The organism is Mycoplasma bradburyae, from assembly GCF_024339025.1.
In the GTDB taxonomy this organism is placed as follows: domain Bacteria; phylum Bacillota_I; class Bacilli_A; order Mycoplasmatales; family Mycoplasmoidaceae; genus Mycoplasmoides; species Mycoplasmoides bradburyae.
Genome location: NZ_CP101415.1, coordinates 115,343 through 173,013, shown reverse-complemented (window position 1 = coordinate 173,013; position 57,671 = coordinate 115,343). Strand labels below are relative to the sequence as shown.

47 protein-coding genes and 6 tRNA genes (2 of these 53 running past the window's edge) are annotated in these 57,671 nt (G+C 27.9%); 7 read left to right on the top strand and 46 right to left on the bottom strand.

Annotated features, from left to right (window positions below):
- The 14 genes from gpmI to NMG77_RS00670 all read right to left on the bottom strand — a co-directional run.
- On the bottom strand, positions 1–927 hold the 5' portion of the coding sequence (gpmI, locus tag NMG77_RS00735; protein ID WP_255045918.1) for a 2,3-bisphosphoglycerate-independent phosphoglycerate mutase. It extends 582 nt beyond the left edge of the window; only the first 927 of its 1,509 coding nucleotides appear in the window; the start codon lies at positions 925–927; its stop codon lies beyond the left edge, outside the window.
- 5 nt (positions 928–932) lie between these two features.
- The gene (gene tpiA, locus NMG77_RS00730; protein WP_255045917.1) at positions 933–1,682 is read right to left on the bottom strand and encodes a triose-phosphate isomerase; all 750 of its coding nucleotides are present in this window, start codon (positions 1,680–1,682) and stop codon (positions 933–935) included.
- Positions 1,683–1,724: 42 nt separating this feature from the next.
- Entirely contained in the window at positions 1,725–3,350 is a 1,626-nt protein-coding gene (locus NMG77_RS00725) for a phospho-sugar mutase (protein WP_255045916.1), read from the bottom strand.
- 32 nt (positions 3,351–3,382) lie between these two features.
- Positions 3,383–3,781 (bottom strand): cytidine deaminase, encoded by a 399-nt coding sequence (gene cdd / locus NMG77_RS00720; protein WP_255045915.1) that lies wholly within the window; start codon positions 3,779–3,781, stop codon positions 3,383–3,385.
- A complete protein-coding gene (locus tag NMG77_RS00715) occupies positions 3,771–5,030 on the bottom strand; it encodes a thymidine phosphorylase (RefSeq protein ID WP_255045914.1) in 1,260 nt (419 codons plus the stop codon). The genes cdd and NMG77_RS00715 overlap by 11 nt, the downstream gene beginning before the upstream one ends.
- Positions 5,031–5,034: 4 nt before the next feature.
- Complete coding sequence (gene deoC / locus NMG77_RS00710) at positions 5,035–5,709, bottom strand: deoxyribose-phosphate aldolase (RefSeq protein WP_255034801.1); 675 nt, start codon at positions 5,707–5,709, stop codon at positions 5,035–5,037.
- A gap of 67 nt (positions 5,710–5,776) precedes the next feature.
- Positions 5,777–6,487 carry a purine-nucleoside phosphorylase gene (gene deoD / locus NMG77_RS00705; protein WP_255034800.1) on the bottom strand — a complete coding sequence of 237 codons (711 nt, stop codon included), beginning with the start codon at positions 6,485–6,487 and terminating at the stop codon, positions 5,777–5,779.
- A gap of 77 nt (positions 6,488–6,564) precedes the next feature.
- Complete coding sequence (locus NMG77_RS00700) at positions 6,565–7,497, bottom strand: ABC transporter permease (protein WP_255045913.1); 933 nt, start codon at positions 7,495–7,497, stop codon at positions 6,565–6,567.
- Entirely contained in the window at positions 7,497–9,146 is a 1,650-nt protein-coding gene (locus NMG77_RS00695; protein ID WP_255045912.1) for an ABC transporter permease, read from the bottom strand. The genes NMG77_RS00700 and NMG77_RS00695 overlap by 1 nt, the downstream gene beginning before the upstream one ends.
- The gene (locus tag NMG77_RS00690; protein WP_255045911.1) at positions 9,133–10,791 is read right to left on the bottom strand and encodes an ABC transporter ATP-binding protein; all 1,659 of its coding nucleotides are present in this window, start codon (positions 10,789–10,791) and stop codon (positions 9,133–9,135) included. The genes NMG77_RS00695 and NMG77_RS00690 overlap by 14 nt, the downstream gene beginning before the upstream one ends.
- A 181-nt stretch (positions 10,792–10,972) precedes the next feature.
- The gene (gene recR, locus NMG77_RS00685; RefSeq protein ID WP_255045910.1) at positions 10,973–11,590 is read right to left on the bottom strand and encodes a recombination mediator RecR; all 618 of its coding nucleotides are present in this window, start codon (positions 11,588–11,590) and stop codon (positions 10,973–10,975) included.
- Between the two features lie 28 nt (positions 11,591–11,618).
- Positions 11,619–11,924 (bottom strand): YbaB/EbfC family nucleoid-associated protein, encoded by a 306-nt coding sequence (locus NMG77_RS00680; protein ID WP_255045909.1) that lies wholly within the window; start codon positions 11,922–11,924, stop codon positions 11,619–11,621.
- Between the two features lie 33 nt (positions 11,925–11,957).
- On the bottom strand, positions 11,958–13,847 hold the full coding sequence (gene dnaX / locus NMG77_RS00675) for a DNA polymerase III subunit gamma/tau (RefSeq protein WP_255045908.1): 1,890 nt from the start codon (positions 13,845–13,847) through the stop codon (positions 11,958–11,960).
- A gap of 1 nt (position 13,848) precedes the next feature.
- Entirely contained in the window at positions 13,849–14,403 is a 555-nt protein-coding gene (locus tag NMG77_RS00670; protein WP_255045907.1) for an NUDIX hydrolase, read from the bottom strand.
- A 370-nt stretch (positions 14,404–14,773) separates the two neighbouring features.
- Here NMG77_RS00670 and NMG77_RS00665 point away from each other — a divergent pair, with 370 nt between their 5' ends.
- Together NMG77_RS00665 and NMG77_RS00660 are read left to right on the top strand one after the other, a co-directional pair.
- Complete coding sequence (locus NMG77_RS00665; RefSeq protein ID WP_255045906.1) at positions 14,774–15,178, top strand: hypothetical protein; 405 nt, start codon at positions 14,774–14,776, stop codon at positions 15,176–15,178.
- Between the two features lie 117 nt (positions 15,179–15,295).
- Entirely contained in the window at positions 15,296–15,847 is a 552-nt protein-coding gene (locus NMG77_RS00660; protein WP_255045905.1) for a restriction endonuclease subunit S, read from the top strand.
- 220 nt (positions 15,848–16,067) lie between these two features.
- Here NMG77_RS00660 and NMG77_RS00655 read toward each other — a convergent pair whose 3' ends face one another.
- From NMG77_RS00655 to NMG77_RS00645, 3 genes are read right to left on the bottom strand one after another with little or no spacing between them, the layout of a single operon-like run.
- On the bottom strand, positions 16,068–16,544 hold the full coding sequence (locus tag NMG77_RS00655) for a restriction endonuclease subunit S (RefSeq protein ID WP_255045904.1): 477 nt from the start codon (positions 16,542–16,544) through the stop codon (positions 16,068–16,070).
- On the bottom strand, positions 16,528–18,168 hold the full coding sequence (locus NMG77_RS00650) for an N-6 DNA methylase (protein ID WP_255045903.1): 1,641 nt from the start codon (positions 18,166–18,168) through the stop codon (positions 16,528–16,530). The genes NMG77_RS00655 and NMG77_RS00650 overlap by 17 nt, the downstream gene beginning before the upstream one ends.
- Before the next feature lie 9 nt (positions 18,169–18,177).
- Positions 18,178–21,357 carry a type I restriction endonuclease gene (locus tag NMG77_RS00645; protein ID WP_255045902.1) on the bottom strand — a complete coding sequence of 1,060 codons (3,180 nt, stop codon included), beginning with the start codon at positions 21,355–21,357 and terminating at the stop codon, positions 18,178–18,180.
- Between the two features lie 774 nt (positions 21,358–22,131).
- On the opposite strand from NMG77_RS00645, the gene NMG77_RS00640 reads away from it, so the two are divergent.
- Positions 22,132–23,202 carry a hypothetical protein gene (locus tag NMG77_RS00640; RefSeq protein ID WP_255045901.1) on the top strand — a complete coding sequence of 357 codons (1,071 nt, stop codon included), beginning with the start codon at positions 22,132–22,134 and terminating at the stop codon, positions 23,200–23,202.
- The gene (locus NMG77_RS00635; protein WP_255045900.1) at positions 23,172–24,893 is read left to right on the top strand and encodes a S16 family serine protease; all 1,722 of its coding nucleotides are present in this window, start codon (positions 23,172–23,174) and stop codon (positions 24,891–24,893) included. Before NMG77_RS00640 ends, NMG77_RS00635 begins: the two co-directional genes overlap by 31 nt.
- 214 nt (positions 24,894–25,107) lie before the next feature.
- On the opposite strand, the gene NMG77_RS00630 is transcribed toward NMG77_RS00635, so the two are convergent.
- From NMG77_RS00630 to NMG77_RS00545, 18 genes are all read right to left on the bottom strand, one after another.
- On the bottom strand, positions 25,108–25,656 hold the full coding sequence (locus NMG77_RS00630) for an L-threonylcarbamoyladenylate synthase (RefSeq protein ID WP_255045899.1): 549 nt from the start codon (positions 25,654–25,656) through the stop codon (positions 25,108–25,110).
- A complete protein-coding gene (locus tag NMG77_RS00625) occupies positions 25,644–26,498 on the bottom strand; it encodes a peptide chain release factor N(5)-glutamine methyltransferase (protein WP_255045898.1) in 855 nt (284 codons plus the stop codon). The genes NMG77_RS00630 and NMG77_RS00625 overlap by 13 nt, the downstream gene beginning before the upstream one ends.
- Positions 26,499–26,501: 3 nt before the next feature.
- On the bottom strand, positions 26,502–27,584 hold the full coding sequence (gene prfA / locus NMG77_RS00620; RefSeq protein ID WP_255045897.1) for a peptide chain release factor 1: 1,083 nt from the start codon (positions 27,582–27,584) through the stop codon (positions 26,502–26,504).
- A gap of 99 nt (positions 27,585–27,683) precedes the next feature.
- Complete coding sequence (gene rpmE / locus NMG77_RS00615) at positions 27,684–27,986, bottom strand: 50S ribosomal protein L31 (protein WP_255034784.1); 303 nt, start codon at positions 27,984–27,986, stop codon at positions 27,684–27,686.
- Positions 27,987–28,059: 73 nt separating this feature from the next.
- Entirely contained in the window at positions 28,060–29,547 is a 1,488-nt protein-coding gene (locus tag NMG77_RS00610) for an NADP-dependent glyceraldehyde-3-phosphate dehydrogenase (RefSeq protein WP_255045895.1), read from the bottom strand.
- Positions 29,548–29,633: 86 nt separating this feature from the next.
- Positions 29,634–32,381, bottom strand: a complete 2,748-nt coding sequence (locus tag NMG77_RS00605) for a PTS transporter subunit IIABC (RefSeq protein ID WP_255045894.1) — start codon at positions 32,379–32,381, stop codon at positions 29,634–29,636.
- A gap of 615 nt (positions 32,382–32,996) precedes the next feature.
- Positions 32,997–33,082 (bottom strand) — tRNA-Leu (locus NMG77_RS00600).
- 4 nt (positions 33,083–33,086) lie between these two features.
- Positions 33,087–33,162 (bottom strand) — tRNA-Lys (locus NMG77_RS00595).
- A gap of 4 nt (positions 33,163–33,166) precedes the next feature.
- Positions 33,167–33,242 (bottom strand) — tRNA-Thr (locus NMG77_RS00590).
- A 1-nt stretch (position 33,243) separates the two neighbouring features.
- Positions 33,244–33,319 (bottom strand) — tRNA-Val (locus tag NMG77_RS00585).
- 118 nt (positions 33,320–33,437) lie between these two features.
- A tRNA-Glu gene (locus tag NMG77_RS00580) sits at positions 33,438–33,514 on the bottom strand.
- A 5-nt stretch (positions 33,515–33,519) separates the two neighbouring features.
- Positions 33,520–33,594, bottom strand: a tRNA-Asn gene (locus tag NMG77_RS00575).
- Positions 33,595–33,627: 33 nt separating this feature from the next.
- Positions 33,628–34,332, bottom strand: a complete 705-nt coding sequence (locus NMG77_RS00570) for a YebC/PmpR family DNA-binding transcriptional regulator (RefSeq protein ID WP_255034779.1) — start codon at positions 34,330–34,332, stop codon at positions 33,628–33,630.
- Positions 34,325–36,349: a hypothetical protein gene (locus NMG77_RS00565; protein ID WP_255045893.1), complete on the bottom strand. Its 2,025-nt coding sequence runs from the start codon at positions 36,347–36,349 to the stop codon at positions 34,325–34,327. Before NMG77_RS00565 ends, NMG77_RS00570 begins: the two co-directional genes overlap by 8 nt.
- Entirely contained in the window at positions 36,340–36,828 is a 489-nt protein-coding gene (locus tag NMG77_RS00560) for a YhcH/YjgK/YiaL family protein (RefSeq protein ID WP_255034776.1), read from the bottom strand. The genes NMG77_RS00565 and NMG77_RS00560 overlap by 10 nt, the downstream gene beginning before the upstream one ends.
- Before the next feature lie 85 nt (positions 36,829–36,913).
- On the bottom strand, positions 36,914–38,956 hold the full coding sequence (locus NMG77_RS00555) for a DUF2779 domain-containing protein (RefSeq protein WP_255045892.1): 2,043 nt from the start codon (positions 38,954–38,956) through the stop codon (positions 36,914–36,916).
- Positions 38,957–39,070: 114 nt separating this feature from the next.
- Positions 39,071–40,018 carry a methionyl-tRNA formyltransferase gene (gene fmt / locus NMG77_RS00550; RefSeq protein WP_255045891.1) on the bottom strand — a complete coding sequence of 316 codons (948 nt, stop codon included), beginning with the start codon at positions 40,016–40,018 and terminating at the stop codon, positions 39,071–39,073.
- Between the two features lie 5 nt (positions 40,019–40,023).
- Positions 40,024–40,683, bottom strand: a complete 660-nt coding sequence (locus NMG77_RS00545) for a DUF5385 domain-containing protein (protein ID WP_255034772.1) — start codon at positions 40,681–40,683, stop codon at positions 40,024–40,026.
- A gap of 90 nt (positions 40,684–40,773) precedes the next feature.
- Between NMG77_RS00545 and rpsT the strand changes: the two genes are divergently transcribed.
- Positions 40,774–41,025: a 30S ribosomal protein S20 gene (gene rpsT, locus NMG77_RS00540; protein WP_255034771.1), complete on the top strand. Its 252-nt coding sequence runs from the start codon at positions 40,774–40,776 to the stop codon at positions 41,023–41,025.
- Between the two features lie 14 nt (positions 41,026–41,039).
- Here rpsT and NMG77_RS00535 read toward each other — a convergent pair whose 3' ends face one another.
- The 5 genes from NMG77_RS00535 to alaS are packed head-to-tail and all read right to left on the bottom strand — an operon-like array spanning position 41,040 to position 46,880.
- The gene (locus tag NMG77_RS00535; RefSeq protein WP_255034770.1) at positions 41,040–42,266 is read right to left on the bottom strand and encodes a peptidase U32 family protein; all 1,227 of its coding nucleotides are present in this window, start codon (positions 42,264–42,266) and stop codon (positions 41,040–41,042) included.
- Positions 42,266–43,246 (bottom strand): U32 family peptidase, encoded by a 981-nt coding sequence (locus tag NMG77_RS00530; protein ID WP_255045890.1) that lies wholly within the window; start codon positions 43,244–43,246, stop codon positions 42,266–42,268. Before NMG77_RS00530 ends, NMG77_RS00535 begins: the two co-directional genes overlap by 1 nt.
- Complete coding sequence (locus NMG77_RS00525; protein ID WP_255045889.1) at positions 43,191–43,757, bottom strand: O-methyltransferase; 567 nt, start codon at positions 43,755–43,757, stop codon at positions 43,191–43,193. The genes NMG77_RS00530 and NMG77_RS00525 overlap by 56 nt, the downstream gene beginning before the upstream one ends.
- Positions 43,738–44,166 (bottom strand): Holliday junction resolvase RuvX, encoded by a 429-nt coding sequence (gene ruvX / locus NMG77_RS00520; RefSeq protein WP_255034767.1) that lies wholly within the window; start codon positions 44,164–44,166, stop codon positions 43,738–43,740. The genes NMG77_RS00525 and ruvX overlap by 20 nt, the downstream gene beginning before the upstream one ends.
- Positions 44,148–46,880: an alanine--tRNA ligase gene (gene alaS / locus NMG77_RS00515; RefSeq protein ID WP_255045888.1), complete on the bottom strand. Its 2,733-nt coding sequence runs from the start codon at positions 46,878–46,880 to the stop codon at positions 44,148–44,150. The genes ruvX and alaS overlap by 19 nt, the downstream gene beginning before the upstream one ends.
- Positions 46,881–47,299: 419 nt before the next feature.
- Between alaS and NMG77_RS00510 the strand changes: the two genes are divergently transcribed.
- Positions 47,300–50,542, top strand: coding sequence for a DEAD/DEAH box helicase (locus NMG77_RS00510; protein WP_255045887.1), 3,243 nt, complete (start codon positions 47,300–47,302; stop codon positions 50,540–50,542).
- 29 nt (positions 50,543–50,571) lie between these two features.
- Positions 50,572–51,888, top strand: coding sequence for an acetyl-CoA hydrolase/transferase family protein (locus tag NMG77_RS00505; RefSeq protein WP_255045886.1), 1,317 nt, complete (start codon positions 50,572–50,574; stop codon positions 51,886–51,888).
- A gap of 17 nt (positions 51,889–51,905) precedes the next feature.
- Here NMG77_RS00505 and mnmA read toward each other — a convergent pair whose 3' ends face one another.
- The 6 genes from mnmA to infB form a co-directional block, all read right to left on the bottom strand.
- Positions 51,906–53,876 (bottom strand): tRNA 2-thiouridine(34) synthase MnmA, encoded by a 1,971-nt coding sequence (mnmA, locus tag NMG77_RS00500; RefSeq protein WP_255045885.1) that lies wholly within the window; start codon positions 53,874–53,876, stop codon positions 51,906–51,908.
- A complete protein-coding gene (gene truB / locus NMG77_RS00495; protein ID WP_255045883.1) occupies positions 53,848–54,492 on the bottom strand; it encodes a tRNA pseudouridine(55) synthase TruB in 645 nt (214 codons plus the stop codon). Before truB ends, mnmA begins: the two co-directional genes overlap by 29 nt.
- 2 nt (positions 54,493–54,494) lie before the next feature.
- Entirely contained in the window at positions 54,495–54,926 is a 432-nt protein-coding gene (locus NMG77_RS00490; RefSeq protein ID WP_255034761.1) for an MPN157 family protein, read from the bottom strand.
- A 104-nt stretch (positions 54,927–55,030) separates the two neighbouring features.
- Positions 55,031–55,552 (bottom strand): GNAT family N-acetyltransferase, encoded by a 522-nt coding sequence (locus NMG77_RS00485; protein ID WP_255045882.1) that lies wholly within the window; start codon positions 55,550–55,552, stop codon positions 55,031–55,033.
- Positions 55,553–55,608: 56 nt separating this feature from the next.
- Positions 55,609–55,959: a 30S ribosome-binding factor RbfA gene (gene rbfA, locus NMG77_RS00480; protein WP_255034759.1), complete on the bottom strand. Its 351-nt coding sequence runs from the start codon at positions 55,957–55,959 to the stop codon at positions 55,609–55,611.
- Positions 55,959–57,671, bottom strand: partial view of a translation initiation factor IF-2 gene (infB, locus tag NMG77_RS00475; RefSeq protein ID WP_255045880.1) — the 3' portion only. 135 nt of this gene lie beyond the right edge of the window; only the last 1,713 of its 1,848 coding nucleotides appear in the window; the start codon falls outside the window, past its right edge; its stop codon occupies positions 55,959–55,961. Before infB ends, rbfA begins: the two co-directional genes overlap by 1 nt.

The following is a 57,671-nucleotide window of genomic DNA, read 5'->3' as shown; positions in this document are numbered from 1 at the left end:
GTTCTTTTCGATCTTTGGAGGATAACAGATAGCTGAAGGATTAATACCTTCGTATTGCATCATTGTTACAAAGTAAAGATTTTTTCTTCTTAGTTTTGGATTTTGATCATAATAATCAGAACCATAAATATAGTGACTTAATTGTCTAGCACGATCAGGTCTGAAGTTTGCAAAACAAACTGCATCATTATCTTGAATCGTAATATCTTCTTTTTTGTAGTTTTGATTATATCCAGGAACAATGAATTCATCAGTGATATTCTCATCGTATGATTGTTTAACATACTCACGAATACAATCATAAGCTTTACCAGAATTAGATAATAAGTTATCGTATGCTAATTCAATACGATCCCATCTTTGATCACGATCCATTGCATAGAATCTACCAGCAACTGTCCCGATCTTAGTGTTAGTAGCGCGAGTTTTTTGAATCAATTCATCTAAGTAAGATTCTAAACTTGTAGGTGGAACATCTCTTCCGTCACCAAATACATGTAAAACAGCTGGCACATTATTCTTGTGAGCTAATTCCATAATTGCATAGATGTGATTAATATGAGCATGTACTCCACCTGGAGATACTAATCCTAGGATATGTAGTTTAGAATTATTTTTCTTAGCGTGATCAATCGCGTTTAATAACGCAGAGTTTTCATAAAACTTCTTAGTTTTAATCTCGTTGTTAATTAAAGATAAACCGGTGTAGATAATTCTTCCAGCACCAATATTTAAATGACCAACTTCTGAGTTACCAATCTGATTAGCAGGTAATCCAACATCTTCACCACTAGCTCCTAGCATAACTGTGGGATTATCATTAATTAAACTATCTAAATGTGGGGTTTTAGCGTTTTTAACAGCATTACCATGGGTATTTGAACTAATTCCATACCCATCTAGAATCATTAACAGAGCTTTTTTCATAGTAATTATTTTGCCTCGATTAATTTAAGGAATTTATTAGGATCTAATGAAGCTCCACCCACTAGCGCTCCATTGATATCTTTTTGAGATAAAAGTTCTGAAATATTATCAGGATTTACTGATCCACCATAAAGAATTGGTACTCTTGATGCTATTTCAGTTGATGAGATTTCTGCTAAAACTTTTCTTACGTATAAGATTGCTTCTTGGGCAGTTTGACTTGAAGCAGTCTTACCAGTTCCAATCGCTCATACTGGTTCGTAAGCAATAATTAAATTATCAAAAAGTTCATTTGGAATATCTTTAAGATCTTTTTGTAATTGTTCTTTTAAAACATCATTAGTTTTATTAGCTTCGTATTGTTCTAATGTTTCGCCAATACATAGGATTGGTGTCATTTTGTTTTCTAATAAAACCTTAACTTTTTGGTTAATTAATTCGTCTGTTTCACCAAATAAAGTTCTTCTTTCAGAATGACCAATGATTACATGAGTGATTTGCATGTCTTTTAGTTGATCATAGCTAACAGTTCCTGTATTAGCTTTATCTTTAATGTAATTAGCATCTTGAGCTAAGATTAAACATTCAGGCTTTTTAATGCGATTAGCTAAATCTAAATGAACAAAAACAGGAGCCACACCAAAAGTTGTGTTGCTATATTTTGTTAAATCATTCACATTTAAAACTTCAAAGAATTCATTAACTTCTTTTGTGTTTTTAAATGTCTTTCAGTTACCAAATATGTATTTTTTCATCTCGTTTTATTTCTATTATTAAATTCCTAATTATTGATCTTTTTATAAAAGACCTATGAAGCGTTTAAGTGTTTTAGTAATTGCTTCAGCTTCTAACTTAAGATTCTTAAGCGAACTTCCATAAAAATTATAATAAAATTTAAATTTTGGTTCAGTGCCAGAAAGTCTGAATCTGATTCAAGAATCATTTTCCAAGATTCAATCTAAACAATCACCATTTTCATTTCATTTGATTTCAATAATCTTTCTGTTGTTAATTGTTTGATCTTTGTAATTACCAAGCAGTTTCATATAGTTGACTGCTTTTTGTTTTCAATCCAAACCTGAAATTTTATTGGTTATTGTTTCATTATGAATAAATCCAAATTGTGGATAGATTTCTCTCTCTAAGAAATCAACCATAGTAATCTTACGTTTTAGACATTCATTATGAATTTCAAGCGCTAAAGCAGCCGCTTGAAAACTATCTTTATCTAAGGTGATCGTTGATGTTAATGAACCGATTGCTTCTTCAAAACCAACGATGAAATCTTCTTGATCTTTATGGTCGTTAATTTTATTACCGATTCATTTAAAACCAGTTCCAACACGATAAACAACGCCGTTATATTTCTTAATAATACGATCAATTAAGTTAGTTGATACATATGATGATACAACATAAGGAGTTTTATTAAGTTTTTTATGTTTTAAGATGTAGTAACAGAAGATGATTCCCATCTCATTACCATTAAGATATCTAAACTCGTTGTTATGTCTAACAGCCACTGCTAAGCGATCAGCATCAGGGTCAGTAGCCAGCATAATATCAGCATTATAATGATCTGCGTATTGTAATGCTAGATCTCAAGATTCTCTAGCTTCAGGGTTAGGCGATTTAGTAAAGCTAAAGTTTTCATCATACTTACATTGTTCTTTAACAGGAATAACATTGTAATTAAATCTTCTTAACATCTCAGGCAATCAATAAGAAGATGCCCCGTGTTGTGCGCTAAAGATTACTTTAAAGTCCTTAACTTCTTTTTGATCTGTCTTGTATAAATTTTGATAAACATCAGCAAAGTAAGCATCATAAACTTCATCAGATATAAACTTAACTAAGCGGTCATTAGGCTCATATTCCAAGTTTAGGATTTCGTAGCTTTGTGGCATGAAATCAATAACTTTTTGCCCATCTTCTTTTAATAACTGAGCACCTTTTTCATTATATGCTTTAAACCCATTATCAGTCTTAGGGTTATGTGATGCTGTAACATTAACCCCACCATCAGCATTACATCTAGGAATTGCGTAAGACAATAATGGTGTTGAAGTAATTTTATTGTTATCAAATAAATATACTTGAATCCCCATTGATGTTAATACATCTGTAATTATCTTAGTAAAATGTACGCCGTTTTTACGGTTATCATGTGCAATCACACATCTTGGTGAGTAACCGAATTTATCAATTAAAAAACGACCATAACCAAACGCCATTTGTGCGTAAGTAAAGTCGTTTAAATATTGGAATCCTGGACCCATTTTTTGTCTTATTCCAGCAGTTCCAAATGCTAGTGGTTTATCATCAAAAGCGTATGCTAATTCTTCATTAGACATCGCTTTAATTTGTTCTTTTAATTCATCGCTCACTTTTGGATGATGTAATCAATATTTAACACTGTTCATAATATTTATCTTATCTTTAATCTTATTATTAATTATTTAGCATTTAGTGCTTTGTAATTAAATCCTAATGGAATTAATTGTTTGAATTGGTATGTCTTACTGGTTTGATCTTTGAAATAAATTGTTACTAAAGTATCGTCATCACTGAATTCTCATAATGCCTGGCGACACATTCCACAAGGTGAAGAATTCTTATCCATCGAATCTGTCATCAAATGAATATGTTTAATTAATGGAATATTATTTGAATTAGTCACCATGCAACCGATTGCATTTCTTTCTGCGCATAAACTTACTGGGTAAGAAGCTGACTCAACATTAACGCCTTTGTATTCTTGATCATTACTATCAACCAATATACAAGCTACGCGAAAATTAGAATAAACACAATAAGCTTTTTCTAATAGCTCTAATAGTTCTTTATGTTTCATATTTTATTGTACTTAACGCTTTATCAATAATCACTTGATCGATTGGTTTAGACGAATACAATGTCATGATTGTTTCATCTTTTTTAAGATGATCATTAGATTTTTTATGTAAATAAATACCTGCTTGAAAATCAATTGGTTGATTTTTAAGTTTTCTTCCTGCTCCTAGTTCTAATGAAACTAATGCTAGATCAACTGGTGATGTATAAACTATTTTAGCTTCTTGTTTGGCTTTAATCTCGTATTGGTATTTCGGATTAAAATAACGATCTTCACTAACAGCTAACCAATCCCCTTTTTGAGATTTGATTCAAGCAATAAATTTATCAAATGGTTTAGTAGTATTTAATAATTCATTAAGCGCTTGTAGTGCTTGATTTTTGTTATCAAACTTTTTGGTTTCAACAAGGATTTCAGATAACAAATTATCCATTAAGATCTTAAAAGAATTCTTGTTATCTAATTCATTCTTAAGATAAGCAACTGCTTCTTTGATCTCGATCGCATTACCAATACTATTACCTAAAACTTCATTCATATCATTCAATTCACAAACTAAATGACGGTTAAAGCGTTTAGCTAATACAAGCATTCTTCGCTTAAGTTCATTAGCCTGTTCAATTGTTTGACAAAACGCACCAGCACCATATTTGATGTCAATGAAGATGTAATCTGAATTGATAGCAAATTTCTTAGAAATAATTGATGAAGCAATAAGATCCAAACAATCAGTTGTTGAAGTAACATCCCTAATTGCATATAAGATCTTATCTGCTAAAACTAAATCATCAGTTTGGGAAATGATAAACATATCATTTTCATCAAGGATCTTTTTAGCTTCATCAATGCTAATCGAACAATCAACACCAATTGATTCTAGTTTATCAATCGTGCCACCAGTATGAGCTAAACCACGACCTGACATCTTAGAGATCTTAAAACCAAATGAAGCTAATACAGGCGCTAGAGCAATTGATACTTTATCTCCAACACCACCTGTCGAGTGTTTATCAATTGATTTTTTATCTTTGGTATCAAAACTTAATGTTTTACCTGATTTGATCATGAAATCAGTTAAATAATAAAGTTCATCCTCATTTAGGCCATTAAATCAGATTGCCATTAACAATGCGCTAATCTGATAATCAGGAATTGTTTTATCAACAGTTTTGTTGATAAAAAAACCTATTTCTTCTTTGGTTAAAATTTTTTTATTTTTTTTCTTATCAATTATTTCAACAATATTCATAGCTTTATTTATTAGATAAATCAAGCGTTTCTAATTCTTGCATTAATTTAACTGAACGTGAAGTACCAATTCGATCAGCACCTTCTTTCACGAATTCAATAAGATCCTTAGCACTTGAAATCCCACCACTTGCTTTAATCAAGATTTTATCTTGACCTGTTTGTTTCATGATTTTAATGTCATTTAAACTAGCTCCACGAGTTGAAAACCCTGTAGATGTTTTAATAAAATCAGCACCGGCATCAATACAAGCTAAAGTAGCTTTTTTAATCTGATCTTCAGTTAGCAACGCGGTTTCGACAATCACTTTTAAGATCTTATCACCACAAGCTTTCTTAACTTTTCTGATCTCATCAATAACACAAGCACAGTTATTAATCAATTCTGGGATATTAATCACCATATCAATCTCATCAGCACCCGCTTTAATTGATGTTTTAGTTTCATAAACTTTTTGTTCAGTAAAAGTTTGACCTAATGGAAAACCAACAACTGTACATACTTTTACAGAAGATTTTTCTAGGATTTTTTTAGCAGTTTTAATATAAGCTGGATTAACACAAACACTAAAAAAATTATATTGCATAGCCTCATGACAAAGATTTTGAATCTCTTCATAATTAGCGTTAGCTTTTAATAATGTATGGTCAATTAACTGATTAAATTTAAATATACTCATAGTTTTTTATTTTATAGATCTAACCGATCTTAAGTTGATAATAATATGATTAAGTATTGATATAACCTTATAGTTTAATAGCCACATTTAGCGCTAATTCAATCATGTCATTGAATGATGTTTGACGTTTTTCTGGACTCATTTCTTCATGTGTTATTAATGAATCTGAAACTGTTAATATTGTCATTGAATGTTTCTTTGCTTTAATTGCGTTCGCATTTAAAGCAAATCCTTCCATTTCAACAGCTATTGCATTTCATTGTTCATTTGCTTGTTTAGGAGTGTAGATTGATTGATAAAAAGCATCTTCGCAGATCACTAAACCTTCGTGGTATTTAATATTTAATTCTTTAGCAGTTTGTCTTGATACATCTAATAATTTTTGTGAAGGGTAATTAGTTTTATTCTTAACATCAACACCAATAAGCATAGAATAAGGCGATTCACTAAATGCTTCAGATTCAAGAATCACATCACCTAAATTGATGTTATCAACTAAAGCACCGCAAGAACCAACCCGAATAATGTTCTCAACATCATAAACATTATAAAGTTCATGCGAATAAATCCCAATTGAAGGATTACCCATTCCGTGACCCATTACAGTAATTTCTTTGCCTTTGTATTTACCAGTAAAAGCAAACATGTTTCTTACTTCATTAACTAATTTAGGGTTTTCTAGAAATGTTTCAGCAATCCATTTAGCACGCAACGGATCTCCTGGCATTAAAACTGTTTTAGCAATTTCTTCTTTTTTTGCTTTGATGTGTGGAGTCATTTTATTCTTACCTTTCTTGAAATATCTATATCTTTATATCTTAAAACTAATAAAACTTAATAACTAAAATTTTTTTATTATCGTAATCCTTTATCGAAATGATTACCCACGTTTTTAGGTCCTATTGAGAACTTACCAAATACCAACATAGTAGCCAACGTTAAAGCATAAGGAATAATTCTTAATAAATATTTATTTGCATCATTTACATCACTTGTTGATGTTGAATAAATTAATAAAGCGCTAAATATTAAACCAATTGCTGTAATCGGGAAAAGTTTTCAACCACTAACAATCAGGATTGCTAAAGCAATAAATCCTACACCATCAACATCACCAGCAAACGCTCTACCAGATTGGTAATAACCATATAAAGCACCACCAGAACCAGCAACAATACTAGCAAAAATAATTCCCATTCATTGGTATCTAGTAACATTGATTCCTTGTGAATCAACTGCGTTAGGATTCTCGCCCACAGCTCGATATCTTAAACCAATTTTAGAAAAATTCATTACCACATATAAGATAATGAAAAACGCAATAAATAGAACAAAAACGATAATTGCTTGATCACTAACGCTATTAGCTCTTAATGTTCTACTATAAGCATTATCTAGACTTGGTTTAGCAAATAATGCTGATGATCGGTCTGATAAGATCTGACCGATCCCTGTAGCTAATAAGTTAATTCCTGTACCCGCTATTACATGGTCTGCTTTAAGTTTTATTGTGGCAAAACCAAATAAGATTCCCACAGGAATTGATAATAGTGCTGATAATAATATTGACGCTATAAATGTTCAGTTATATCCATCACTAGTTATAGAATTATTAGCTTTTAAAAAGATGTTTGAAAAAATAACAAAGAACGTTGCACCAAATGTCATCGTACCGTTAATAGCAATATTAACAATACCAACGCGTTCAGATAAATACCCACCAAAAACACCAAGGATTAAAGCAGGAGCTAGAATTAGTCATTGATCTAATTGTGTTGTTGAAAACATTATCTAACCTCCTTATTCGTATTTATCGTACTGATTTTTTCATTAATCAATTTAACATGTTTATCAACTTGTGATTTTAATCCGTCATCTAATCCGATAACTAGTTTTTGAATTCGTTTTTCATAACTTTTCCAACTGTCAATCTTTTTCAAAAACTTATCGTTTTTAGATTCTTCGTAATCTTTAATCGCTCTTTCTGTATCTAGAATCGTATTAAAAACACAAGCGTGATAAAACTCATTAATATTACCAATACGATCATTAATATATTTTTCTTTGTATTTAATGATCTCGTCTTTGTATTGCTTTAAGAATAAGATCTTAATACCAACAATTGAAGACATTAAGAAAATCTGTAACTTGTTCTTATATTTCTTGTTAAGTTCATTTCTTAATTCTTTTTTTAATTTCTTGACTTTAAAACGATAGTTCTCAGATAAAGCCGCCATATTATTCTCAAGATTTTGGTAATAGGTGATATTATCTCCGCCATAAATCTTCATAATAATCCATCTTCATGGTTTTAAGTAATTAATCAACCCGAAGATTGATATCATATACATTAAAACTCCAAGTGATAATGGCAGCGTTTGAGGGTCTGGTAGGTTAGATGGACCTTGACCTACTGAGATTAATGAAAATAGAGCTGAAACAATAACAATTCCCCAAGGGTTGTTAAGTGCGATTAGTGAGATCGCAATCCCGTTGAATCCTTCTGGAGGAACTGAAGTTAAACCAAATTTACCAACTGAACTAAAATCAATAGCTTGAGAAGCTTGGCCAGTATATACAGCTACTCCTAGTATTCCTGCAATTGCTCCAGATATAGCAAATGAAGATAGTTGTAATAAGTTTTTATTATAACCAAAATACTCAGCCGAAGTACTTGATAAACCCGTAGTTTTAATCTTGTGACCGAATACAGTAAATCTTAATAAGATTCAAATAACAACAACAGCTACAGCAGTTACTGAAATCGTTCAAATTCATCCAGTGTTACTTGTAAATGGACTAGATCCATTAACAACATAGAATGAATATTCATCTGGGAATTTTATTGAAGTAAAACTACCATTTATTTTTTGGCTATTATCAATAAAATGGTTGTTAATAATCGAACCAACTATTAATAAGATAATTCAATTAAGTAGGATTGCAGATACTACTTCATTGATCTTTAGGTATATTTTAAATATACCTGTAAGAACAGAAACAAATGCTGCCACAAACATTGATAAAACAATCGTAATTAATTGTCCACCATATGCTGGAGCAAACCCTGCTTTGTTTAGGTAATGAGTAATTATAAAAGCAAAAGAAGCGCCTGCTAACATCTGCCCTGAAATCCCAATGTTAAAGATCTTTACTTGCATAGCAAATCCAAAAGATAGTCCAGCTAATGTAAAGATCCCGATATTAGTTATAAAATCCTGTTGCTCTTTTTGTCCTCTTAGTCCGTTGTTAAACAACGCTCAAAAAGCATTAGAATTAACCCCTGTTGATACCAAGATTACAAAGATTAACATTAAAGCGGTAATAATTAAAATAATAACGCTTAATATTCTTCTTCTAGTTAGTTTGTTTTCTTTTCGATAAAAAAGACGATCAAAACCAATCAAAAATCCCGGGTATTTTTTAAATAGATTCATTGATAGCTTCTCCTGCTAATAATTGACCGATTTTAGATCTAGTCATTTCTTCTTTCGATCCAACACCTATAAAGCTATTACGGTTGATAACTGCAATCGTATCAGCTAACGCCATGATTTCATCAAGTTCGTATGATACTAATAAGATTGCTTTACCTCGTTTTTTAGCTTCAATAATTTGCCCATGAATATATTCAATAGCACCAACATCAAGACCTCTTGTAGGTTGAGCTAGAATTAACAATTCATGCTTCTTAGTCATTTCACGACCAATAATTAATTTTTGTTGGTTACCACCAGATAATGCTCTTGTGTTAGCTGTACCATTAGCAGTACCTCTTACATCGAATTTATCAATAATATCTTGCGCGTAAGTGGCGATTTCAAATGGAACAATTAGACCATTAGCTGAAAACGGTTTTTTATCAATTAAGTTGTTTACTGAATTGATTCGAACACTTTGATCTAAGGTTAATCCGTGTTTATGTCGATCTTCAGGAACAAATGAGATTCCTAAATTAACCCTTTTTTTAAGCGACATTTTAGAGATATCTACTAATTTATCATTGTCTCTAAAAAAGATCTTTTTAGCTTCAGTTTTCTTAAGTCCTGATATGATTTCAATCAACTTAGATTGACCATTACCCTCAACACCAGCAATCGCAAAGATTTCACCTTTTTTAATCTCGAAGCTAATATTACTTTTTAGATTTGATGACTGAGATAATTTCTTAACAACTTCTTTAGCTTTAGTTAATCCTTTGGTAACAGTTGTCTTAACAAAGTTAGAAGACTTATTAAGTAATTCATCATATTTTTCTTCAGCTGTTTTACTATTAAGATTTAGATCTTTAACACTTAAAACAACTTCATCATTAGTTACTGGTAAATTGTTAATTGAAGGAGTAATTGTTCTACCTACCATCAATTCAGCCATCTCTTCAATTGATGTTGTTTTAACATCTACTGAACCGATATACTGACCTTTTCTTATTACAGTAGCTGAATCAGCTACCGCTTTAATTTCATGTAGTTTATGAGTAATAATAAGGATTGTTTTATTTTTAGATTTAAATTCCCTTAAGATATCTAGAAAACTTTCAATCTCATTATCTGATAATACAGCAGTAGGTTCGTCAAAAATTAAAAGATCTGCATCCCGATAAAGAACTTTTAGGATTTCAACTTTTTGTTGTTCACCAACAGTTAAAGAAGAAACCTTTGCATTTAAGTCGATCTTAAAGTTATATTCTTTAATTAGGCTTTCTAATTTTTTAACGCATTGTTTGTAACGAATGATTCCAAATTTAGTTGTTTCAGTTCCTAGAATAATATTATCGATAACTTTAAAGTTATCGATCAACTTAAAGTGTTGATGAACCATTCCGATTCTTGATTTAGAAGCATCTTTTGAGGATTTAAAATTAACCTCTTGATCTCATATAAATATCTGTCCTTTATCTTGTTTGTATAAACCAAACAAGATTGACATCAATGTTGATTTACCTGCTCCGTTTTCGCCTATGATAGCGTGTATCTCATTCTTCTTAACGTTTAGATTAATACCAACATTAGCTTTAATCTGCCCGTTATTGAAGGATTTATGGATATCGACCATTCTTAGAGCGTATCCTTGTGTATCCAAACAATTATCCTCCTTTTCTGTGCTTATTTTACTAATAAAAAGAAAAAATAACTATGTAGATAGCTATCTAGGTTGAAATATTGAAAAGAAAAAATAGTTATTTTTTATAATCATTCATTCTTATTGAGAAATATAATGAAGTCTTTCTTAAGAAATAACTAATTATTTAATCAAAGAATCCTTATTTCTTTTCTTTTATTAGTTTTTTATTCTCAAAAGCACTCTTTAAGCTAAATGTATCTGCATAATCAATAGACGAATTATAAGGTAATCCCATTCCTAAACGATAAATTGATAGATCATAGTTAGCTAACAATAATTGAATATAGTTAGCTGTTGTTTGTCCGTCTTGAGTAAAGTTAGTAGCAATTACCACTTTTTTAATATTTTCTTTTTCAATTCTTTCTAGTAATAAGTCAAAGTTAATTTCTTGAATTATCTTTTTGTTCTTACTAGATATTTCATGATTAAGAATAAAGTACTTACCGTTATATGCTTGCGCTTCTTCGATAATGTTCAAATCATCAAAAAAACTTATGATACATAATTCATCTTGATTTCTCGAATCATCAGAACAAATGCTACATATAGAATCATTTGATCAAGCTTGACATAATCGACATATTTTTATTGACAATTTAGCACGCTTCATCGCATCGATTAAATCATATACATAACGATCTGATTTCATCATTAGGTGTTGAACAATTTTTTTTGCGTGCTTGGAACTAATCTTAGGTAAATCGCTGATTTGTTCTATTAGATTATTAAACTCATTCAGATTTAAATCTGACGCCATATTATTTATTAGTATTTAAATTATTAAATTATCTAAAACCAGGGAAGTTGATTGGAGGAGTAATTGTATTAGTTAATTCGTCTTTTTTCTTTTCCAAATCAGTTATCGCTTCATTTATTGCTTCAGCAACCATTTCTTGTAAAGTGGCTGGATCTTCTGGATCAATTAAGTCTTTATTAATTTCAATCTTAACGATTTTAAGATTTCCTTTGATTACTGACTTTATTAATTTTTTGTATTCGTATTCGTATTCTTTTTCCTCAAATTCTGCAATCTTCTTTTCCATTTCGCGTTGCATTTTTTTTATTTGGTTAGCTAAATTTTGAAAATTCATAATTTTTACCTTTTAATTAATATTTAATTGAAATTATTCTGGTTTTCTCAGTTTGTCATAGATGTTTTCTACGATATTTCTTTGTTTCTTGATTCTTCTTAAAATATCAACATCTAATGATTCATACAAATTATTATAATAATTTATTTTATCGGAATCTTTTATTGTTTGTATTTCAGCGAAAATTTTATTTAATTTTTCCTTCGTAATAGCAAAGATATAAATCTCTTTTTTGAAGATGTGATTAATTGTTAAAACTCTGTTATTATCATAATCTTGTGAGTTCAATATTTCAGCAACATTATCATCTTCAATAAGTAAGATGGCAGCTTTATCAGTAACCATAAATAAAGCGCTTTGATCAAGATATAGATCGATATTATCGTATAAATCGTTTTCTGAATTATCGCCTTTTTTAAATTTATTTTGAGTTTCAATGAAATTGGTTTTTAATTCGCTATTTGACAGTTTTTTATTTTTAAATACTGACATCGCAACAGCTCGTAAATATTCATTAATTCGATTTTCATTAAACGCTTTAACTACTTCATCTTTTTGAGCATCTTTGTTAAATTCAACTTCATCAGGATTAGTTTTTTTAGTTTTTATTAAAGTTGTTTTATCTAGATTTTCTTTAAGTAAATTATCATCAAATTTTTTCTCTTCAATTAAATTATTTGAATCATTATTTTCTTGTTTATTTTTAGTTTGTTTTTGTTCTACTTTTCTTACTTGTTTTTCTTCAAATTTGCCGCTTTTTTCTTCTGTTTTTATAGTTTCATTACTATCATTTTTATCAAATAATTTAACATCTATTTTATTGTTATTCTTTTTGGTTATATTTTGAGTTTCATAACCGTATTTTTCAAAATAACTCAAAGCCATTAACAATAAACTTTCTTTGATATTATTATGAGTTATTCTTGATGATAATAATTGGTTAATAGACTCAGATAACGATAAAACATTTAAATTACTTAAATTTAATTTATTAACTTGTTTTTCGTCTAAAGTTTTTAATAAAATTGGATTACTAGTTTTTTCATATACTAAAACATCAATTAGAATAGCTAATATATCTTGGATAAATAAAACAAAATTGATCCCTTTTGTTTCAGCATCATTTAATAAATCGATAATTCCTTGAACATTTTTTTCATTAAATAACTCTAAGAAAATTAACTTCATTTCAAGGTTAATCAATCCAAAAGTTTCATCAACTTTATCAATAGTTATTTTATTGTTTTTATCAAACGATAATTGTTGCAAAATACTAAGCGAATCTCTAGCAGAACCTGAAGCTAAATCAGCAATTTTATTAATTGCTGAATCATCTATCTTAATATCTTCGTTTTTTACAACATTTTTTAATACATCAACAATATCTTTTTTATCAAGTTTTTTGAAATTGAAGCTCTGACAACGAGAAACTACTGTTAATGGTATTTTATGAAATTCAGTAGTAGCGAATATGAATGCTACATGCTTTGGAGGTTCTTCTAAAGTTTTTAACAAAGCGTTTCATGCACCATTACTTAGCATATGCGCTTCATCTAAAATGTATACTTTCTTAGCAAGATTCATTGGCGCATAATTAATCGCATCAATAATTCTTCTAATCTCATCTACACCATTATTAGTAGCAGCATCTAATTCATAAACATCCTGAGCTTTATTTTCATTGATCAATGTACAAGCAGTACATTGATTACAAACATCACCATTTTTCTTATTTAAACAATTATAAGCTTTAGCTAATATCTTAGATATCGATGTTTTACCTATACCTCTTGTACCTTGAAAGATATAAGCAGTAGCTAATTGATCATTAGCACTAGCTTTTAATAATATATTTGTGACATGTGATTGCCCTATAATATTAGATAAATTATTTGGTCGATATTTTTGATAAAAATTAATCATATTAGTCTTGTTTTTCCTTCAGGTGTTTTTGAACTAATCAATAAGCGTTAAATAAACTAGATAAGTATGCTTCTTTTTTATTAAATAAGATTTCTTCAATTTCTTTTTGGGTTAATCATTTGTTTTTTGCTACTGCTTCAAAAATTGAACCATCAGTTAAAGGCTCTTCTTGTTTTAATCCAGTTACATCAAAAACGAAACAGTGAACAATTTCATTCATTTGTGTTGAGGCTACAAATTCAATGTGATCATAGAAATTATTAGGATTTATATCAATACCACCCTCTTCTTTAGTTTCTCTAATAGCTGCTTCTAATGGCGTTTCGCCATGATCTATAGCTCCCGTTATTGGGCAAGGGTATAAATCATCTCATTTTGTTTTTACTTCAATTTCTGGCATAGGTTGATAATGAACTAAATACATTACTTCATTATCAACATATTTAAAACAAAGTGAAGCTATACTATTTATTGATTGTCTTTGTGCGTATACAAAACCCTTTTCAGTTTCATATAAACTTAAATATGTAGTGTGATAAAGTAATTTACTTTTCATTGTTTAACCCTAAAAGCTTATTAAATAAAAATTCTAGATAGCTATTAATTTACTTGATTTATGTTTTTTATAAAAATCATAATCAATAAATCATTAAGTGAATCTATTCTAATAATAAGATAATCTTATTATTAATAATTATATTACAGTACATAATCCCATTAAATCTTTATTTAAGTTCTAGCGTTTTTATATATCAAGGGAATGTATATTTTTAAATATACATAATGATAAGACATATCAATTTATCTAGTTTATTTAGATGTTTAACAAACGCTAAATAATGCGTAACAATTTAATAATATAATAACGACATATGACTTATAATTTCAACGAAATAAACAAGTTTTTTATTGAGTGTTACTTTAGGATGTTAGAGGTATTTTTAAAGAAACATAATCAAGAAGATTTTAAGCCTTATAAAGAACTAAAACCAATATTAAAATCATTAAAAAACTTTAAACCTAAGAAATATAAAAATAGTTGATTTTATCAACGACATCATGTCGATGAAATATATTGTTCTGGAGCGATATTAAAAGAAGATCAAAATTTATATGATAATGGTTTGTCTTTAACAGTAAATATTGAAGAACATGCATTCTTACATTATTTAATTGTTATGAGTCAGACTACTATACCTAATTATGGAATGTTGCTTCAGATATCGCTTCAACAATGAGATTCCATAAATAAAGAATATTGTGAAAAATATAATATTCCTTATATTAAAAATTGACCTGAATATTTAAGGGGTCTTGAGTTTGAAGAATAGCAATTTGTTATAAACGATAATTTAAAACGACAATTAAACACTTTATATGATTATTGATTTACTCAATATGATTTTCCTGATTTAACTAATAAACCCTATAGATATTCCGATGGAAAAATGAAATGAAATAATTCATTAAAGAAACACATCCCTATTGGATGAGAAGTAAAAAAATTATCTGAGTTATGCAATATTTTATTAGGTGGTACTCCAAGCACTAAAAATAGTGAATATTGAAATGGAGATATAAATTGACTTAATTCAGGAGAAATAGCACAATTTCCTGTTGTAACTTCAGCAAAGAAAATTACTCAAAAAGGAATAGATAATTCAGCAACGAAACTTATTCCGAAGGGAGCTACTGTTATTTCGATAACAGGTAACATTAGGGTAAGCTGTTTAGCTATTGAAGCTTGCGCAAACCAATCAGTTGTAGCTGTTCTTGAAAACAAAAAGTTTAAACATCCTTTTATACATCAGTATTTATCGCGATTAATTTCGAATTATACAGCGATTTCAACAGGAAATTGTCAAAAACATATAAATAAAGAAACTGTAGAAAATTCATTAATAGTAGTACCTGAAGAACAAGTTTTATTGAAGTATTATCTCTTATCAGCTCCAATGTATGAAATTCTTATTAAGAATTCTTTAGAAAATGAAAATTAATGCAAATAAGAGATTTCCTATTACCACTATTAATGAACGGTCAAGTAAGAATTGATTAAGAAATTAATAAATAAATTATTTTTAACAAAGATAAATTTTGAAAAAAAACGGTAAATTGATGTTTTTTATAAAAAAAATATTGCGTTAAATATCGCAATATAATGAATATTATTTTAATGAATTATTGGTTTAAGATAAGTTTTATTTATATAAATTTTATTTAAAATAAATTATCGTTTATCTTCTTATTAGTCTCAATTTTTTGATCAATTTTAAACAATAAATTTGAAACCAAATTTTGTTTTTTCAATTCCGGCAATAGCAACGGAAAGCTTAAAATTTCTTTTATGCTTAAACTTGCAACCGTTGAACCGCTAGCTTTTTTATTTAACTTAGAATTATTAGCTAAAATGTAGTAATAAAGGTATTTGGGATCAATATTCCTAAATTTGTATAATGCATGACATTTTTGATGTAAATCGAATTTTCCTTTATAGTATTTCGGAATAAATTCTTTACCATCACTCGGAATTATAATAGCCTCTTCATCAAATAAATATCGATCACTATATTTAATATTTTTTGATCTATCAAAAAAAGGATATTTACCATTAATTACGCTATTGCAAACGTAATTTTTCCCATTCCTGATACTTGCATAATCAGCAATTTTTGATCACTTATTTTTTATCGCCATTAAATTTAACTTTCTTCATTTCAGTTAATATTTCTTTTTGCAACTTTTCACTTTCTTTGAATAGTTTTGTTAATTCTTTCTCGTAATCTAACATCTTATTCTCGAATTCTTCTTGAGAAATTTCTACGTATTCAATCTTGATGTCAAAATATTGACCTGCTGATAATGAATAATTCTTTTCTTTAATTTCATCATAAGAAACTAAAACAGAAAAATCATCAACTGCTTTTCTTTTTCTAAATGTTGTAACAATTTTGTCAATTTCATCAGGTCTTAATCGTTTCTTTTGAAGATTATCTTCTTTATAATCTTCACCAAGATTAGATGCATCGATTAAAATAACATCATTGTGTTTTTTTGATTTGTCAAAAAAGATTACAGAAACATTAGTACCTGTGTTGGCAAAAACGTTTGAAGGCATGCTAATAACACCAGATACATATTTGTTATCAACTATATAACGTAATACATTACCTTCAATACCTGATTTAGAAGTAATAAATCCTGTCGGAACAACAATCGCTCCTTTACCATTGTCTTTTATCGAATTGATAACATGCTGTATGAATAAAGTGTATATAGCCATGCTTTCCTTCTTTTTAGCGGGAACTTTAGGAACACCAGCTCAGAATCTTTCTTGCATACTAGCAATTTTATCTCTAGTATCAGAGAAATCCATTTTAAATGGAGGGTTTGATACTACATAATCAAATTGTCTTAACGACTGGTTATTATCACTTTTATGATAAGGACTTGTTAAAGTATCACCTTGTATTGCATGTTCAAGAGAAGAAACTAAACCATTTAAGATTAAGTTTAGTTTAAGCATCTTATTACTTCTTTGCGATATATCTTGAGCAAATATAGTACATTTGTCTTGACCAATTCTATGACTTAGTGCCATTAATAATGTACCTGTACCTGAGCTAGGGTCATAGATTTCAATATTACGTAAATCTTCATTATCATCTACTAATAATTTAGCCATTATCGTAGCAATTCCGTGAGGAGTGTAATATTCAGCATATTTACCACCACCTGCAGTGTTGTAATCTTTAAGCAAATATTCGAATATTGTTGCAAAAAAATCGTAATGTTCTTGGAATGTTTCTTCAAATGAAAAGTTAACTAATTTATCTACTAAAGCTCTTGCAAAAGAATCTCTTTTAGCTTCATCAGTTACATAAACAGTTAATTTTTCAAATATAGGTATTCTTGTTTTTTCTGTAGTTTCTGTTGAGAAAATATCGATATTTTCATTTGCAATCTTAATCATCGTTTCATCAAAAAGATTAGCAAAATTTCCTTTTGTTTGATTGTTTCATAAAAAGGTAATTAAATGTTCAGGTCTTAATCTTGGAATGTCAGGAGATAATTCGTCAAATATATCCAAGACTTCGTCTTCACTTAATTTAGCGTATGAATCTTCTCATTTTTCTAATTCCTTAAAATCATTTCTAATTTTCTTGATTTCAGAACTGAATTTGTCATTTAAAAACTTATACAAGAAAACTTGGGTAATAATTTTGTATTCATTACCGTCATTTCCAAGTCCATATGTTTGACAAGTGCTTTTTAATTCATCAATTAAATTTATTGTTTTTTGTCTAATATTCTCGTTCATAATATTTTCCTAATTAAACATATCGTTATACTGTGATAAATATTCTCTACTAATTATTGATAGTATAAAGTCTTTGTCTTTTCTTTCATTTCTTACATTTAATTCTTTAAGCACAGTTGTAATATCATTCATAATAGCTTTATTAAAGTAAGATTCTTTTTTTAGAATATCGTTTCTATCATAAACTCTATTATCTACATTTGTTTTTATTACGTTTAATGTATTTACAATTTCGTCATCTTGATTAGAAATAATTGGATTAGATTTTTCCTTTTCTTTATTAATATTTTTTTCTTTTATTCTCTTATGAATTCTCACAAATTTTTCATCGCCATTATATTTCTTTAATAGAACATCATCTTTTCGTTTAAGTTCCTTAAGAGAGTTTATTATTTCATCTATAAATTCTTTTTTATCATTGAATTCATCAAAAGAACTAATAGTAAAACCATCATCCTTCATTTTTTGAAAAAACATATTTTTTAATTTTAAGTATTCAGGATCTTCTGGATCGATATACTCACCAAACTTCTTAATCACTTCTTCTCATTTAGTTTTTAAATCATTATCATCAGAAATTAAAGATAATTCTTCATCACCAATCTTTTCAAAACTAAATTCTATTTCTGCCATAGCAGCATTAATAGTTTGTTGATTATAATCATCTGATAACATCATTTCTTTTTGATTGATTATATTAATGCGTTTTTGAGTGACAGAGAGCATTTGTGGTAACTTATCAATTTGTAAATTTTGAAGACGATTTTTTAATTCATCATCACCAAATGTTGTAATTATATTAAATGAATCCTTAGCAGATTCTAAAGCGCATTTAAGTCTTAAAAGATTTTTCTTATCTTTTATTTCAGAAATTTCTTTATTAAAAACTTCAAGATTTTCAATTGTAAATTCAAATAATGCTTGCTTAGCTTCTTTTAAGTTTTCAATCAGAGCTTCGGGATCTTCTATTATCTTAGATAAGGTGTTATTGGCATCTATACCTATTTGATTACCATCATTAAATCGGTTTAACTCTTTAAGATATGCCTCATTTGTTTGCTTAAAATTCTTTTTAATATCAGCAAAGTCAATTAAATATCCATATCTATTATTTTTATATGGTCTATTTACTCTAGTTATAGCTTGCAATAAATTATGATCTTCTAACTTTCGACCAAAATATAACCGTTTTAATCTAGGAGCATCAAATCCTGTTAATAACATATTGAAAACAACAAGAATATCAATAGACATATTTTTCTTATAGTCTAGTATCATTCTTTTTCTTGTTTCTTTATCATCAACATCATGAAGAATTAATCCTATCTTAAAATGAGTTTTATCTTTTTCGTTTGATAATGAATTATTAACTTCATTTTGAACTTCATTGAACAAGCTAGCAAATTTTTTAGCTTGTTCGCTTGAACGACATATAACCATACCACCTAAGGTATTGTCATTTCTAATAGTTCTAAATTCTTTAAGATCAGATATTATGTATTTAATTAATTCTTTTACATAATTCTCATGTTCTACTATCCTATTTTTACCTAATTTGTTCTTTTGAAGAATATAGTTTAATTCATCGTATATCTTATTAAGTTTTTCCTTATATGAAGTTTTTATATCTTCTCTTATTATTTTAACAGTGTATCCATCTTGAATCGATTTATCATAATAATAAGTATGTATGTAGTTACCAAATATTTTCCAAGAAGTACGTTCTTCAGCTAGTAATGGCGTACCTGTTAAAGCAATTTTAATCGAGTTTTTATCAGAATTAAAAAGATTTGCTAAGAAACAACCTTTAGGGTTATACCCTCTGTGTGCTTCATCAATTATAAAAATTCTTTGAAGATTAGTTCCATAATCATTTAATTCAATTTTATCTTTATCTTGTGCAAATTTTTGTATGTTTACTACACTTATTTCATTTTGACCAGAACTACCTTCAAGGGATTGGTTATTTCTAAAATGTTTCATTAACTCATCTTTTGAGTTAATCTTTTTCACATAACAACCTCTCGCCTCGAATTCTTGAGTCGCTTGTTCTAGTAAATCTATTCGATCTACTATGAAATAAAATTTGGCAACTATATTTTTCTTAGCATAATAATCTTTTAGTATTGAATTTAAATAATAAGAAAGAGCTGTTTTTCCGCTTCCTTGAGTATGTCAAATAATGCCCGATCTTGTCCCTTCATTTAGTTTCTCAATTATTGATAACGCAGCAAATAGTTGTTGATATCGTATTATTTGTTTTTGCTCGATAGAATTTATTTTTCCATCAATTTCTTTTTGATCATTTACATAAGCTATTCCATACCTAATAATAAATAATAAACGTTCTTTAGAACACATAGAAGTTAACGTTCTATTAGTTGGTGTGTTTATATTTATATTAGTTTGATACTCAGGGGTTGTATGTATAACTTGATAGTTAAAATCTGATAATATTTTTCTTTCTATATCTTTATCTAAAGCTTTGTATTGATAGTTTTTTATATAAGGAGCTATATCTTCATTTTTAGGATTTTCTTCCCTGAAGCAGTTAAACAAAGCTTCTTTTTTAGAAGCTGTACAATAAAACACACCTTCAATAGGAATAATTCCACCTTTTTTGTCATATTCCATGTTGTTAGAAAATATCATCAATTGAGTTATGTTTATGAATCTTCTAAATTTATTTTTAGGGAATCTACTTTCAGTTAACCTCTTACTTTCTTCTAACATACCACCATTGTTATTAGGTTGTTTAACCTCTATAAAAACTAATGGCAATCCATTTATAAAAAGTGTGATGTCTGGCCTGAATTCATCATCACCATTTTTGCAGGAAAATTCCCCCGTAACATGAAAGGTGTTGTTATTTATATTTTCAAAATCTATAAATTTGTAAGGTGATACCGAAATAAGTTTTTTATAAAAACTTTTACCTAAATCATCATTATTTAAATCAACTTTTATATCTCTTATAATTTCTTCAAATTTATCGACATGATCTGGATTTAGTTTAGCAAATTGTTCTTTAAAAATCTTTATTAATATATTAGTTTCAGGATCATAAAAATCACCCTTCATTTCTTCGGTAATTTTTCCAATATATTGATAGCCTAACCTAGTTAAATGTACAATCGCAGGCAATTGCACTCTAGTCATTTCGTTAAATAAACTTTTCTTATTAGCCATCATTTACTCCCTAATATTTAATTAAGATTTTTTTGTATTATTATTGACTACCTTACATAAAAATTTCATAGATAAATTCATATTAATTTTTGTTTAATTCAAAACGATCATACGCAGAAATATAAGATAGTTTAAATTGAAATTTTATTTAACAGGAATTTACACTACTTTCCTCGGTAATTTTTTATATTTTTATTTTTAATTAAAAATAAGTATCATACTAATTTTAATAAATTTAACTATATCTAGTTATTCAAAATTGAAGATATTTTGGTAACAAAAAATTTTTAGCAAACTTTCAATTTGTCAAATACGCATTTACAATTATCGGCTTCTAAAAATAATTTTTATTATTAAGCGATTCTCACCTAGTTTTGAATTTATTCAATCTTATAAGATAAATTTCAATCTATATTGAATTATTTATTATTTGATAATAGCAACTTTTCAATGAATAAGCTTTCAATTTCTATTTAAAATTATCTTTAGATTTATCAAAAATATTTCTAAAATTTCATGTTTTTTAATTAAAAATTTCTACGAAAATAAAAATTTTTTGTTTTTTTGAAAAAATGTGTTATTTTTTAAAAATATATATAGATAATAATATTATATTGCATATATTTTTAATTAAAATTTTTCAAATTTTCACCTCCTTTTTCACTATTAAAATTCGAATAAAATAGCTATAATCAACTAACAGATAGATTGAATTTGTTGGCTGAATTAATAAATGGCCATTAAATGATTAAAGCGTAAAAGAACGGTAAATTTATGAAAAATTACCCATTAATAATATTTGATAAACATATTTTGTTTTCAAACAATAATTATCAAATTGAAATAAACAAACGCGACTTAAAATCGTTTGAAACGATCAAAAATCATTTACTTCCAACACTAAATAAAAAACTAACAAAAACACAAACAACAAAAATATTAAATCAAGAAAACAAAGATCCAAAAACTTACATTACTAACAATAATCCAACTTTAAACAAAACAAATTGCACAGACACTAACAACCAACAAATAGAAAATAAAACATCAAACAATTTAGACCAAACAGATACACACTTACAAAATCATGAACAAGATCTTTACTTGCTAGTATTTGCTTCAAAAAACTGCAATGATTCTTCCCAAAAAGAACAAGCAAGCAATAATGATATTTATGACGTCGGAACACTATGCAGTGTTAAAGATATTAAAGAAAATATTATTGATAATAATATTGAAAGTTACACCATAAGTCTTGAAGCTATCGACACAGTTAAATTATTAGATAAGAATCAAATACTCGACAAATCTAAAGATTATTCTTCTGTAGATTGCCAAAAATTTAAATTTGATTATACACCCAGATTTGTTTATTCGCTTTTAACAAAACAATTTGAAGAATCCAAAGATCTTAATTTTTGTGAATTATTTTCAAAAAAGGAAATATTAGATTTTAAAAAATGTGATTACAAAACTAACACTCTACGTAAAATGATTTACAAAAAATTTTCAGATCTTATTTTATCTTGTTTATCTACAGATTCATTTGTAATCAGCAAAGACGATCAAATAAAAGTCTTGTTCGCAAATAATAATTACGACTTGCTTAATCAGTTTGTTTTCATATGAAAAAAATGGAAATATAAATCTCTTTTTCTTGACAAGGTAAAAGATGATAAAGAACTGAATAATTTGTTATCAAAACAAAAATATCGAAAAAACACAAAAGAAAAAATTATTGATTTGTTAGTTACAAAATGTGATGTGTTCAAAAACATGAAACCAGAAAAATTTGAAACAAAAAGGAAATATATATGCTTAAAGAAAAACAAGAAATGAATTTAGAAAATAAAGTAATTGAATTTCCGATATATTTAAGAAAATGAAAAACCAAAATATCGGAATTAAAATATTTAATTCAAAGCAACCCTTATCCTGAAAATATTAAAAATACAATTTTAGAGAATTTGAATTCTTCTGGCTTATTTTCATATAATGATTCAGAAAAAGCTGAAATTTATCTTGAATGATTAATAAATCTACCTTGATGACAAAAAACTGATGAAACAATCGATATTAATAGTGTGAAAAAACATTTAAACAATAGTCACTATGGGTTAGAAAAAATTAAAGAAGAAATTCTTGAATATTTAGTCGTTGCTCAAAATTCAAAAATAAATAATAACCCTATCATTTGTTTAGTAGGACCTCCAGGTGTTGGTAAAACTACAATAGCTAAATCAATAGCCAAAGCACTTAACAGAAAATTCGCAAAATTTTCTTTAGGCGGTTTATCTGATGAAGTAAAAATTCGAGGTTTGGATAGAAACTATAATGAAGCACGCCCTGGTAGAATCATTAAAATAATGAAGGAAGTAGGAGTTATTAATCCTGTAATTTTATTAGATGAAATCGATAAAATGACTAGCAGCTATAACGGTGATCCGAACGCAGTTATGTTAGAAGTTCTTGATACAACTCTTAATAAATCATTTAATGATCATTATTTAGATGTAGACTACGATCTTTCTAATGTAATGTTTATAGCTACAGCTAATTATTTTAATGATATTCCTGAACCATTAAGAGATAGAATGCTTGTTATCAATTTAGATCCATATACTGAAAAAGAAAAATTTTATATTTGTAAGAATCATATAATTAAACAAAAGATTGAAGGGTACGATCTTGATAGTAAGGAAATTTTATTTGATGATAAAGCAATAGAGTATATCATCAATCATTACACTAGAGAAGCTGGTGTAAGAGAACTAACTAGATGTATTGATAAAATAATTCGTAGTTACATCGTAGATAAGGCTTGTGATAAAAATATTAAATTATCTAAAGTAAATATTGATGTTGTAAAACGTATTTTTAATAAAGAACGTTATAACACCAAAAAGAGAATTAAAAGAGAACCTAGTCCTGGAGTAGTTAATGGATTGTATTATTCGAAATATGGAGGTGGAGTTTTATCAATTGAAGTAGGTCTATCGGATGGTGATGGAAGCATTCAAATTACAGGTAATGTCAAAGATGTGATGTTTGAATCAGTTAACGTTGCTATAAGTTTTATAAAAATTCATGCTAAAAAACTTGGCATTGATATCGATATATTTAAGAAGAAAAATATTTACATTCATATTCCAAATGGGGCAATACCTAAAGAAGGGCCAAGTGCTGGTATAGCGATAACAACCGCTATTTTATCGGCATTAAAGAACAAAACTATTGATAGTTCTATAGCAATGACTGGTGAAATAACATTAACAGGAAAAGTATTAGAAGTAGGCGGGCTTAAGGCGAAACTGTTAGGTTGTGTAAATTCTGATATAAATACTTTTTATATACCCGAAGAAAACAGCTCTGATTTAAATGAACTAATTGATGATGATAAACATTTCAATTCGATTAAATTTATCAAAGTTAATAATTATTTAGACATTTATAATGATTTATTTAATGAAACAAAGAAAAAGAAAACTACTAGTAAACATAGAAGTCGTTCATCAAATTTAGAACAAACATTATAATTAGTATTTAATAACTTAAATTATTTAAATAACTAAAAAACAGCGCAAAAACGCTGTTTTTTTATTACCTTGATTGCTATTCAACTAAGTTAGGTAAATAAGGTTTAATAAATATTCAACATCTTAATAATGATTGTAAACAGAATTAGATACAAAACCTAGTTGTTTATTATTAAGTGATCTTATAAAAGTAATAGTGATTTTTGGTTATTTATTAATATTGGTATTTAGATAAGAATTCTTTTAAAGCTAGAGTTAATTCACCATTACGTAATATTTCATTTGTATCTAAGTTATATATAGTTGATCCTTGTTCTGATTCAGTTTTACCCTTAATCAAAATTAAATCATTAATTTGATTAAAGTATTTATCGTTTAAATAATCTTCTCAATTTTGATAAGGATTTAAATTACTAATATTAGCGCTAGATGAGTAAAATTTACCGGTCTTTTTTAAAATTTTCAAGATTTTTGAACAATTTGGTATCCGATAACTTTCTTTATTAAAAACAATTGTTAATTTACCAGGTCAAAATTGTTTTGCTAAGTCAACAAACATTTTGTTTTTAATATCTATTTGTTCTATATCTGAACAAAAATAAATTAATTTCTTATTTAGGTCACGTTGTTTTAAATGGTAAATTTTTTCTTTAGATTTACAAACAACACCAAATACTGTATCAGTAGGTAGAATTACCAATTTATTATTATTTATACTCTGAACTATTTCGTCAAAGTCTTTATCAAATTCTAAGACTTTCATTGAATAATAAATCCTCTCAATTTGTTGTTATCATCCCTGAAAAAAGAAGTTTTTTCATATAAATTATATTTTTTTAATAAATCTGATGTTTTATCAAAAATTAATTCGGAAAATTCCATACATAATACTTTAATATTGTTTTTGTTGGTTGTGATATATTTAAATATTTCTTCGTAAAAAAATGTTCCGTTATTTTTAGCAAATAATGCATTAAAAGGTTCATAACTTATTTCTTTTATGTAGTTAGTTTTTAATTCTTCATCTAAGTAAGGAGGGTTAATAATTATTGCATCTATTTCCTCTGGTAATTTATTTAAAATTTCAAGATAATCCGCTACATAAAATTTCACGTTTAATAAGTTTTTTACAGCATTAAAATTAGCTATTTTTACCGCTGATTTTGAAATATCTGATCCATAAACTTCATATTTATCGTTTCGATTTTTTATCGTTAATGCAATTAATCCAGAACCTGCACAAATATCCAATACATTTTTTATGTCATTTCGAGAATTGATGACTTCTAAAAAATTATTTATCACTGTGTTGGTGTCATGTCTAGGAATTAAAACATTTTCATCAACAAACAAATTAAGATCATTAATTTCTATTTCTTGAGTTATATATTCTACTGGATATTTATCTTTATATACCTTATTACAATCATTAATAAAAAGATCAAAATCAAAATCTATTAATTGATCTCTGTTAGTTATTAGATCTGTCTTATCTTTTATTTTTTTTGAGTGATGTTTTATAAGTAAAAAAAATAATCAAGAATAGTTTTCTTGATATTTTTCATAGTGGTTAGATAAATAGTTAATCAATTCATGGAATGTCATATTCTATTCATTCATAATTAATTTCATTTTTTCTTCTTGTTCTTTAGAACGTAAAGCATCGATCATTTCATCGATATCGCCCATCATAAATCGATCAAGGCTATTTATAGACATATTAATTCTATGATCAGTTACACGGTTTTGTGGGTAGTTATAAGTTCTAATTTTTTCAGCACGATCTCCAGAACCTACTTGATTCTTTCTTAATTCAGATAAAGCGTCGTTCTTTTCTTTTTCAGCAGCTTCTCATAATTTAGAACGAAGCATTTTCATAGCTGTTTCACGGTTAGCTATTTGTGATTTACCTTCTTGACAAGCAGCAACAATTCCAGTTGGTATATGCGTAATTCTTACGGCACTTTCTGTTCTGTTTACGTGTTGACCACCGGCACCTGAAGCGCGATAAGTGTCAATTCTTAAATCAGATGGGTTAATTTCAATTTCAACATCATCTTGTTGAGGTAAAACTGCTACAGTTATCGTTGACGTATGTACTCTACCTTTAGCTTCAGTAGCAGGAACTCTTTGCACGCGGTGAACACCTGATTCAAATTTCATCTTTGAATAAACATCTTCACCATTAATTTCAAATGAAATAAAGCTATAACCTACTGAAGTAGGTAACATTTCAATTACATTAATCTTTCAATTTTGTTTAGAACAATATTCTTTGTATAAATCAAACATATTACCTACAAAGATTGAAGATTCATCACCACCAGCTGCAGGACGCATTTCTACGATAACTTCTTTATCGTCATTAGGGTCTGCTGGCAATAATAAAATTTTTAGTTTTTCTTCTAAACTAGGGATTTCTTTTTTAGCATCATCTAAATCAATAATCGCTAATTCATGAAATTCCTTCATTGTATTATCATTAATGATCTTTTCAGCTTCTAAACCACTTATTACAAACTTATCGTATATTTCAAAAGTTTCTAACAATTGTTTCTTCTGTTTTAATTCTTTATTAATCGCATGAATTCGCTTAAAATCATTAGTTAAATTTTCTAGTTCTTTATTTAATTTTTCAGCGTTAGCTCTAATTGATAATAAGGTTTCATACATCTGTTTGTTGTATTCCATTTTCTAACCTCTTTTTTATTTTCTGCGTGTATAAATAAAAAAACAAACAATCCAAATCTGTTAAATTTGGCATTGTTTGTTGTCTAAATTATTAAGGTTCTATAAATCTTTAAGAGATTTAGATTTGTCGTTAGATTTTTTAGAAGCTTTGCTTTCTTTAGTTTTAGCTTCAGATTTTTTATTAATGTTCGCTTTACCTTGGCTGAACTTGCTAGATAATTTTTCAGCACGTCCTTTAACTGCTTGTTGAGTAGTTTCACCAATGTAGAAGCTGTGGCAGCCACTGCATACATCCATAGGAACTTCTTTAGCTTTAATTACTGATAATAATTCATACTTATTATTACAAGAAGAACATATGAAAGCCACTTTATTTAAAGTTGGATGAATATCTTTTTTCATTATTAATTATTTTTATTGACCTTAATATTAACTTAGCTTTATAAAAAGCTTCTTTATTAATTATATATTAATTTTAACGATTATAAACAAAACCTTTATAACGAGTTACTGATAGTATCGTATCTTTAATTCCTTGAACACCAACACCAGAATCCTTAACCCCTAAAAAAGGAAAAAAATCAGGTCCCCTAGATGACGAACGATTTCAATTGATTGTACCAGCTTCTAGTTGGTTAGCTATAGTATCAAACTTATCTTGAGAAGAAGTAAATATACTAGCTTGCAAACCATATTCTGAGTCATTATGAAGTTTGATCATTTCAGCTTCATTCTTAACTCTTATGATTGGTAAGATTGGTCCAAAAGGTTCTTCTCAAGCTATACGCATATCTTTAGTTACATGATCCAATAAGATTGCATCAATTCAGTTTTTTTCAAAATCTCCACCGTTTAATACAATAGCATTCTTGCTTATTGCATCATCGTATAGTTCTTTAATATAATCAGCCGAAGGTTTATCAATTACTGGTACTAATGATGGATTATCGAAAGGATTACCTAGATGCAATTCCTTAACTTGTTCTTTTAATAAATTAACGAATTCATCAGCATCTTCATCTTTAATTAAAACTCTTTTAATTGCAGTACATCTTTGCCCTGAGTAACCATAAGCTCCTTTTATGATTTCTTTGATTGTTAATTCTTTGTCATAATCACTTAAAATTAGAGCTGCATCTTTTCCACCTAGTTCTAATGAAATATTACCAACTGCTGCTTGTTTTAAGAGTTTTAAACCAACCGGTGTGCTACCTGTAAATGAGATGCTTTTAATATGTTTATTAGTATTTAATTTATCACCTATTTCTCGACCAAGACCTACAACACATTGAACAACCCCGGGATCAAATCCTGCTTGTTTAAATAAATGCGCTAATTTAATTCCGATGATAGCAGCCTGAGTAGCAACTTTATAAACAACTGTATTACCAGCTATCAAAGTTGGTATCATCTTTGATAGTGGTGTGTTTAAAGGATAGTTTCATGGCGAGATATTTAAAACTACACCTAGTGGTTCGCGAATAAATTTACCTGTTTTATTCTTAACTTTATGAATTGTTTCATCAATAACTAATGGATTATTGATCATCTCTTCATAAACAGATATTGTGTCATAAATATATTTAACTGAACGAGTAATTTCAGTTAAGGATTCATTATAAGCTTTGGCAATATTATCTGTTAATAAGTTAGCTAACTCTTCTTTTTGTTGATCTAATAATTCTGCAAACTTAATAATCTTATCCTTACGATAAGTATAAGTTTGCTTAGATCAGATCTTAAATGCTTCATTAGCTTTTTCATATGCATCATCAATTTCATCTGATGTCATTCCATAAAATGAACCACTTACTTCATTATCGATTGGCGATTTAATTTCAATTAATGAACTAGAACCTACTTCCTGATTATTAATCAAACCTTTTAACTTATGATATTTATCTTTAAAATCATAAGAACTAGCATTGCACGCTTTATTTTTTAAACAGCTATTGTTACTCATAATTTGTGAAAATTTGAATTATTATTATTAAAAAATAAAAAAAATAAAGTGCAATTAAAAGCACTTTATTTTATATAGAATTTGGTTTATTTATTCTTTTTAATTAATTTGAATAATACATCACCAACATTTACTTGATCACCTGACTTAGCAACTAGTTTTAGATCATATTCTTCTAAAGTAGCTTTTAAAGCTAAGATTGGTGTAACTGTTGATAATTCTTGTTTTTTAATAATTTCAAGGTTAGCTTTAACTACTGGAGTGTTTTTGTATAAAACATTATCACCTGATTTAGAGAACAATGTAAAGCCGATTAAATTTTCAGTGTCAGTATTATTTGAGTTTAATGATACTGTATCAATACCAACGTGAATTAAGATCTTAGCGCCTTTAGCATCAAAGAAGTAGGCATGACCTGTGTTGAATGCTAATTCTAATTTACCATCAACTGGTGAATAGAACATTTCATCAGTTGGTTCAACTGCTAAACCATCACCAGTAATCTTAGCAGCAAATGAAGGGTCTGGAACTTCAGTTAGATCTTTAACAATACCTTTAACTGGGCTGTATACTTCAATGATATCTGATTCTTTGATATCAGCCTCAGGAGTAGCTTTAGGCATTGATGGATCAATTTCTTTAGTCTTATCATCAACTATTGGAGTTGGTTGTTTAATTTCTTCATTAGCTGGTTTAGTTTCAGCTTTTGGTTGTTCAGTTGGTTTATCTTCTAAAACGCCAGCAACTTTTTTAATTTCAGTAGCATCATAATTCTTATCTAACATCTTTTGCATATTAGATTTGATTACGTCAGCATCACCACCATAAACAGCGTGCACTAATGTATCACTTATAGCATAAGTACCTAGTGAACCTAATGAATTAACTTCATCAAAATTAACATTTGATTTAGCTTTAACTGATACTCTTAATTTAGTAGCGCAAGCATTTACAGCTGTAATGTTTTCAACACCACCAAACGCATTGATTAGTTTATAAGAAGTAATTTCAATTGGTTTGAAATTAGTTACACTAGATTGAGTTGATTCAGATTGGCTAGTTTTAGCTTTGTAATCAGCTTTAGTGTAAAGTTTTGTAGCACCACGACCTGGTGTTTTTAAATCACGTTTTGTAATGATGAAGTAGAACACGAAGTAGTATAAAGGAATATAGAATAAACCTAATACTAATGGGATTCAGCTACCAGTTTGAGCGCCTAACGCATCAGGAATAAATCCGTAGATTGTTAAATCGATAATACCACCAGAGAATGTTTGACTTATGTTAGCTCCAATTAAAGTTGTTAATCAGAATGAAATCGCACAAGCAATAGCGTGGAATCCTCAGAATAAGTAAGGAGCTAAGAATAAGAACGTAAATTCAATTGGTTCAGTAATACCAGTTAAGAATGAAGTGAATGATGCAGAGATTACAATTGAAGATGCATATTTTCTTTGATCTTTAGGAGCTGCCATAATCATCGCAGCACCAGCAGCTGGTAAACCAAAGATCATAAACGCAAATTTACCTTGAGAATATTGACCAGGGTTTACGCCAGGGAATGCATAGAAAACAGAATCATTAGCACCTAATTTAACACTACCAGTAGAACTGCTAGCTATTTGTTTAAGAAGCTCAGAACCTATTACTGTTTTCCCATCAATTACAGCTGAAGCAATTAAACTTGGATGGTTTAGAGTTGAGTCAGCAAATGATTTGAATGTAAATGTATAAGGGGCAGATTGACCAGATAAATAAACTGATTTACCTACAAAGATAGAGTTAATAGCAAATCAGATTTTTTGGTCACCTTGTAATTCTTCAGTACTAGGAAGTTTATTGTTATTTAACGCTAATACTACTTGCTTTCAGTTTGCTCAGTCTTGAGGTGTGAAGCCAACTGGCTTATCAACTGCTTGAGTTGCTACACCTACAATTTTACGAATAACTTGTGATCCGTCAGCATCAGTAGTTAAAATTAACGGAGCAATCGCATGTTCATTATCAGAAATAATATTTACAATGCTACCACCAGCACTTGAATATCATAAAGGAGTATAGAACGCGTGGTGTAAACCAAACGGAACTAATGCTCTTTCAATATATCCGAAGAATAATGAGTTAGTATTACCATTTCTAGCTAAATTACCTAAGTTTTCACCTATGTAATTAAGCGCGATACTAACACCCGGTCAAATCATAAGCATGATTAGAGCAGTTGGTAACATAGCTAAGAAAGTAATAATCGGAACAAAGCGGTTACCATTAAAGAATCCAATAAATTTAGGTAATTGGATTGTGTGGAATTTATTAAATAAGTAAGCTGTAATAGACCCTACGATAATCCCACCGAATACTGATGTACTTAAAGATTTTATACCAACATTTTCACTTAACGCGCTTTTAGGTACATTTTCTCAGAATAAAATTGTGAATGTGTCATCTTTAACAGCATCTGGGAAAATTAAAGCGTTTTGAGTAGCATTGAATACAATTCAACCTACTAAAGCAGCAAACGCAGCTATCCCTGATTGGTTGGTAAATGCGACAGCTATCGCAACTGCAAACAGCGCTGGTAAGTTTCCGAAAATTTTATCAGCACCATTTTTGAAAAAAGAAGCTATTGAATAAAGAACTTTATAATTCGTTGGATCTATATTATTTTGAACAGCAGCAAAAATCCCTAGCAATAATCCCGCAATTGGTAATACTGCGATCGGAATCATTAAACCACTTGATAACTTACCAACAACTTCTTTAAATTTACCAGAGAATCTCTTCCAACCACTTGGATGATTCTGCTGAACATTAATTTGATTTGTAGTTGAAGCCATTATTAATTATTTCAGTTTGTCCATTTATAAAATCATTTTAAACACTAAAATTAACGACATAATAAGTAAATCCAGCAATCGCAAACATTAAAGCAAAAAAACCTAAAACGAATAATAAATATCCCCCGTTTTTTTGTCATCAGGTGAGTTTTATCTGTTCATCCTTAATAGTTCTACCGAATGCGCTATCACTAGCTACTTTTCTTTTTTTATATCGATTTCAATATAAATAAAATGATATACCTCAAAAAACTAAACAAATGATAAGCATTAGAGAGCTTAAAATAATGTAAACATTTTTTAATATTTCTAAAGTCATTTCTTTTTGTTTTCTTCAGCCATTCTTATTTATTATAAATTACTTTTTAATCCTATTTATTTAGCTAAGTTTAAATTAAATGGTTTTAAAGCAACCATTTTTTGATCCGTCAAGCTAAATAACTATTTAAATTTATAAAATATGTGATATAAGCAAAAAAGACTTTGAATATAATTCAAAGTCTTTATATTTAAATAGAATTTTATTAGTTGCTTAAGCAGCTTTTTATAAAGTTTAATAAATCTCGCCAAGATAATTTATTAAACAAAATACTATTTGAGATAAATGTATTTTAATGGTGCACCCGAAGGGACTTGAACCCCCACATCGTAATGATACTAGATCCTAAGTCTAGCGCGTCTGCCAGTTCCGCCACGAGTGCAACATGGTGCTCCTTGAGGGGATCGAACCCACGACCCAGTGATTAAGAGTCACTTGCTCTACCGTCTGAGCTAAAGAAGCATTATGGTGCCGACTATAGGAATTGAACCTACAACCTACTGATTACAAGTCAGTTGCTCTGCCGATTGAGCTAAGTCGGCATGGTGGAGTGTGAGGGGATCGAACCCCCGACCCTATGCTTGTAAGGCATATGCTCTCCCGCCTGAGCTAACACTCCATTTACTAAGGTTTTATCCTTAGTAAAAAAATTTTATGTTATCGGAGGAGTTAGACTCCGACAACAGAGGAAATTTTGAACCTCGTTAGTTTTTGTTAGTTAGTTAGTTTATTTTTAATGGTGACGCGTACGGGATTCAAACCCGTGAATGCACGCGTGAAAGGCGTGTGTGTTAAGTCACTTCACCAACGCGCCAATAATGGCGGCCACAACAGGATTTGAACCTGTGACCAACCGGTTAACAGCCGGTTGCTCTACCGCTGAGCTATGTGGCCTTTTTATTATTGCCTTTAAAATTATATCACAAATTATTCGTTATTAGCAACCATTCATTGAATATCGTCATCATTTTCACAAGAAGCGACAAATCTTTCGAATAATTCTGTCTGTTCTGGATTAAGTGAGACGTATGAAAGAGGTACTAATTTTAATTCAGAATGGTGGATATTAAATTTAGCAGATTCTAACTTCTCCTTAACTTGATAATAAGAATTAGGGGTAGTTATAATCTCATATCCTTCATCATCTGAATTTATATCAATTAATTCATAATCAATTAAAAGACCTAATAATGTTTCCTCATGGAAATTATTTAAGTCGGTTAAGATAATTCCTTGTTGTTGAAAATTAATCTTGACACTATTAGGCTTAGCTAATGATCCTTTTAATTTAGATATATAACCATTCAAAGAAGAAATAACACGGTTAGGATTATCAGATAATGTTCTAACAATGATTCCTAAACCATTAGGTCCATAGATTTCGTATTCTGCTTCAATCAAATTATCTTCATCTTTATTAGAACCACCAAAGATGTTTCTATTAATAGATTCTTTTGATAAGTTATAAGATAAAGCTTTATCAATAGCCGCTTTAAGACGATAGTTAGTCTCAGGGTCAGTTCCCCCAACTTTAACAGCAGCTTTAATTTCTTTAGCTAATTTTTGTCATAACTTAGCATTAGATTGTTGTTTTTTATTAATTTGATTAGCAATTAAGTGTTTTCTAGGCATTGTTATCTTCTTTTTCTTTTCATTTAGCTATATACTTTGATCAGCGTTTTTTAGCTTGATTAAGCCTTTTATAATTATAAATGATAAAAATCATTGTAGAAATAACCAGAGCAATTAATACCGTTGCTATAACAATTAACGAAATAGAAACAGTGGTTTCTTTTTTACCTCCATCATTTAACTCATTGATTATTAAATTGTATCTTACAATTGGATCGTATTCATTAAAGCCATTTTTATCAAAAAATCTTTTTGATCCTAATAAATTAGAAGCTATTTTTAAACCTTCATTATCATTAATCAAACCTTGAGATAAAGTTATATAAGATTTATTTAAGACAAAATACTCTGAAGGTTCGTTTCTTTTTGTTAGATCAAAATCATTAATCAAAAATGTTAATGGGATAGGAAAATTATCAATATTTCTAATCACATTTTTGATATCTTCATCGTTTCAAGTTGTGTTGTTTTTCAAATAATTAAGAATGTCTAAGACATTGTCATCATTAAAATCAATTCCGCCAACTATAATCGAACTAGCTATATTGCTAGTTACACTTTTTTGGTATTGATTTAGCAATTCATAGAATAATAAAAATGCTGAACTTGGCTTGGTATAGATAATATCTAAATCATTTATATTTAATAGTTCTTGAAAAGCATTAAAACGACTTTTAAAACCATCAAACATAGGATTGGTTATGTATAAAAAATTGTACTTGTTGCTTGGATAAATTTTTCTAAATGTTTTTAGAATTGATTTATATTCATCAAATTTTCAACGATTTATAGAACTACTTAGATTAATATCATTTAAACCTAATTTAGTAGGAGCAGCTGGTTCTAAAAAAATGAATGTTTTTTTATTAATATTAAAAAGGTTTTGATTTTTATAAAAGAAATTTGCTACATTAAATTGATCAGTTAATAAAAATATATTTAAATATTGATGAATCAATAAATTAATTTTCGATTTATCAATCATTAACTGATTCGATTTAAAGAAAAGATCATAAATCTTCTCATAAAAATAAATCTTAAGTTTTAATTTATCATTAATTTTATCGTTATTAATCGTATATGATAAACCATCATAAAAAACGAATTTTGATTCATCAAATATTAATTCATATAATGAGGTCTCTTTGAAAACATCTAAGTTTTCATCATTTCTTGAATCGTCACTAAAAACATTTAAAAAATTTTTAGAGCTTTCTAACTTTGTTGCATTAACAAAAATCTTATCGAATTTTTCTTGATAAATATTTAAAACTTCATCAGAACTTTTATTAATGAGTTTATCATTTAAGCGGTCAACATAATTTTTAAGAAAAATAGTTTTTAGGTAGTTATCATTCGAAATCAAATGAAAACGATTAACATATGCTAAAAAATTATATAAAGCTATTGAATGGTTATCTCAGATATTCGCCAGTAATTTTGGCGTTAGAAAAATATCAAATAATAATGGCTTGTATTCTAATTCTGGATTACTTGTGTATTTATCGTGGAAATACACTCTAATATAATCTAGAAAAGTTAAAACATTAGCAGCAGTATAACTTAGGTTGGATTTATCGTTAAAAATAGAGCTATTATTCGTTTGAATAATTGCTTTATTTTTCGGATAATTATTGTCAAATCAATTTGGAATATTACTAGTGATATTAATACTAAAATCTTGATCGTTAACTAGTTGTTGTTGGTATAAAAATACGATAGGGCTGTAACCATCATCAACAACCTTATCGTTTAAAAAATATTGCGATAACATCAATGATGTTACAACTGATTGATAATTATCACTTGTCAAAAAAAGTTTAATTGTTTTTTGTTCGGCTACATTTTTTAAATCGCTATAAAATGGTTCAAGATTTTCTTTAGTTTCTGTAGCTTGCAAACTTTGTTCATAACTGTTAATTTTATAGCTATTAGATATAGTAATATTTAGGCTTAATAAGCCTAAAAAAGCAATAAAAAACAGCGATAAAAATTTAATTATTTTTTTTATGAACATCTAAATTTAAAAATATATTTAATGATATTATTTGAAGGATTTTCAGATACTCTAGGTGCGTGTAAATCTCCTGGTAAGAATACTACAAAAGAATTTTTAGAAGGCACTAAACGATTATTAGAAACTTTGTCATTTGTCGTATCTGAGACATAAAAAGTTACATCTTTTTGTTCGTTATAAGGAATTTCTACTTGCATATCTTTTGCATCTTCTGCGTGTTGGCTAAAGTAAATTTCACCTGGTTCAAAAACTATATGAACATCACCATAGTGTTTATGAAGTTCATATCTGGCTTCTGTTTTTTGATAAACAACAGAGTCTAATACATTTAAGTATAAATCCTTACCATCAATTTCATGAATACCAACTGATAATTTAGATAAATCATAGTTATGATCTTCTAAAAACTGTTTGATCTTAGGAAAATATTTATTAATTGTTAAATATTTACTAAAATTTTCTAATTTGTCGTAAATCATTTTGTATCATCCTTAAGTTTAATATTATTATTCTACAAATAAATTATGAATGGTTAATTAGTTATTATGATTCTATAGATTTATTCTATCTTTTTAATAAATCTCTTATGAAGTACTCAACAGCGATCATTGATCTAACATCGTTTTCGCAATATGTAGCTAAATCAGTTGCTATTTCTTCTCATTCCTTATCATCAACTAATCCTAAGAAACGTTTAGCTGTTAGTTTTTGCGCAATATCACCTCTTTTCACATTAAGTGTCGCGTAATCAACGGCTTTAGCTTCTTTTCGTTGTTCTTGAGATGTTAATAATAAAACTTTTTTAATTGAGTAATATCCATTTAATGAATTAATGACTATTAAGTCTTTATTCAAGTTAAAGAAATCAGCTAAATCAAATAGGTTAGCATCAATTTCTTTAACTTTTTGCAAGAAATCAATTTCTAAATCAGATGGATCGCTAAATTTCTCTGGATATAGTTTTTTACATCTTTCAATATAAGCGCCCATTTCATACAATCTAGATCGTTCAAAGGTAGCATTGTATACAACATAACTATAATCTGGACCTTGATGTAGATCTTTAATTATCTTTATAAATCAATTAATATCCAATTTCAATGGATCAATTACATCATTAACACATACAAGTTCTGAGCCGTCATTATGATCAATAATGAAAGAATTTTGCGTTATTATTTGCATATTTGGCAAAATATCATCCATTGGCGCAAATAAATGACAAATTGACTCAAAGTCAAAATAAACCTTTTTATTTTTTAATTTAGCAAATGCTTGGTGAGTATTTGGGTTGACATAACTTTCAACAATACTAGGGGTGTATGCTTTACTAAAAACAGATAAATATTTTATTGGCTTAGGAGGCGGGTTAGCATTTATGTATTTGATGAAATCGCTTATTTTAAATTTTTCGCCATCTTTATTTACTAATGGAAATACTAAATTTCCATTTTTATCGAAAAATTTATTAATTGAATAAACGTTTCCACTTAGTAAAAAAGGTTCAAACACTTTTTTACCTAATGTGTATCTGATCATAGAGTCGTTCGGATTTTTATAAAAATCTCCAAAATAAGCATTTGATAACTCAATTTTGCCTACATTAGTATCTTTGATATCAATCATTTCATCAAAAATGTTATCAAATGCATTTCTTACTTCTAAGAAATAATTTGTCTGAAATTTATATGCTTCTTTTTCTTCTGATTCTAAAATTTGAAATGACATCATTTTTAAAGCATTACAAAAAGAACCTGTCTTTAAATTATGTTGCGGGTAATCAGCGATTAATTCTTGATTACCACTTATTCTTATGTCTTGTTTAGCTTTAATAAAACTTGGATGGAAAAATTGTTCTTTACTAAATTCTTTTTTTATTTTATCAGGTAAATTAGATCCACCTTTATTGCAATTAACTATTTCTGTTGAAACAAAATCAACTTCATTCTTTTTGTTTAAACAGTATTTAACTAAAACAACATTTCATTTCAAAACATCATAACCAAGCTCAGTTAAAATTCGGTAATCATAATAAAAATTAACTAGATCTTTTCTTTTTGTGCTTGTAGAGTTTTTTGATGTATATACATCTAGTTTTATTCGATCATCATTATGTTTGTAAAATAAACATCCAGACACAGATGATTGTAGATAGTATCTTTGTTTTTCATTAAAGTAAATTCCATCTAAAACTAGTAATTTTAATGATGAAAAATCATGTTTTTTAATAATTTCATGAAGGCTTTCTGCTGTTGTAATAGGTAATTTTTGATAATCTGATAAATCGATTATTCTAACTAATTTTTCTTTTTCTTTGTTATCAATAACATCGATATAATCTATATCATATTCTTGGTATACACCTTTAGAAAATTCTAGTTCAGCATTTTTCCATTCATCATCATATAAATCAGATAGAACTTCGTGTTTAATAAATTCTTTAGATTTTTCTTTTAATTTAATTATTTCTGCTAAATAAGCGTCATTTATTTGTTGGGATTCAATGTCGTCATTAACAAAATCGATTTCATCAAAATCTAAAATAGCGGACTCTTCCCCATTTAATTCTTCATTTATATCTTCATAAGAATCTTTTGATAGTCCCAACTCATTTTGAATGATAGCGGTTATTTCTTTATCAGTAAATTTTCATAAAGATTTAGGTTCTACTAAATGTATTTAAAAAATCATTTCTTTTAAATATCTTTTTATTTTCCATATTTATTCAAATTTTGTATTTATTTTAAATGGAATGTTTCCATTAATTGATTGCTTTATATCTGCAACTTTTTTAGAAGGTAATAGGTATTTAGTAATGGCAATTGACCCTCTTTTTAGATATACATAAATACCTGTTTTATCAATTTTGTATATTGATCCTATCAGATCTATTTGGTTGTCTTGTTCATTCTCAACAACTTTTGCTTGAGCTATTTTAACTCTATATCCATCATAAATCAAATAACCACCAGGGGTTGATCATAATCCTTTTTGTCAATTAACAAAACTGTTGGCATCTAAATTTAAATTCAAATGTTCTTGTTCTTTTTTGATATTTAAGCCAAGTGTATATTGATCATGATCTTGTTCTTTAGCTGTTAGGTTTTTCTCATAAATATTTTTTATAGTTTTTATTAAAAACCCTGGTGATTTAGCAATAATTTCAGAATTTAAATCATCATGATTTCATTCTTCTTTAATAGCTACTTCTAATTGATCATACACAGGACCATGATCCATTTTTTCATCTAACTTCATGATTGAAATAGCTGTAGATTTAAATCCATTTATAATCGCATAATGAATAGGAGCACCTCCTCTTAATAACGGTAATTTAGAAGGATGAACATTGATTATTCCATCTTTAAATAGATTCAAAACCTTTTTAGGAATAAATTGTCCGTAAGCTATACATACACCCAAATCTAAATTCATATTTATTAATTCTTCATAGAAATCCGATAATTTTTCAGGTTGATAAATTTGTAGATTATTATCTATGCAAAATTGTTTAACTGAATTTAATTTATTCTTTTTATTTCGTAAATCTACTCTGTCGGGAGGAGATATAATTGCTACTACATCAAAAGAATTATCATTTAGCATAGCCTTAAGGCATACTAAAGATAATTCTGTTGTACCAAAAAAAGCAACTCTTTTTTTAATCATTTTTATTAAATCTTCTTTTTAGTTTTAGCTTCTTTTTTAGCCAACTTAGCTAATCTGCGTTGTTCTTTTCTTTCAAGCTTTCTAATTCTTTCGTCTTCAGCTTTCTTTAATCGAGCATCTTCTTTATTTTTTAAAGGTTCAATTCAAGCAAACTCTTTTTTAAAATCTTGTAATCCGTTAATTTGAATTTTTCTTTCAGGAGCATCACCTCTTTTTTTAGGAGGTAATGTTAATACTTCAGCCTCAATAATTTCTGGATCAAAAACAGATTGAGTCTTAGCATCCTTTGTTTGAAAATAGATGCAATATCTTTCACGAGCCATTTCCTTAGACCGACTTTTTAGATAAGCTTTCTTATCTTTTTTAGATAATTTATGCTCTAATAAATATTTTTTTGTTTCTTCTTTAAACTGTTTGTGAAGCTTCTTATCATCATTAGCTGACGGTCTTTTTGCGACAAAAGTATACATGATCTCACGACCATACATGTCGTTATCTTGCAGATATTTTTTAACAGTTTTTCAAACTTCGTTTCTGCGTTCATCCTTAGTTCTTCCAACAAATTCACCTGAACCTGTAGTTTTTTTTCTTTTATAAATAAAATAACTTATGAATCCAATTGGAACAACTACTAATAAGACGATTAAAATAAAATTACTATTCATTAAACTATATTGTATATAATATTATACGTGTAGTATTTACTTATATATTATAATTAATAAGTTATATAATTAAAAACGTACGTAAACGATATGGCCAATATTAAAGCAAACGAAAAGAGCTATCGTCAGAATTTAAAGGCTAATCAATTAACTAAAGGTTTTAAAACAGCATTAAAAAATCAAATTAAGAAAACTAAAGTTTCTAAAGATAAAAAAGATGCTGATAAAGTTTATTCTTTAGCAGATAGATTAGCTAAAAATAATAGAATTTCTAAAAACAAAGCTCGTCGTCTTAAATCAAGAGCAGCTAGATGAACAAATGCACAAGCTGCAACTAACTAAAAACCTTGGAATTATTAATCCAAGGTTTTTTTAATGTGTCCAATACTATTTTTCATTAGTTGATAATTTTTATCAAATTTCAAGTAATATATTCCCATCGGGTCGTTTGCAACATCGACTTCTTTCTTTTCTTTATTTAATAAAGATACGATTTTGATCTCATCAAATTTAAAGTTTGGGCCATAAATCATATATTCTTGAGCTTTTTTAAAGTTATTTTTACATGTTACTTTTACATAACCATCATCTTGAATTTCATCAACAATAAAAGCGAATGTTTGAGCTATTTTGCGTTCTTCTTCATGGTATAACATAGCATCAATACCAGGTTGACCGTGAGCAAAACCCTTTTTGGTTAAACGATTTTCAGCTGATTTTAATTCTGCTCTAGCTTTAGTTAGCATTTCTTGTTCGCTATCCTTATTAACATTAAATCCATTGGTTAGATAGTAGTTCATAGCATAGCGATATGATTTGATTACCGTAGCCACATAATTAATCGACTTCATACGACCTTCTACTTTAAATGAAGCAACACCTAATTCCATCAGTTTCTTAATCTCATCGATTAAAGCCATATCTTTCGGTGACATTGTAAAAGAATCTGAATAATGATTCATCTCTTCATCTTTTAAATCATATCTTCAACGACAAGATTGCGCGCAACCACCAACGTTAGCATCACGAAGAGATCAGTTATTAGACATCATACATCGTCCACTAAACGAAATACATACAGCACCGTGAATGAAGTATTCGATTTCTACTTTATCCTTAACATTAGGCATTAATAGCTCTAATTCTTCTATTGTTACTTCACGAGCTAATACCACTCTTGATAATCCATTACTTTTTCAAAATAAGGCTGACTTAGAATTTGTAACACTTTGTTGAGTTGATAAATGTAATTCTAGTTCTGGATGATTATTTTTTGTGTGATGAATTATAAACGGATCAGCAACAATTAATCCATCAACACCTGTTAGAGCTAACTCATCAATAAATTTAGCATAACCTTTAACTAAGGGGTTGTGACACACAACATTAACCGTAATATAAATTTTCTTATTACGTTCATGAGCGTAATCTACAATTTCTTTTATATCTTTAAAAAAGAAATTGCTAGCACTAGATCTCAATGAATAAGCTTTGGCACCGATAAAAACTGCGTCTGCACCATAGTCAATAGCAAACATCGCTTTTTGAACATCTCCAGCAGGAGCTAATAATTCGTACTTCATTATTGTTTCGTTTCTACCTTTTCTTCTTTAATTAAATGTTTGATTTCTTTTATACCGCCAAAGAATCCTGAAGCAATTTCAATTGGCAAGCATAATTGTTCAATTTTGCCGTAGTTTTTGTTAATTTTGTCTTCAGAAACCGTTTTATTTTCTCTCAGATCATTGATGATATTTTGATATATTAAAGTAATAGATTCATGAGCTTTTTCATCAATCATAATTGAATCTATTCGAACATAATCTAAACCATATTCATAAAGTTCTTTTATATGTTTAATGGCACATAATATGTAACCTGTAAACATATGAGTACCAAATTCGTCTTCATAAATAGCATTAGGGTATTTTCTTAATGCTTCACGAATTCATAATTGTTTTTTAGAAGATAATTTATCTGAAATTCTAGCATACGCTTCAAAGTTAGAAATCATCTTTCATCTAGAATGCATAAAAAAAGCATATCCTTGTATTTGCATTTCTAATGATAAAGATTTCTTATTATCATGCATTTGTTTAATTTCATTCATAAAAAGTTCTCTTGCAAGAACTAAATGGTTAATCTTATTTTCGATGAAAAAATCAAATTGACCATAAGATGTAACCATCGTTTCTGAATGATATGCAACTTCTAAATTTAGTTGTTTTTCCCGTATAATTTGCACAATTGCATAGTCTTGGAAATAAACTTTATCAACTTTTAATTCGTTTAATTCGCATAGTTTATTTTCTAAATCTGATATCTGATTTTCAAAAATAAAACTGTTCATTAAGACAAATATTTTTGTATTTGACTTTTTATCGTTTCTATATTGAATTAAATCTTTTAGTTCAGAATTATTTAATGTTTTAGTACAACGTAAAGCAAAATTTTCATACCCTACTAAGATACAATCTACTTTATTGTCAATAAATTTTTTAGCTTGATTAAGCGATTGGACTTGGCTTACTAAAAACATAAACGACTCCGTCTCCTGATTCATCTATTTCAACATTAAATTTATTCTTATCTAAATTACGAACAAAATTTTGTCATTCTAGGTTTTTATTATAAAGCTTATTATTAGGTTTTATGTTTTTTAGATAGAAATTATCAATAATCATAACCCCATTAGGCAATAAATAATTAATATATTTATTAAATAGATCGATTTGCTTACCTTTTGGTCCGTCTAGTATGATTGCTTCATATTTTTTATTAGGAATAAATTCATAACAATCACCATTGATACAATTAACATTTTCGAAATCAACTAATCATTCTTTAGCAATTGAATATCTTTCTAGATTTTTTTCTAATGTATCAATTTTTAGTTCTTTTAAATGATAACTAAGATACATTGAACTAAATCCAATACCTGTACCTATTTCAAGTAATTCCTTAACTTTAATATTAGTTAACTTATTAACTAAGTTAACTAAATTATCATCCCTCATAATCGGGATTTTCATTTCTATATTTAATTGTTTAAATTTATTTAGGATATCGATCATCATCAAAAAAAGATTGCAATAAAACATAAGCTGCAATCTTATCTATTTTTTCTTTTCTTTTTTTAGCTTTTATTTCGTTATCCATCATAATTTGATCTGCAATTATTGAAGTATAACGTTCATCATATAAAATGATTTCATTTTTGTAATTCGCTTTAAGCAATTCAATAAAATTTTCAACCATAATTGTTGTTGAAGATTTTGTATTATTGATATTTAAAGGTATACCGATAACAAACTTAAAATCATAGAAAAAACTGTTAGTTTTTTCTTTAAGTTTATTCAAACATTGATTAAAATCACCTTCATTGTAGGTAATAACACAGTATGGTGAAGCAATCTTAAAATCACCGTCACCTGTAGCTATTCCCAGTTTTTTAGAACCGACATCTAAAGCAACGTAGTACATAAATTAATGAAATCCGTTTTTAGTTTATCGATATCTTTATCAGTGCTAAATCCACCTTGAGCGAAGTTAGGTTTTCCGCCACCTTTAGCTTCAAATGTTTTGTTAATTTTTTCGATTAGAATTTTGGCATTAAGTTTATCTGTCGGATTCTTAATACCAATTAGATAACTAATCTTGTTATCAATCTTGTTAATAAAGAAGAATAAATGATCTTGTTTTTCATTTACTAATTCTGTATGAGCGATTGATAAAGCTTTGGATTCTTCTTTGTCAAAGAATAATAAAACAATTTTGTGTTCTAAATTATTTAAAGCTATTTGTTTGATCTTGTTAGCTTGATCTTTAGTTTTTTTCTTATCTAACTCTAATTTGTTTTTCTTGAATTCTTCTTTTAATTCTTCGAATTCTCTTAATGATTTTCTTAAATCCTTGATTGAATTGGGTAACGAGAAGTTATTTATCTTACTTCCAATCTCTTTTATTGAAGCAAATTCATTAGATGAAAAACTAGGATAATTACCTAATTCATCGATCATTTTAGCTTTTTCTTTAATAATTTCTTCTTGTTTGCTAATTAAGTAATCTTGAATTGTTTCGTGAGAACTAATAATCTCGATTCTTCATCTACCAGCACCTAGTGAATAAAGATCGGTGATGAAACAATCCTCGATTTCTTTAGTGTTATTTACGTGTGTTCCACCACATAATTCAACACTGTAATCTTCCATTTTAATTACACGAAGTAATTCATGCTTCTTATATTCTTCTTCAAAGTAAGCAATCGCGTTCATCTTTTGACTAGTTTCATAATCAACATAATGAACACCAACAGGTAAAGCATCAGCTATTACTTTTCTTATTTTACTTTCAACGTTTTCAATTTCTTCATCAGTTAATTTAGAAGGATAGTTGAAATCAAGTGTAGCTTTAGCTGCTGATTTAAACGCGCCTGATTGCTTAATGGTTTCACTAATAGTATTTTTAAGAGTAGCGTGTAAAATATGTTCTAATGAGTGATTTTTTCTTACTAATCTTCTTCAATTTTCGTCATGTATTAATTCAACTTTTTCATCAAGTCAAAAACTAGCTTTATTGAAGTGATGTAAGTGTTGTTTGTTCGGTGCTTTAATTACATTATCAAAATGAACAACTAAATCACCTTTTTTAATACAATAACCTTCGTCATATCTTTGACCACCAGAAGTTGCGTAAATAGGTGTATCTTTAAACACAACATAACCTGAACCAACTTCAATTTTATCTACAGGATTAAAGTTATCATCAAAAATTGCGATAACATTGGTTTTAATGTTGTTTTTATCGTAATGAAACTTAGATTCTTTATCAAACTTAAGAAGATTTTCATTTTGTTTTTTCATTCCAGTTTCATTGCTATTAGCTTTAGAAACTTCTTGATGTTTTTTAAATAGTTTTTCAAAACCTTCGATATCGATTTTAATATTAGATTCTTGCGATAATTCTTTAATTAAATCTAAAGGAAATCCGTATGTTTCAACTAATTTAAAAATTATTTCAGCTGTTAAACCATTAGTTGTTTTAGCTTGATTAAAAATATCAAAACCATAATCTAATGTTTTACTAAAGTTATTAGATTCATTAGTTATAGCTTCTAGAATAATCTTCTTGTTGTCTAATAAATGTTTAAAGAAATCGCCGTATATTTCAATAATTTTGTTAATTGCACCTTGTAGGTATTCAGGTTTAGCATCTAATTTTCTTGCATAAACAAACGCTCTACGAAGTAACTTTCTAATAATATAATCACGATCTTTAGGTCCTGGTAATACACCATCTGCGATTGCAAAAACTCCACATTTTAAGTGATCAGCTATTACCCTAAATGCTTTAAGAGTTTCTTGTCTTTTTTTATCGTTACTAAAGTAATCTTCGACAACATATTTGCTATCAGTGTATTTTTCAATCTCTCGAATAATCGGCAAGAATAAATCAGTGTCGTAATTAGTCGGAACATCTTGTAATACTGAAGCAAATCTTTCTAAACTAGCACCGGTATCAATATTCTTTCTTAATAATTCAGAATAGTTATTTTTCCCATCATTATTGAATTGCGAAAACACAATGTTTCATACTTCGATATAACGATCGTTTTCAATATCTTCAAAGAATAATTTTTCACCTAATTTTTTAGGATCATATTTTTCTCCACGATCATAATAAATCTCTGTACAAGGTCCACAAGGACCAGAACCTAAATCTCAAAAATTTCTTTCCTTGTTACATTTAATAATATGCTTAGGATCTATTCCTTGTTGTACTCAATTATCATAAGCATCATTATCATCATGATAAACAGTAATATATAGTTTATCTTTATCTAAACCATATTCTTTTGTTAATAGTTCAAAACCAAATTGGATAGCTTCTTTTTTGAAGTAGTCACCAATTGAGAAATTACCTAACATTTCAAAAATCGTATGGTGTCTTGAAGTTACACCAACGTTTTCGATATCATTAGCTCTAATACATCTTTGTGAGTTAGCTAATCTAGGATTTATCGGGTTCTCTTCTCCCGAAAAGAATTTTTTGAGTGTTGCTACTCCAGCATTAATTCATAATAAACTTGGATCATTAATCGGAACTAAAGATTTAGATTCAACAATCTCATGTTTTTTACTTTTAAAAAAGTCTAATCAAATTTGTCTTATTTGCGAACCACTTAAGCGTTTATTCATATGTTTAAATATTTAGTTTTTATAAAACTAGTCGGATTAATTTTATATTATTCAAATATTGATAATAACAACAACGATATAAATACGATTAATATTAAAATTTTTCCTTGAAAATAAAAGTTCATCAATTTTGATAGATTAATTTTGCGATAAATCGAAATACATCTAATATTTAAATGATTTATGTGCTTTATAAGCTAAAGGATGATTAATAATGTTTTAAGGTTGTTTTATAGATAAATTATTTTATTAATTCCATAAATAGATCTATAACAAAGAATTAGTTAATTTAAATTTATTTTTAATTTAATTGAATGTTTTTATGGATATTTTGTATATTTAATATAAATAAACTTATAGTTTATTACTTAATAAAATAGATAGAACTAATATTTTATAGGTTGGGTAGTTATAAAAATATGAATAACGAAAAAACTAAACTTTTAAGAGCGTGATTTTGTAATGAAATTATGAGTTTACCATGTTTTGATAAAAATGATAAACAAACAATACCTTTCGAACTTAAAAATGGTTATTCCACAATAAAAAAATATCAAAATGAATTATTCATTTTCTTTGGTGAATTAAATTATAAAACCGATGTTTTAAGTAAATTTGATTTAAAGAAAAAATGCGAGTGCGAGCTTGATAAACCAGATAACGAAGAAAACGAATATTGCGAAATATGTAAAATTTCAAAATTATTCGATAATAATAGCGATTCGAAACATTATTATTTAGGATACATTTTCTTAAATAAGTATAAGGAAGGCGATAAAATTAAGGACCCTTTTTTAAAAATAAAAATTAATGAAAAGGATAACTCAGATAATTCTATATATGTTTTAAATTTTTCTACTTATAAAAATGATTTTTTTATTTCTTTCGCATCTTATATAGCCACTAAAATTAAAGAAGATAGAGAAAATATTGATATATTAGAAGAATACGATAAATATAAGAAAGAATTAAAAGAGATTCAATCCGAATTACTCGATAAATACGAAAATAAAGAACCTGTTTTATTAAACGAATTATTAGAACACTTATTAAATAATAAATTTCATTTAGAATCCAATATTGATAAGAAAAAATATTGATATATTGAACCTAAAGAGGGTGAAGAATTTCCTTATTTTAGATATAGACAGCAAAGTTATTATTTAGATATTATTTTAGATGCAATCAATTTAATTAACAATAAAGAAAATAGATGAAATATACCGAAAAACCTAGAAAGATATCTAGGTATTAATGAATCAGATAAAGAGGAAAAATATAACTTTTTTGAAGATGAAAATAACGATAAATCTAATGAAGAGTTTCAAAAAAATTTAGAAAAATTTATTAATCCTGAATTTTATCCTAAAGCTAAATTTATCGGTAATCCTAAATATAATTTAACTTTGATGCAACAAGTAGCAATCAATATTAGCGTTCAACAAAAATCGGAAAATATCGTTAATGATATTTGAAGTGTTAATGGACCTCCAGGAACAGGAAAGACTACCCTGCTTAAGGATATTTTTGCTGAAATAATTTGCGAACAAGCCAAATTATTAAGTAAAGAGAGCCTTAATTTAGAAAATATAAAAGATAAAGAAAATAAGATTAGAGAATTGATTAGAAACAATAATAATCAAATTCTAGTATTAAGCTCTAATAATGGCGCTGTTCAAAATATTGTTAATGAATTACCTTTAATCCCTGATGATTTACCAGATTTTTTAAAAGATGAACTTGATTATTTTAAGGATGTTAATAAAAATCAAACAAGTCATGGTTCTTGCAATAAATCTAATAAAATAACCTTTGGTCAAATTTCGTTAGAAGGAGGAAGTGGTAAAAAGGAAAAAAGGCTTGAAGAATTATATAACTCAATCATTCAATGGTGCAAGAAAAATGAAAATGAGAAAAGATTTGAAAATAGTAGAACAGCGTTTAATGAGTTGCTATCATCCGTAAAAGAAATTAATGAATTGCATCGCGAAGTGATAGGTTCATTTAAGATTGTAAAAAATGGTTTTTCTAAAAAAGAAACTTATAACGATTTTATAAAATACGAATATCTAAAATATCAAAAAAACAAGCAAATAAACGATTTTTTTACGGAAATAACTGAAAATATAACTGAAGAATTAAATAATTTATCTAGATTAAAAAAAGTAAAAGATGGTTATCAATTCAAACCAAAAATTGAGCATTTAAATCAAGATTATTCAAGTAGTTTTTTCTCAAGATTATTTAAAACAAAGAAATATAAGATTCTTTCTATCAAGAAAGAAAATGCTGATCGTTTATTTAATTTTTTAGAAAAATTAAATAAGAAAATAAATAATTTATTCCAGTTGTATAAAAACGCATTCAATAAATATTTAAATAATGATTCCATTAAACTGATTGATATTAACAATTTAGAACTTTTAATAACTGAATATAACTATAATGATAAAAGTATAAACAGAGAAGAAAAACAAAAAGACAATCCTTATTCAAACGAAATTATAAATTCTTTGAGAATGCTTTTATTTGTTAGAGCGCTAAAATTCAAAAAAGAATTTATTTGTAAATATGTAGATTATTTCGACGCTAAAAATTGCAGAAAAGATGGATTTTATCATTTATCTCGTTTCATTTTCCCGATAACGAGCTCTACTTTTGCTAGTTTTAAAAATATTTACGCAAAAATAAACCATAATAACATTACTAATAATAAAGAAGGTGGCATTAACGATGATCTTAAGACTAAGATTAGGTACGCATTCGTTGACGAGGCTGGTCAAGCAGTTCCTTGATCTTTAGTAGGAGCGTTAATGTGCGCTAACAAAGTGATAGTTGTTGGTGACCCTGATCAGATAAAGCCTGTTCTAACAACAGATAGCTATATTCAAAAATGAATTAAACAAAACGAATCTTTAGATGATGAATATTTTAACCCTGATTTATCAGTACAAACATTTGTTGATAGAATATCTAATTACTACAATAAAAACGAAAATAGAAAAAACTCTATAAAAGGTCTACCTCTATGAGTTCATAGAAGATGTGACAATCCCATGTTTTCTATATCAAATGAAATATCTTACAACGGAAAGATGGTTAAAGTTACAAAGGATTCAACTTTCAACCCTAGTTGTATTATAAATATACCTGGTGAAGATATTAAGGGTCATAATGTTGAAAGACAAATAAATAATTTACCTAAAATTATCGATAAAATTAAAGAAATTTGCTCTTTAGCAGATAGCAAAAATTTCCCTGATAATAAAGATTCAACGATAAGCAACAAAGATATTTTCATAATATCACCATTTAAAGAAGTCAGCTCTAAAATAAAATATAACAAATACTTAAAAGATATTAGCTGTGGTACTGTTCATACTTTTCAAGGTAAAGAAGCTAAAGTCGTAATTTTAATGTTGGGTGTTAATAAAAAAAGTTCTGGCGCTGCTAAATGAGTAGTAAAAGAACCTAACCTAATAAATGTGGCCGTAACAAGAGCAAAACAATATTTCTTTGTTGTTTGTGATTTTAATGTCTATAAAAGTATTCATAATGACACATTTAATACTTTATGTAAATTGATTAGCAAAAAGAATTCGGCTAACGACGATACAGAAAAAATTTATAGTCTGGATGAATTTTTAGACATTAAGATTTAGTTGTATTTATAAAAACAAATGAGCAGTAAATGAAATACATTAAGCAATATAATGAAAAATTGATGAACGCAAATGAAGCAGTATCTTTAATAAAAGATAAATCAACAATTTGATTTGATTACATTCAACCTAGAAATATATTAGAAGCTATAAAACAATCATTAGAAAACAACAAATATTCTCATCTAGATTTTTATTATTATGCATCTAGTTGTTATTGCGAAGATACGATTTTTCTCGATAAATTTAGTAATTTCATAACGAGACATTGTTTTTTCTTTAGAGCTCCTGAAAGAGATTTATCAAGCAGATATCAACAAGGTTTAATAAAGAATAATATTGAATATTATCCATTTCATTTTTCTAAATCTACAGAGCTATTAAGCGATTTCAAAATTGATACTGTTATTTTATTAACGACTGATATAGATGAAGAAGGCTATTTTAATCTAGGTTTATCAACTTGCTATGATATCAATCTAATTAAAAAAGCAAAAAATATCATTATTGAAGTTAATAAAAATATGCCTTATGTTATAGGTGATAATCATAAGCTACATATAGATGAAATCAACGCAATAGTTAGGTCTGATTATCTATTAGCAGAAGCATTATCAATAGAACCTACCCAAGAACAATTAACTATCGCTAAATATGTTGCTTCATTAATTGACGATCGTTCAACCATTCAATTAGGAATAGGCACTATTCCTAATATGGTATGTAAGGAATTAATTAATAAAAAAGATCTAGGAATTCATACAGAAATCCTAGGTACTGGAATGGTTGAACTAATTAAAAAAGGTGTTGTTACTAACAAATATAAAAATATTGATTCCGGATTTTCTACTTTTGTTTTTGGTATCGGTAACAATGAGATGTATTCTTATTTAAATCGCAATGAAAAATTTAAAATTGCTAGATTTGATTATGTAAATAATCCGGTAAATATCGCAAAAATTGATAATTTTATTTCAGTCAATTCAGCTATTGAAATCGATTTATTTGGAAGCATTAACGCCGAACAAATTGATCATAAACAATATTCAGCTTCAGGAGGTCAGGCTGATTTTATTAGAGGGGCTAGCTATTCTAAAAATGGTAAGAGCATTATCGCAATTAGATCAACAACAAGTGACTATAAAAAATCTAAAATTGTTGTTGATCTAAAAGGTATCACAACAACTTTAAGAAATGATATCGATTATGTGATAACAGAATATGGTATAGCTAAACTTAAGGCTAAATCATTAAAAGAAAGAGCTAAACTATTAATTAGTTTAGCTCACCCTAAATTTAGAGAAGAATTAACAAAGCAAGCTAAGGCAAGATTTATTATTGATTAATTTTGCTTTGTTTTGAATTAATTAATTTTGGTAATCTTACCACCACCTACAACTCATAGGTTTTGATCATATATAACACCGTATTGCCCTAAGGTTACAGCAATTTGTTTTTCATATTTAACGACAACTTTATCGTTATCATACGAAACAATTTCGCATTCTTGAAGTTTTTGACGATGTCTAAAACGAATATAAAGTTTTTTATTTAATAAACCTTCTTTATCATTAATTAATCAATTAAAGTTTGATATCTCACAAGATTCAGAAGCTAAATACCGATCCTTAGTTGATTCATAACAAACATATAAAGTGTTTGTGGATAAATCTTTGTTACAAACAAAGATTTTTTCTTTAGTTCCACCAACATTTAAACGTTTAGATTGACCGATTGTATAAAAATACAATCCGTCATGTTCTCCCACTATTTTGTTTTCATTAATTAAAACAACAGGACCTTTGTTGATCTTTAAATAATTAGACAAGAAGTTCTTAAAATTACGCTCACCAATGAAGCAGATACCAGTAGAATCTTTTTTAGTAGCTACATAAAGGTTAGCTTCTTGAGCAATCTTTCTTACAGTCGGTTTATCTAAATCACTTAAAGGAAATATAATATTTCTTAATTGTTCTTTATTAAGCATTGTTAAGAAATATGTTTGATCTTTATTATGATCGTTAGTATGAACTAAAAACGGTTCTCCGTTTTTAGTTTCTAGTTTTGCATAATGCCCAAAGGCAATTTTGATATCATTACCAAATTTGTTTCTAAGCGCATTAATAAATCAACCAAATTTACCAAATTGATTACATAAAACATCTGGATTAGGAGTAAGCCCCTTTTTGTAATCTTCTAGCATTTTTAAGAAGACGTCATTTCAATATTGTTCGACAAAATTGAAATAATGAAGTTCAATGTTTAGTTGCTCACAGATTTTTTTAGCATCTTCATAATCTTGTTTAGCATCACATCCTTGGATCTTATCATCTTGGTTATTGCGCAACAATTCAAGGTTTATATCGCTATCCCAGTTTTGCATAAAAGCTGCTGAGACATCATAACCTTGTTGTTTTAATAAATAAGCACAAACAGCTGAATCAACCCCGCCTGATAATGCGATGATAACTTTTTCTTTTGGTTGGCTATTAAAATAATTTAATGCATTTTTTTTATCTTGTTCGATTGCTTGTTTTAATTCATCTAATGAATTAAATTTAGTAGTAGGACGAATAAATTTAAGGATCTCAACTTTGATGTTTTTACCATAAATATCTTGGTTAAAATTAAAGATATGCGCTTCGCATTGTCTTGATTCTTCGTTGAAAGTTTTAGGTTTTCCAATAAAAGCTACCCCTTGATATTTTTGTTCGTCAAGAATAATATTACAAATATATGAACCTTCAATCAAATCAATTAGATGTTCATCAATTTTAATATTAGCAGTTCTAAACCCAATTGTTCTACCGCGTTTGTTATTCTGAATTACTTCACCTTTTAGATAGAAAGGTAAAACTAATAATTGATTAGCATTTTGAATCTTTTGATTCAAAATCAATTGTTTAATCTTGGTAGTACTACAATCGTTTTTTGGGATAACTACTAATTCAAAACCATTTTTAATTAATAAATTGTAATCAGCTTGATCACTACCTAATTTAAAATCAGAACCTACAATAATCCGTTTAGGATTAATTATCTTTAAATAAGTATCAATAAACTCTTGGGCGGTTAAATTGTTTTTTAATACATCATAAACTAATAATTGCTTAACATTAGTTAAGTTAGCAATTTGTTCTATGCTATCTTTTCGACAATATAATAGTTTTTGTTTTTTAGGAACATTATCAAACGTTAAAACATTAAAGTTATCTGATGAATTAAATAACTTTAAATGTCCCTTATGTATTCCATCAAAATAACCAATTACCAAATCAACATTTTTGTTAATTTGATTTAGGTTCTTATCTATTAAATCGACAATCGATCACATCTTTTAAAGTATATTTACCTGATTTGGTTCGGATTAATTCAACCATCATTGCTGTAGTATCAAAATAAGTAGCTAAATCAACAACAAATGATCGAACATAAAAGCCTTTTTTAACATCTAATAAGATCTCTGCATAATCATCATAATAAGATATTAATCGCGCTTTATATAAAGTTGTTAACCGTTCTTTAACTTCGAATTCAATATCACTTCTAGCTAGTTTATACGCTCTTACACCGTTTATTTTTAACGCCGAAAACTTCGGTGGTGTTTGGTAAAATGTCTTATTAGTAAACAACTCAAGATAACTGTTAATTTTATCTTGAGTTGGTACATAATTAGAAGTTCTGATTACTTTGCCTAGTGAATCATAACTATCGGTATGAGTATTAAACTTTAATTTTACCAAATATTGTTTATCGTCTTTATTAAGATCATTTAGCACTTTAGTTTTATTGCCAGTCCCGACAACTAGAACTCCTGAAGCTAATGGATCTAAAGTTCCATTATGACCTGCTTTTTTGATCTTGAATTTTTTCTTGAAGATATTTAAACAAAAAGCACTAGAGATATTTTTAGGTTTATCAATAATAACTATTTGGTTATTAAAATCCATTTTTATTGAAAGTTTCTGATCAAGTTATATGTATCTAAATAAGAATAACCAACAGCTAACATTATTGAAGTGATAACCGCTAAAATTATTCCAATAAATATCGTAGCTCAGATCACCATGTGTAAACTAAACGAACGATATACTTGGTTAATTCCAGAAAAGAATGCCGCAATAAAATATAGGTATGGCAAGAAAAAGATTGCAAAATAGACAATCGCCATAATTCGCATCGCTTCATTTAATGTTTTAGCATTATGAACAGCTGGATATTGCGTTGATGGTAAACTAATGAATCTTTGCATAATACCTAAAACAATCGCAAAGAAAATTACCAAGACAACAGTTATAGAAGTGATCAATACTCACTTCTTCTTCATTAACTTATCGTTGTTAAGAGCAATTTTATACTGTTTGAATATATTTTGTTTTTGCATAATAGTTAGATATATTTTAAAAAAAATTATTTAAATAAGATAAATCTTTAAACGATCTTTTAAATTTAACCAAAATTAAGTTTTTAATTAATATCAGATTAGTTTTATAAAGTTATTCAGTAACGCTGAATAACTTTATTATCATGTACTATTTCATTTTCTAGAATACCATGATTATTCTTGATTGTTTTTACTGATCCAATATTATTCTTATCACACACTAAAAGAATTTTATCTAAGTTTAATTCTTTGCATTTTATTAAGCCTAGTTGCAAAATTTTAGTGGCATATCCTTTTTGTCGTTCTGATGGTCTGATTCCATAACCAATATGACCACCATAGTTTAATAAGTAATCATTAAGATAATGGCGAATGTTGATAGCTCCTAGAGCTTTGTTATTTATTTCGTCATATAAGAAGAATGTTGAATCAGCAACCATCTCATTTGAGTCATCTTTATTATCTAGATGATCTAGATAATAATCAAAATCTTCGTAAGAATTTTTAAAGATCGCATAAGGCGAATTATTAACATCGTTTTGTTTATTAAACTCAATTCATTCTTCAAGCATATCAACAATAACTTGTTTATGAGTTTTATCTGGTTTGATTAATTGTAAATTCATTGATTGATAAATATAATTATGAAATAATCAGCTTTATGTAATAAAGCTGATTATTTTTATTTTTGTTCTTCTTCTTTAATTTCAGCAAGAATACGATCTATTTTCATACCATTTGTAATACTTTCATCTTGGTAGAAAACTAATTGCGGAACTTTTCTTATAGTTAATTTTTTACTTAAGATAAATTTAAAAACACCAGCAACGTCTTTGTATGCTTGCAATGTTTTGGCAATGTTTTTTTGGATGAAACAATCGATGTAAATTTTAGCTATACTTTTGTCTGGTGATAGTTTAACTGAGGTAATTGAACTTTCTCTTACCAAGCGATTTTCAATCTCTGAACTAATTGCGTTATTAAGAATTCGATGAATTGTTGATTCTAATCTTAAAGTTTTAATATTACTCATTATTGCACTCGTTTTTTAACAATTTCATAAATTTCAATAATATCGTTTTCTTTAATATCATTGTAGTTTTCAACAACAATTCCACACTCTTTATTGTTTTCAACTTTATCAGCAAAATTTTCTTTAACTTTTAGTGAACCGATCTTAGATTTATAGATAATAACACCATCACGAATAATTCGACATAATCCATTTTTAACTACTTTACCAGATTGAACATAACTTCCGGCTATCGTACCAATTTTTGAGTGTTTTCAAATTGCTCTAACGATTGCTTGACCTAAGTCTTGTTCTTCAAACACTGGGTCTAATTCACCCTTCATGATCTTTTCAAGATCTTCAACCATCTTATAAATGATTTCATAAGATAAGATTTCGATGTTTGATGAACTAGCTAAATCTTTAATTTGTTTAGAAACTGCTAAATTAAATGAAATAACAGTTGAATTTGAAGCTTGAGCTAATTTAATATCAGTTTCAGATATCGCTCCAGTTGAAGCCCGAATAATATTCGTAGTAACACCTTCAATGTTGATGTTAGAAATCGCGTATTTAATTGCTTCTAAACTTCCTTGAACATCTGACTTAATAATTAAATCAATACATTTAAGACCATCAGTGTTAACACGCGTTCTTTTTTCGTGGCTTTCTTGTAAACTTAGGTGTTTTTGTTTTTGTTGTTTAATTTTATATGATTCTGATAATTCTTTAGCTTCTTTTTCAGTAGCTAAACCTAAGAATTTTTCACCAGCAACTGGCACATTATCTAAACCTGAAATTTTAACAGGTGTTGATGGGGTGGCTTCAGTTATATTATTACCTTTTTCATCTTGCATTAATCTAACTTTACCAAAAGCAGCACCTATACAGATATAGTCACCAACTTTTAAAGTTCCACGCTTGATAATAACAGTAGCTTGTGGACCTAGCCCTGAAACTAATTTAGATTCAACAACAATACCATATGGATCTGCGTTAGGATTAGCTTTATATTCATTAATTTCTGCTAATGTAAGGATTGAATCTAATAACTCGTTAATACCTTCATTTTTTAATGCTGAACCTTGTACAAAGATTGTATCTCCACCATAATCTTCTGGTGATAAATCATATTTAGAGATCTGTTGAACAACACGTTCATAATTAGCAGATGGTTTATCCATTTTGTTAACAAAAACGATTATTGGAACACCTGCGTTTTTAGCATGGTCAATAGCTTCTTCTGTTTGAGGTTTAATACCGTCATCACCAGCTACAACCAAAACAACGATATCAGTAATATTAGCACCACGAGCACGCATTTCGGTAAATGCTTCGTGACCAGGAGTGTCAATAAATGTAATTAATTCATTATTTTTCTTAACTTGGTATGCACCAATATGTTGAGTGATACCACCAGCTTCACCAGATGTTACATTAGTAGATCTAATGGCATCTAATAAAGAGGTTTTACCGTGGTCTACGTGACCCATTACAGTAACAATTGCAGGGCGTTTAACTAGATCTTCTTTTTTATCTTTGAATTCGATATTATCTAAGATATTTTCATTTGTTACTTCTTTTTCGATCTTAAAATCAAGACCAAACTCTAAACACAATTCACCAATTTGTTCTAAAGAAAGAATCGTATTTAAGTTAATTGTATTGATCCCTTTAGCAAAAAAGTATTTAATAATTTTAGCAACAGGTTGGTTAATTTTTTTAGCAAACTG